This is a genomic window from Streptomyces mutomycini (assembly GCF_001700505.1).
Lineage (GTDB): Bacteria > Actinomycetota > Actinomycetes > Streptomycetales > Streptomycetaceae > Streptomyces > Streptomyces mutomycini.
Window position 1 is genome coordinate 57,672 of the sequence record NZ_MAPV01000037.1, and the last position, 55,319, is coordinate 112,990.

The following is a 55,319-nucleotide window of genomic DNA, read 5'->3' on the forward strand; positions in this document are numbered from 1 at the left end:
CGGATGAACGCGCCCTGCGAACCGAGCCGCTCCTCCTCCTGGACCCGGGCGGTGGCCGACTCCTCGCGGGCCCGCAGCGTCTCGACCTCGCGGCGCTGCTTGATCTCCGCCTCGGCCTGACGCCGCTCCAGCTCCAGGATGGTCTCGCGGGCGTCGACGTCCTGCCGGGTGATCTCCTTCTGCTCGGTGCGCTGGAACTCGTTGGTCCGCACGTGCTCGATCGACGTCAGTTCGGTGATCTTCCGGATGCCCTGCGCGTCCAGGATGTTCGCGCCGTCGAGCTGCGCCATCGGCGTCTGCTCCAGGAAGTCGATCGCCGCGTCGTCGAGGTGATAGCCGTTCAGGTCGGTCCCGATGACCCGGATGATCCGGTCCCGGAACTCCTCACGCTTGGTGTACAGGTCGACGAAGTCGAGCTGCTTGCCGACGGTCTTGAGCGCCTCGGAGAACTTCGCGGCGAAGAACTCCTGGATGGCGGCCTTGTCGCTCGCCCGCTCCGTACCGATGGCCTGCGCGACCTTGATGACGTCCTCGACGGTCTTGTTGACCCGGACGAAGAAGGTGATGTGGATGTCGGCGCGGATGTTGTCCTGGCAGATCAGGCCCTCGCGCCCGGTCCGGCGGATCTCGATGGTCTTCACCGAGATGTCCATGGTCTCGGCCTTGTGCAGCACCGGCAGGACCACTGCGCCGGTGAAGGTGACATCGACCTTCTTGGTCTTGGAGATGATCAGCGCCTTACCCTGCTCGACCTTGCGGAAGAGGCGGGTGACGACGAAGACCAGGGCGATGGTGATGAGCAGGACAACGGCGACGAGCAAGCCGATGCCCAGGGAGATGGCTTCCATGACAGTCCTTGACGGCTGGTGGGACGTACGGAGATGAGGGCGCGCCCCGTATGACGGCGCGCGGAACCACGGGCCCCGGGGCCCGGAGGACGATGAAGCGGGTCAGCCGGCCTTGCGCGGCAGCGGGCGCGGGGCGAGCGCCGCGTCGTACGGCGAGACCCAGAAGAACTCGCCGTCGGCGTCGTACGCGTAGAGGAGTCCCGTACTGCCGGAGGTGAGGACGTCACCCGGAGCGGGCTTCCCCATCGGCTGGCGTACCTGCACGATCGCGGTCGACCCGTCGGCAGCCGCGACCTCGGCCTGCCCGAAGTCGGCACTGACGGATCCCGTACGGATCGTGCAGACCTGACCCACGAAGTCCTCCCGGGATGGAGGAGGTTCCGCGGCGAAGTACCGGCGGAATCGGCGTACGAGCATGCGGACCACCCCCCGGGCGATCAGGAGCGCCCCCGCCAGGACGGCGAGGTGGAGAACGGCCCGCAGGGTGCCGGTGGCTCCGCTCCGGAGCACCAGGACCGAGCCGGTCAGGCAGGTGCACCAGGAGACGACGACGAACAGTGAGGCCGACACGGAGACGGGCACCCCGCCCAAGCCGGCTGCCTCGGTGTCCAGGTCGGTGTCGAACGAGTCGTGTCCGGCCGCACCGGCGAGCACCAGCAGCCAGAAGCAGACGACGACCACCAGGGCCGCGCCGAGGACGACGGCGGGGAAGGTGACCGCCGCGGAGAGGAATTCGTTCATCCGGTACTGCCCCCGTCCCACCTGACGCGCTTCGGGAGCCCGGACGGCGGCCGCACGGGGTGCCGGCGCTGCGGCACCGCGAACGGCCCCGCAGCAACCGGTTCCTTCCCCCGTGATACCCCGTAACCCCCGTGCTTCCCCCGTGTGTTGCTGAGCAGATCGTGCCAGTCGGGGCCGCCCCGGCGCATTGCCGGAATCCGGCAGGCTTCGCCGGTCCCGTCTGCCGGGCACCGGCATAGGTCCTCGTGCGTTGGTGAGGTGACAGCCGAGTCGATTGCGGAGGAGTGTGCCGTGGCGGAGCCCGAGATCCCCGAGAGGTTCCTGGAGGGCTATGCCCGCATCCTGTCCGAGGTCGCCGAGACGGGGCGCCGGCTGACCAGGGACGAGCTGGAGACGCGGCGCAGCCTCGGCCGCGAGGCCGCGGAGGCGGGACACCAGCTGCGGGCCCTGGTGCGGCTCCACCTCTCCCGGACCCGCACCGCCTGGCCGCGCGGCGCGTGGGACGCGGCGGCCGGCGACGCCGTGCTGGGTGCCGTGGAGCAGACGGTCGACGCCTTCGCGGAGGGCTTCGAGCGGGCACAGCGCCTCACCGTGCGGCGGGAGGAGGCGGCGCGGCGGGAGTTCATCGACGACCTGCTGTACGGGCGCAGTGACATGGGCAGGCTGGCGGAGCGCGCCACGCGGTTCGGGCTGCGGCTCTCGCGTGCCCACGCCGTCGCGGTCGCGGCGGGCCCCGAGGCGTACACCGAGTCCGACGCGGTGCCCCGCAGTGTGGAGGCGGCGATGCTCGCGCGCTTCAGCGGCCGGAAGATCCTGCTCACGACGAAGGACGGGCGCCTCGTCTGTATCGCCCCCGGCAGTCAGCCGGACGTCCTGCGGTACTTCGCCAAACAGGCCCACGCCGCGACGGACGGCCACCAGGTCGCGGTCGGCCGCCCGCACCGCGGCCCCGGCGGAGTGGTCCACTCCTACGACGAGGCGCTCGAAGCCCTCGGTCTGGCTGAGCGTATGAAGCTCGACGACCCGGTGCTGTACGCCGCCGACCTGCTGGTCTATCCCGTCCTGACCAGGGACCGGCAGGCGATGGCCGATCTGGTGCGCAGCGAGCTCGGCCCGCTCAGGGAGGCGAGGGGTGGCGCGGAGCCCCTCCTGCGGACGCTGTCCGTGTACTTCGACGCGGGGTGCGTCGCCGCTGAGACGGCCCGCCGGCTGTCCCTGAGCGTGCGTGCGCTGACCTACCGGCTGGAGCGGATACACCAGCTGACCGGCTCCGACCCGTCCGACCCGGTGCACCGTTACGCGCTGCAGACGGCGGTGATCGGCGCCCGGCTGATGGACTGGCCGGCGAAGGAGCTCTGACCCGCGTCCCGGAGGCCCGCCGAGGGGGCCGTACGGCGCGAGGCTCCGGGCCGGCCGGACGCCTCGCGCCGTGGGGAGTGTCCTCAGAGGTCGAACTCGTGCGGCGGCAGGTCGAGCGCGAAGCACGCCTCGCGCACGACGGCCTGCTCCGACTTGTCGAAGTCGCCGTCCGCGCCGCCGATCACGATGCCGATCTGGATGACGGCACGCGCCTCGGAGGGCTTCTTCTTCGCCTTGGCGATCTCCTGGAGGACGCTGACCTTGCCGAAGGCGAAGTCCGCGGTCAGCTTGTTCACATAGTCGTTGAAGCGGCGCTGAAGATCGTCCGCCGGGAAGTTCTGCAGCACGTCGTTGGTGGCGATCAGCGAGGCGACGCGCTGCCGCTCGGACGGGTCGATGGTGCCGTCCGCCGCGGAGACCAGGGCGCACATGGCCATGCTCGCGTCCCGGAACGCCCCGCTCTTCAGGTCGTTCTTCTTCGCCTCCAGCTGCGTCTGCATCGTCGACGCGGATTCCTTGATCCGATCCCAAAGGGCCATGACGTCTCCATACGTTGCGTTGCCTGTGGTGCGGGAACCAGTCGAACTCTACAGCTGTGTAGAAGAACCGTGGGCGGCCGTCGCCGGCACGGCGGCCGAAGAGCCGGTGACGCGGCCACTCAGTAGGATGCGGCGGATGAACAGGCCCACAGGTACGGACGACGGCAGCACCCGGGACGGCCCACGGCTGCCCAGGCGCGGCCAGGGACAGCTGGAGTCCCAGGTCCTGACCGTCCTGCGCTCGGCGGGCGGACCCGCGACGGCCGGCTGGGTGCAGGAGCACCTCGACGGCGACCTCGCCTACACCACGGTCATCACGATCCTCTCCCGCCTCTACGCGAAGAAGGCCGTGACCCGCACCCGGCAGGGCCGTTCCTACGCCTGGACCCCGGCCTCCGACGAGGCGGGCCTCGCAGCCCTGCGGATGCGCCGCGTCCTTGACGGTGAGGACGACAGGGAGGCGGTCCTGGCCCGGTTCGTCTCCGCGCTGTCCCCGGGCGACGAGGCCCGGCTCCGCGCGCTGCTCTCCCGCGCGGCCGAGGACCCGGACGACGGTTCCGGCGACGGCCGCCCCGGCTCCGCCGCTCCGGAAGGCTGAGAGCCGCCACGATGGGGGTCTTCGTCTACCTGCCACTCGTCCTGCCGCTGACCGCACTGCCCATGGCGCGCCTCGCCGAACAGCACCTGCACCCCAGGAGCGCCACCCGGCTGCTGGCCGCCGTGGGTTCGACCCTGGCCCTGTGCAGCACACTGTGCCTGGCCCTGCTCATGGTGGTGGGCACCGCCCAGCTCCCCGGAAACCCGCTGCCCGACGGCTGGTCGGACCCCGAGGTGCGCGCCGCGGTGCCCTACGAGGAGAAGGCGGGCCTGATCGCGATCGGCGTCCTGGCAGCGGTGGTGACGGCCTGGTGCAGCATGCTGCTGCGGCACGCCAGGACCCGTATCCGCGCCGCCCGCGCCCTGCCGCCGTCAGCCGGCGACGGTTTCGCGGGGGGCCTCACGCTGGTCCCGTCCCCCCACCCGTACGCCTACGCCCTGCCGGGGCGGCGCGGGCGCGACGGACGGATCGTCGTGTCCACCGCGATGATGGACTGCTTGGACGCCGGCGAGCGCCGAGCGCTCGTCGCCCATGAACGCGCGCACCTGGCCGGCCGTCACCACCGCTATCTGCTGGTGACCCAACTGGCGGCGCGCGCCAACCCGTTCCTGCTGCCCCTGCGTACGGCGGTGGCGTACAGCACCGAACGCTGGGCCGACGAGGAGGCGGCGTACGAGGTCGGCAGCCGCAGGGCCGTGGCGACCGCGGTCGCCACGGCGGCGCTGGTCTCGCACCGCCCGCCCGGCCCCGCCGTGCTCCCCGCCTTCGCGACGGCGGGCCCGGTGCCGCGCCGGGTGGCCGCGCTGCTCGACCCCGCGCCCCCGGCGGGGCTCTGGCCCCCGGCCTCCACGCATCTCGCCCTGGCGGCGGTGACCGCGACGGTGGGGACGGCGGCCTCGGCGCTGTCGTCGCTCAACGCGACGGTGACGCTCGTCGGCATCCTCCACGCGGCCACCCCGCTCTGACCCGCCGGGGACGTCAGCCGGAATCGCGGGAGTCGCGCCCGGCATGCTCCGGAGTGAGGTCGTCGTGCGACGGCATCGGCCGGCCGGCCCCCATGTCGTGGGGCGGCACCGGCTGACCGGCCGCGACGGCCGGCTTCTTCCCCCGGCCCGCGAGCAGCGCCTGGAGCTTCGAGGCGACCGGCTCCGTCCACCGGGCGGTGAGCGGACCGACGATCACCAGGATCAGCACGTAGGCGGTCGCGATGGGCCCGATGCGCGGTTCCGTCGCCACCGCCAGACCGGCGATGACGATGGAGAACTCGCCGCGTGCGACCAGTGTGCCGCCCGCGCGCCAACGGCCCCGCGGACCGATCCCGGCCCGCCGGGAGGCGTACCAGCCGGTGCCGATCTTCGTGAAGACCGTGACGATCGCCAGCAGCGCCGCCGGGAGCAGCACGGGCGGGATCTCCGCCGGGTCGGTGGAGAGCCCGAAGAACACGAAGAACACGGCGGCGAAGAGGTCCCGCAGCGGGGTCAGCAGCTTGCGCGCGCCCTCGGCGACCTCACCGGACAGGGCGATGCCCACGAGGAACGCGCCGACGGCGGCCGACACCTGGAGCTGCTGGGCCACCCCGGCCACCAGGACGGTGAGCCCGAGGACGACGAGCAGCAGCATCTCCGGGTTGTCGGAGGACACCGCACGGCTGATGAGCCGCCCGTGCCGCAGCGCGAGGTACAGCACGAACCCGACGGTGCCGAGCGCGATCAGCAGCGCGATGCTGCCGCCGGCCAGACCGACACCGGCCAGCATCGCGGTGAGCAGCGGCAGGTAGACGGCCATGGCGAGGTCCTCGATGACGAGGACACCGAGGATGACGGGCGTCTCGCGGTTGCCGAGCCGTCCCATGTCGGTCATCACCTTGGCGATCACGCCCGACGACGAGATCCAGGTGACCCCGGCCAGCGCGACGGCCCCGACGGGCCCCCACCCGAGCATCAGACCGGCTATCGCGCCGGGCGTCGCGTTGAGCACGAAGTCGACGGCCCCCGACGGGTACTGCGTCTTGAGGCTGGTCACGAGCTCCGAGGCGCTGTACTCCAGTCCGAGCAGGAGCAGCAGCAGGATGACGCCTATCTCCGCCCCGATGGCGGTGAACTCCTCGCTGGCGCCGAGCGGCAGCAGCCCGCCCTCGCCGAACGCGAGCCCGGCCAGCAGGTAGAGCGGGATGGGCGAAAGACCTATCCGCCCGGCGAATCTCCCGATGATGCCGAGCCCCAGGATGACGGAGCCCAGCTCCACCAGCAGTGCAGTCGTGTCATGCACGGTCAGCCCTCCGCAATGATCTCGGAGAGCGTGTCGACGCCCTCACGCGTTCCTACGACGACGAGCGTGTCCCCGATGGCCAGCCGGAAGTCCGGCCCGGGCGAGGGATGCGCGCTGTGCGTACGCAGCACGGCCACGATCGAAGCCCCGGTGCGGGTCCGTGCCCGGGTGTCCCCGAGCAGCCGGCCGCCGTAGGGGGAACGGGCCCCGAGCGGAATGTGCTCGGTGACCAGATCGATGCCCTCGGTCCGCACGGCGTCGATCGGCGCCGCGTCGATGAGGTGCGCGAGTCCGGTGGCCTCAGTGGTGGTCAGGGGCACGGAGAGCACGCACGAATCTGGGTCGTCCTTCTCGTAGAACCCGAGGAACCGCCGCCCGTCGTGATGCACGACCACGGAGATGTGCTGCCCCGACTCGGTGGTGTAGTCGTACTGGACGCCGACTCCTGGCAGCGATGTGCGGTGGGTTCCCATGGCTTCCTCCGAGGAGCACGCGGCGGCGGGGCGACGCTTTTGGTCATCTCTTTAGTCGCCCATTACCTTATCCGGCCGCGAAAAACCGCCTCGTCGGGCGCCCGCGGGGGTGATTCCGGAACGTTCGCCGTGCGGAACGCGGAAGCGGCGCGGCTCCTGTCAGGGGCGGCCGGGTGGCGGACCGTGACAGGGGCGGCGCCGCGTCGTGGCGGGCCGGGCCGCTACCGTGCGAACTGGGCGCGGACCGTCTTGCCGGCTCCCGGGCCGGGAGTGACGGTCAGGACCTCGGCGAGACGGTTGACCATGTGCCATCCGAAGCCTCCAGTGGCGCCGTCGAGGTCGGGGGTCCGCCCGCGCGGGGGTGTCGGGCTGGGGTCGCTGACCGCGGCGGTCACGGTGCCGGGTCCGGCGGAGAGCCGCAGGGTGAACCGGCCGCCGCCGTGGCGCAGCGCGTTGGTGGCGAGTTCGGAGACCACCAGCACGAGGGTGTCGGCCAGGTGCGGGTCCGGCGTCGGGGAGAGGCGGTCGGTGAACGTGCGGGCGGCTTTGCGGGCCCAGTGGATGCTGTCCGTGCTGTCGCCCCGCACCACGGTCCGCGCGGGGGCCGTCGAGGTACCGGGGATCATCGTGTCGCTCATGCGCGTACACCCCACCTTGCTCGGTTGTTCCGCTTCTGCCTGGAGGGTTCGCCTGCCCGCTCGGGCGGTCTTTACTACTCGCCGTGCGATCCGATGGAGATTTCGAGCGACTGGCACCGCAGAAGTACGCCATCCGGACCCACAGAAAATCTGTCGTGGCGGGTGTAGACATCCGCGCACTCCGGGATTAATGTCTTCCCCGTGGCCAGGAGAACGAAGGCCCGGCAGGAAAGAACTGCCGGTAGGCCACACGCAGTTCGCAGGACGGTGCGGTGGTGGAGTTCCGAAGCCAGTGGTCGCAGTGCGGTGACGGGACTGACGACCGGACCGGGTGGCCCGCAGTGATAAGGGGCCGCCGCAAGCAGTGCACGGCAAGCAAGTGACACAGAGGGAAGAACGGAGGAGTTGAGCACCATCAGGATCGCCCGGGCGGAGGAATCCGAGCCCGGGTACCGCAGGACATCGATAGGCAGGTGGTCTCCGGTCACGCATATGCGATCCCCGCACTCCCGACCCCGTAGAGGGTGGCCGTGCGGACACAGAAGGCCGGCGCGGGAACAAGGCCGGCAGATGGTGTAGCAGTTTCCTTCGGGGCCTTGGTGCCATATGGCACCAAGGCCCCTCCAGTGCGTTCCGAGAGAGGTTTGATGCCCGCAGACGATTCCTTCCGCCGTCTGGACGACGACGATTTTCCTGCGTACACCATGGGCCGCGCCGCAGCGATGCTCGGCAGCACCCCCGCGTTCCTGCGCGCACTCGGCGAGGAACGCCTGATCACCCCGCTGCGCTCGGAGGGCGGACACCGCCGGTACTCCCGCTACCAGCTGAAGATCGCCGCACGTGCCCGCGAGCTCGTCGACCAGGGCGTCGCCGTCGGTGCGGCCTGCCGCATCGTCATCCTCGAGGACCAGCTCGAAGAGGCACAGCGCATCAACGAGGAACTGCGCAACTCACCGTCCGGGACCTCTTCCTCCCGGGCAGGTGCCTGAACGGTTCGAACGCCGCGAGGCGTCCGCGCGCCTCAGGGCCCGTCGGACACCGCCCGGCCCGTGTGCCCCCACCGCTGAGGCCGACGGCGTAGCCCGCCGTCCGGGCGGGGGAGCGGAAACGCAGATGCCCGGCCGGTGAACGGTCACCGGCCGGGCACGTGAGGAACCGCGCGTGGTCAGTCCTTGATCTCGATCTTCTCTCCGTCGGCCGCGGGGGAGGGGACGACCGGTGCGGTACCGCCCGCCCTGCCCTGCAGGTTCCGGAGCAGCGCGCCCAGGTCGACGCCCGTGGTGGAGTTGAGCAGTTCCAGGCCCTGGGCGACGTTGTCGGTCACCGTGCGGGACAGCTGGCTCGCACCGTCCGTCGAGATGACCGTCAGCTTGTCGATGGCGCTCAGCGGCTCGGACGCCTTGGCGACGACCTGCGGGAGCACCTCCACCAGCATCTGGAGGACGGCCGCGTCGCCGTACTGCGCGAAGGCGTCGGCCTTCTTCTGCATGGCCTCCGCCTCGGCGGCGCCCTTCGCGGCGATGGCCGCCGCCTCGGACTCACCCTCGATGCGCACGGCGTCGGCGAGGGCCGAGCGGTGGAGCTTCTCACCCTGACCGGTGAGACGGGAACGCTCCGCGTCGGCCTCGGCCTCCTTGACCTGGGCGATGCGGCGGGCCTCGGCCTCCTGCTCCGCCCGGTAGCGGGCGGCGTCGGCGGGCTTGCGGACCTTGGTGTCGAGCTCGCGGTCGGTCAGGGCCGCCTGGCGCTCGGCGACCTTCTCCTGCTCGGCGAGAACCTCCTGCTGACGGGCCGCCTCGGCGAGCGGTCCCGCGGCATTGGCCTTGGCCGCGGCGGCCTCGGTCTCGGCCTTGATCTCGGCCTGCTTGAGGTAGAACGTCCGCTCGGCGATGGCGATCTCCTCGGCCGCCTTCAGCCTGGCCTGCTCGGAGGCGCGCCGGGCGATCGCCTCGGCGATGTCGGCCTCCTGCTTGGCGCGGGCGGCCTCGGGCCGGCCGAGGTCCTCGAGGTACGAGCCCTCGGTGGTGATGTCCTGGATCTGGAAGGCGTCCAGGATGAGGCCCTGACCGGAGAGGCTGGCCTCCGCCTCCTCGGCGACCTGCCCGGCGAACGCGGCGCGGTCGCGGATGATGTCCTCGACGGACATGCGGCCGACGATCGCGCGGAGTGCTCCGGAGAGCACCTCCTGGGTGAAGCCGACGATGCCGTTCTGCTGCTGGAGGAAGCGCTGGGCCGCCGCGCGGATGGCGTCCTCGCTGCCGCCGACCTTGACGATCGCCACGCCCTCGAGGTTGGACTTCACACCGCGAAGGGTGACGGCGCCGCGTACGGCGACGGGAATGTGCCGGCTGGAGAGGTCCAGGGTGAACTTCTGCTGGACGAAGGGCACGACGAAGACGCCGCCGCCCACGACGACCTTCTGGCCGCTGTTGTCGATGCTGGTGCGGCCGGTCACCGGATCGGTGGACTTCTTGCCGCGGCGCCCCGTGATGATGAAGGCCTGGCTGGGGCCGGCGACCTTGTAACGGGTGATCACGGCGAGGGCCAGGAGCACGATGAGTACGACAATGCCGATGACGGCGATCACTACTGGGCTCATGAGAGGTGTCCCCCCTGCCCTCCCGACGGGACGGCAGTGTGTTCGGCTGTACGGGTTTCGGACAGGCGTATGACTCGGTGGTGGTCAGCGCTCGACGGGGCGGACCGTGACCGAGGTGGTCGAAAGGGTGGCCTCCACCCAGATCTCGGCACCGCGTTCGACCGGCACGGCGCTCTTCGCGGAGAACTTCACGGTCTGGCCTGCGAGTCGCAGCAGGACCTCGCCGTAGCCGTCGGCCGGGATCGGGGTGACGACGGATCCCGAGGTGCCGACGAGGTCGTCGCCGCGTGGTGTGGCCGTGGTCTGATCGCGCATCAGGGCCTGGCTGAACTTCCAGGTCAGCCAGGCCGCGACGAGGCCCGCAAGGGTGCCGGCCACGAGGGCCACGGGGAGTCCGGACCCGGTGGTGCCGAGAACGACCGCACCGCCGAAGCCGAGCATGGACAGGAAGCCGGCGATGACGGGCAGCGAGAGCAGGCCGTCGAAGAAGCCGTTCAGCAGCCCGCCCAGTGCGTCGCCGAGGAGCCCTTCGAGGATTCCGTCGAAGACCAGGGAGAGGGCGAGAAGCGCGATTCCCGCAATGCCGAGACCGAGAAGAACGGTCACGTGATCACTCCCCCGGTGTTCGCTGTCCCCCGACAAGTTTCCGTCGAACTGCCTGAATGGTCCCATGCCGGACGGTGTGGGGATACTGCCGGAATCCGGCAGTCTTCAGGGAGTTCGAATGCCGGAAAGCTGCTCGGCGAGCGTGTCGATGGACTGGAAGGTGGCGCCGAGCAGGGCGACGTGCTTCCACCGCAGCACACCGTCCGGCCCGATCAGGAAGACGGAACGGCGTACGCCGATGCCGGGTGCGGCGACCCCGTAGGCCCGGGCGGTCTGCCGGCCCACGTCGGCCAGCAGGGGCATGCGCAGGCCGAAGCCGCGGGCGAAGGACTCGTGGCTGTCCACATCCTGCGGGCTGATCCCCCAGACCTCGGCGTCGAGGCCCTCGAAGGTCTCGAACCCCGAGGAGTAGGAGCAGAGCTGCTTGGTGCACACGGCCGTGTTGTCACCGGGGTAGAAGGCGAGGACGACGGCCCGGCCGCGCGCGGCCGAGAGCGTGTGGTCGCGCCGCTCGAAGGTGTCGTCGTCGAGCGTGCCGCCCGGGAGGGTGAAGTCCGGTGCGGGCTGACCGATCTGAGGTCCTGACGCCATGTCGGCGGCTCCTTTGGTCGGATGCGGGAAGGGACTGTGCCTCGTACAGTGAACGGCACCTTTTCACGCATCGACACGTTCGGCCCATCCGTACGCCGTCCGGCACCGAATATGGGGTGAGTACGCGGGCACCGGCCCCGTACACCTGATCCGGAGGTACGTGTGGCCGAAAGACCGCCGTCGGCAGCGGTGCTCATCCTGCACGGCGGCTACGAGACGGGCTTGGCGGCGCCGGCGCCCGGCGTCCTCAACCTGCCCGGTCTGCGGATGCTGCCGGTCTCGCGCGCGGTGTCCCGTGCGGTGCGCGGCGACTCCGGGGTGCGGGTGCAGCGGGTCCGCTACACGCACCGCGGGTGGAACGGAAGCCGCGAGGACCCGCTGCACGACGCCCTGCGGGTGCTGGACGCCCTGCGCCGCGAGGCGGGAGACATTCCCGTGGTCCTCGTCGGCCACTCCATGGGGGCCCGAGCCGCTCTCCACGCGGCCGGGCACCCCCTGGTCCGCTCCGTGGTGGGTCTCGCCCCGTGGTGCCCGCCCGGTGATCCGGTGACACAGCTGGCGGGGCGGGACGTCGTTCTGCTGCACAGCACCAAGGACCGGGTGACGAGCCCCCTGGCGTCCCAGTCGCTCACGGCCAGGGCGCGCCGTGCGGGTGCCCGCACCTGCCTGGTGACGATTCCGGGCAGCGACCACGCGATGATCCGCCGGGCACCGGCCTGGCACCACCTGGCGGGGCTGCTGGTGACGGGGCTGCTGGGGCTGGTTCCGGTGCCGACGCGGGTCGAGGCGGCGTTCGGGCTGCCGCGGGGGGCCGCGGCCTCCGAGGGGACGCTGTCGCTGGACGGGCTCGGTGCCGGGGGGCCGGTTGCGCGGAGATGTGGGGCGGAGCGGGGCGGCAGACGATGAGCTGCCGGGTGCCCGGCCGCCCGTGAGGGCCGGCCGCTCCGCGCCCGCAGGGCACGCACCTCCCTGTTCATGTACACCGACGGGCTGGTGAACGCAGGGGCGAGGACATCGACGTGTCGTTCGCGGGGCTCGCGGAGCTCACGATGCCGTCGGGCGGGAGGCTGCAGGATCTGCTGGACGAGGTCGTGGACCGGTTCGCCGCGACGGCCGAGGACGACATCGCGGTGCTCGTCTCGCGCAGCCGCGGCTACTGACCGCCCGCAGCGCGGGAGCGCCCGGAGGAGCGTCCGCGCAGCCGGCGCAGGATGAGCAGGGCGGACGTGATCAGGGGCAGCAGCCCCGCCACGGTGTTCGCGGTGGTCAGCCTGTTGCCGGTGCCGCGCGTCCGGCGCATCTGCCTGACCGTGCGCACGACGGCGATCGCGCTGCTTCCCAGACTCAGGAGCAGGCCGGCCTTGGAGTTCGAGGTTTTCCTGGGCATCCGTGCGCCTCCGGTGGCATCGCTGCGTGGCCCCCCGTCCACGTAACCGGCTCCGGTGCGGGTCCGCAAACGGGGCCGCCAGGGCTACCGGGGCGGGTGGGCCGGCCCGCTGCCCGTGCGCGCGGGCCTGGCGGATTTCCGTGGCTAGGCGAAGAGGAAACCGGCCGCCGTCGCCGCGCCCACGGCCGCGCCCGCGGCCGTCTGGGCCACCGAGTGGTATCCCAGGGCCACCCGCGACCAGCACACGGCGAGGGCGGCGGCACCCGCGCACAGCCACCACGGGGAGTGCGTCACGGAGAGAAGTGCGACCACGGCCGACGCGACCGCTGAGTCGACCGAGATCTTCCAGAGAGCGTTGACCGCCAGGAGCACGGTCGTCATCACCCACAGTGAGATCGTCGCGATCAGGATGCCGGGGGGCGCACCGCCGAGAACCATGATCAGCGCGCCGGTGCCGAGCGAGCCCAGGATCACCAGGAAGATCGGCGCCCGCTGGGTCCTGTCCACCACGTGCCGGTCGCCCCAGGTGCCGCGCCCGCGCTCCCACTCGATGTAGCCGGCGGGGACGAGGCCGGCGCAGAGGGCACCGAGGAAACCCCAGGGCAGCCCGGTCCAGTCCCCGGCGGAGGCCATCCCGATGGCGAGCATGCCGACGAGCAGCACATTGCGGGGCTGCAGGACGTCCGTCACCGTGCGGGCCGTCGTCGCGGTCCTGTCCGTGCCGCTCATGCCGTGTGTGCTCCGGGTCGCGCGGGCCGTGCGGCCCGGTCGGTGCCGACGGCCGCGCATCAACGTAGCCCTTCACGACGGGGGATGCGTGAAGGGCTACCCGTGCAGTATGACCGTTCGCAGGTTCGCCGACAACTGACTGCCCGGTCAGCCCTGTTGGGGTGGCCGGGCGGTTACGGAGGGCTCCTCCGGGGCGTCGCGCGGCAGCGGGCGGCGCGCGCGCCACGCCGGAGACCGGGGAAACCTGTTTCAGCCGCGATAGACATGTCCTACCCCTACGCCTAGGGTTTCTTGTGCAGTCAGGCCATATCGGTGGCCCGGTGCGCAGCAGAAGAGGTGCAGATGCCCCCGGAATCCCCGTCGCAGCCTTCGGACCGTCTCGACGACGACGACTACCCCGCGTACACGATGGGGCGGGCCGCCGAGATGATCGGTGCGACGCCAGGCTTCCTCAGGGCCATCGGTGAGGCCCGCCTGATCACCCCGCTGCGCTCCGAGGGCGGCCACCGCCGCTACTCGCGCTACCAACTGCGTATCGCGGCCCGCGCCCGGGAGCTGGTGGACGGCGGCACGCCGGTCGAGGCGGCCTGCCGCATCGTCATCCTCGAGGACCAGCTGGAGGAGGCCCTCAGCCTCAACGAGCAACTGCGCCGGCCTGCGTCCGGCCGGAGCGGCGCCGATTCCTGACCGGCGTGCGGGTGTATATCTGTTTCGACGGGGACAGAAATACGCGCTATGCGCGGTGAGGGTTTATGCCCTGCGTGACGGAGTGAAGCCGTAGTGATATGGCGTACAGCTCACTCGCGCCTCAATCGTGCTACTGTTGATCTCAGTTGCAGTTGTGGTTCCCAAAACTTCAAGTGCACTCACTGTTTTCACTCCAGTGAGCGCGCTTTTGTATTTCCGGTCTCTTCCGGACGGGGCAATCATTTGCGGCGACGTAGGGCTCACACAGTGTGGGCCCACGGGCAACGCCCCGAAGGAGATATGACATGGCTACTGGCACCGTGAAGTGGTTCAACGCGGAAAAGGGTTTCGGCTTCATCGAGCAGGAGGGTGGCGGCGCTGACGTCTTCGCCCACTACTCGAACATCGCCGCCCAGGGCTTCCGCGAGCTGCAGGAAGGCCAGAAGGTGAACTTCGACGTCACGCAGGGCCAGAAGGGCCCGCAGGCGGAGAACATCACCCCCGCCTGATCGCATAGGCGTACGGCGCAGCTGGGGCCCGCACCTTGGGGTGCGGGTCCCGGCTCGTTGTGTTTTTCCGGCCGCGGCCAGGTCCGTCGCACCGAGTGGGTAATTCCCGGTGTGCACGCGAGGCGCGGCACGGCGTGTTACTGCAGTCATATGGAGTGCCGAATCCTGCTGGTTCACCCGGCGGACGGGCTTCGTTATTCGATATTTCACCGGCTCGTTCTTGCGATTCTTGGCGCCGTACATGGCTGCAGCCGCCCGGAAAGAATCCCTCGACACGTGCCATTCGAGGGAAAGGTTCTCCATTGAACCGCGATCGCACAGCTCGCACGAACGACCGATTCTCCCGGACACGCTCCGGCGGATCCGCCGGCAGCCGCACCGCCAACGGATTCCGTTCGGCGGGATCCGGCCGTCAGGGCGCCCCGGGTTCGCAGGGCCGCTCCGGCGGACCGAAGCGCTCCGGCGGCTACGGCCGCCGCTCCTCCGCCGTCACGGGTGAGTTCGCCCTGCCGGTGACCATCACCCCCGCCCTGCCCGCCGCGGAGTCCTTCGCGGACCTGGACATGCCCGCGCCCCTCCTGGCGGCGCTGGCCTCCGAGGGCATGTCGGTGCCGTTCCCCATCCAGGCGGCCACCCTGCCGAACTCGCTCGCCGGACGGGACGTCCTGGGCCGAGGACGCACGGGATCGGGCAAGACGCTCGCCTTCGGCCTGGCCCTGCTGGCACGCACCGCCGGCAACCGCGCCGACGCACGCCGTCCGCTCGCCCTGGTCCTCGTCCCCACCCGGGAACTGGCCCAGCAGGTCACCGACGCGCTCACCCCGTACGCCCGGTCCCTCAGGCTCCGGCTGGCCACGGTCGTCGGCGGTATGTCGATCGGCCGCCAGGCCAGCGCGCTGCGCGGCGGCGCCGAAGTCGTGGTCGCCACCCCGGGCCGGCTCAAGGACCTCATCGAGCGCGGCGACTGCAAGCTCGACCGGGTCGCCATCACCGTCCTGGACGAGGCCGACCAGATGGCCGACATGGGCTTCATGCCGCAGGTCACCGAGCTGCTGGACCAGGTCGGCCCCGACGGTCAGCGGATGCTGTTCTCGGCCACGCTGGACCGCAACGTGGACCTCCTGGTCCGCCGCTACCTGCACGACCCGGTCGTCCACTCCGTGGACCCCGCGGCCGGCGCCGTGACGACGATGGAGCACCACGTGCTCTACGTCCAGGGCGCCGACAAGTACGCGACGACGACCGAGATCGCCGCCCGCGAGGGCCGCGTGATCATGTTCCTGGACACCAAGCACGCGGTGGACAAGCTCACCGACCACCTGCTGCACAGCGGTGTGCGGGCTGCCGCGCTGCACGGCGGGAAGTCGCAGCCGCAGCGGACCCGCACCCTGGACCGGTTCAAGACCGGTCATGTCACGGTGCTGGTCGCCACGAACGTCGCCGCCCGCGGCATCCACGTCGACAACCTCGACCTGGTCGTCAACGTCGACCCGCCCAGCGACCACAAGGACTACCTGCACCGCGGCGGGCGTACCGCGCGCGCCGGTGAGTCCGGCAGTGTCGTCACGCTCGTGCTGCCCAACCAGCGCCGTGAGATGACCCGGCTGATGGCCGACGCCGGCATCACGCCGCAGGTCGCCCAGGTCCGCTCCGGCGAGGCCGAGCTGCACCGCATCACCGGAGCCCAGGCACCGTCGGGTGTGCCCGTCACGATCACCTCACCGGTGACGGAGCGCGCCAAGGGCAGCGGTTCGGGGCCTCGCGGCCGGCGCGGCGCGCGTCCCGGCCAGGGCCGCCGCTCCAACGCCAACACGGCGACGCCGCAGGCGCGTGCCGCTGCGGCGCAGCGCCGGACCAACAAGGCCGCGTAGTCGTCCGGCCGGGACTCCGGCCGACCGTTTCCGGCTTTCTCCGCGACCATCTTGTTGAGGCACCATGCGCTGTGTCATCGCCCGCTTCCCCTTCGACCTCTTCAAGAACGAGGTCGAGGACTCCATGAAGGGCATCAAGCCCGAACCCGTCACCGGTGACGCGGTGGTCATCAGCCGCCGTGTCTACCCCGTCAAGCAGGTCGGCGAGATCATCACCCGCCAGGACCGCAGGGACTTCACCGCGGGCGAGGTGACCAGGGCGCTGACGCGTCTCGGCTTCACCTGCCGCCCGGCCGAGGTGCCCGCACCCGCGGCGCCCCTCAGCCCGCTGGAGAACGCGTCCGCCCTGCTCGGGACGCCCCGCGAAGCCTGAGCCGCCGCTCTTCCCGACACCGCACCCCCGAGGCCTCCCGGCTCCGGGGGTGCGGTGCGTCCGGGCCGTGGCCGCACCGGCCCCCGCCCCGGACCTCAGGGCGTCAGGATCAGCTTTCCGGTGGTCCGGCGGGCGAGCAGGTCCTCATGGGCGCGCCGGGCGTCGGCGAGCGGGTAGCTTCCGCCCGCCACGGGCTTGAGGCGGCCTTCGGCGACCAGGGCGAAGAGCTCCTTGAGGGGGCCGCTCACCGCGCCCGGAGCCGCGAGGGCCGGGCGGAGCCAGAAGCCGACGACGGAGGCGTTGAGCCGGCCCAGCCGGGCCGGATCGACCGGGGTGAAGCCGGTGCGGGCGGCGTTGCCGTAGGTCACCAGCCGGCCGTAGGACGCGAGGGAGTCCAGGGCCCGGTCGAAGAGGTCCCCGCCGACGGCGTCCAGGACGACGTCCGCCTTCTCCGCGAGGGGATAGGTGATCACCGCATCCGCGCCGAGGTCCAGGACGAGGCGCTCCTTGGCCGGGGCGGAGACCTGGGCGAGTACCCGGCCCGCTCCGAACTCCCGGGCCAGCTGGACGGCGAGGCTGCCGACGCCGCCCGCCGCGGAGTGCACGACGACGCTCTCGCCCCGCTGCAGACGGGCCGACGACCGCAGCAGGTGCCAGGCCGTGAGTCCCTGCATCATCAGGGCGAGTGCCTGGGCGGCACCGAGCTCCTCGGGGATCTCCAGGACGGCGGACTCCTTGGCGGTCACCTGTTCCGCGTACCCGTGCGAGACCCGGGCCAGCACCCGTCTGCCGTCCGGGGTCCGGCCCACGACCTCGCTGCCCGGGACGTACGGAAGGGCGTCGGCGCCGAGGTAGGAGCCATCCACCTGATGGGTGTCCGCGAAGTTCACCCCGGCGGCTTCGACGGTGAGGAGCACCTCCCCGGGGCCGGGCACGGGAGTGGGCAGTTCCACGGGACGGAGTACTTCCGGGCCACCGAAGCGGTCGAACTGGACAGCGAGCATGCCGCACGGTATCGCAGGGCCCCTTGGACCGGCTGGCGAGCAGGCGATCCGCTGCCGGTATCCACTGCCGGTATTGGGCGGAAAAAATCTCCAAAACGGCACAAACGGTTTGTTATGGTGCTGACCCTGCGTCGGGGCACGGGGGCACGGAACGGGCAGTCCCCGCCGTAACACCCGGCTTCCCGTACGCACCGGAGCCGCGGCGGGCCGGGGCAGGACCGCGCGGTACGAATCGCCCATGGCCGCGGCCCGGGGCGGCCTGCAAGACTGCGGCCATGAGCGATCTTCTCAACGACAGAGTCGTCCTGATCACCGGGGCGAGCAGCGGAATCGGTGCGGCGGCGGCACGGGTGTTCTCCGAGGAGGGCGCGACGGTCGTCCTGGCGGCACGCAGGGAGGACCGACTGGCCTCGCTGGTCGCCGAATTGAGGGACAAGGGAGCCCAGGCCTCCTACGTCGTCTGTGATGTCACGGTGGCCGAGGACGCCGCCCGTGCCGTCGGTTTCACGGTCGACACCTACGGGCGCCTCGACTCGGCCTTCAACAACGCGGGGCTCGGAGGCGACCGAACTCCCCTGCACCTCATGGGCGATGACGTCTACGACGCGGTCATGGACGTCAATGTGCGCGGCGTCTGGAACTGCCTCCGGCACGAGATCGCGGCCATGCTGACGAACCCCGGTAACTGCTCCATCGTGAACAACAGCAGTGTGGGCGGCCTGGTGGCCATACCGGCGGCCGCGCCCTACATAGCGGCCAAGCACGCAGTCGTCGGCCTCACCAGGGCCGCTGCGGACGAGTACGCCCAACAGGGCATCAGGGTCAACGCGGTGGCGCCGGGCACGACCCGCAGTGAGATCACGGCCGACTGGTTCGGGCGCAACCCGGGTCTGGAGGAGATGGTCAACAGCCGTACGCCGCAGGGCCGTACGGCCGAGCCGGAGGAGATCGCCAACGCTGTCGCCTGGCTGCTCAGCGACCGTTGCCCCTTCCTCACCGGAACGGTGATGCCGGTGGACGGCGGTTTCATCAACCAGTAGGCCGTCAGCCGCAGGGGCCGCTCAGCCGGCCCCGGAAGACCGTTTCTCCGTCCTGCGTCGCCGTGACCAGTACGGAGGTCTCTCCGGGGGCGGCCGGCAGGACCTCGGCCTCGATCCAGCAGGTGCGGTCGAATTCGGCGTACCGCTCGAACGAGCTGCTGACGGTGGTCGGCTCGAAGGGTGCGGGGTACAGGGCGGCGTGTGCGGCCTGGTGGGCGGCTTCCATCAGGACGAGTCCCGGTACGTGATCGACCGGGTGGTCGTACAGCACGACGTTGTCGACGTCGTTGCGCAGCTGCCAGCGGAGGGGCCGGTCGCCGGCCGCCAGGACCACGTCGGCCGGGGTGGACCGGCCCACGGTGGGCGGGTCCACCGGGGCCGGCAGCGGCCAGCTGTTCCAGTCGAGGTCGAGGTGTCCGCCGCGAAGCCGGCGATAGGCGCGCGGCGAGATCCAGCCGAACTCGGAGTCCGCCCGTGCGACCATGCTGTCACCTTGCAGGACACGGACGTCCATGCCGAGCGAACTGACGCTCCTACCACGCTTCTTGGGATCAGAGACGGAAACCTCGACGGTGAGTTCGCCGGGTCCGTCGGGTGTGACGGTGAATCCCGGCGCGACGGTGAAGTCGAAGTAGTGCAGCAGGGTCTGATCCGAGAGGGGAACGCCGTACGCCGCGTGCGCGATGACCAGACCGCTCTGCCGGATGGTCTGTGTGAGCACCCGGGACTCGTAGGCGAGACCTGCCGGAGGAGCCGGCCACCTCGCGGACAGCGAGAACTCGCCATCTTCCCGGCTTCGCCAGGTGGTGAGGAAGACCATGTCGGAGCGTCTGAGGTGGACGTACTCCATGGGGACGTCGTGCCGGCCCTCTGCCGCGGTCTGCGGCGGACGCGGAACAACGGGTATGTCGGGCACGGCCCTCCTGGGCATGGCGCAAAATGGTCTTCACGGCGCTGATATGATACCGGCTAACCGGTACTTTTTGAAGAAGCGTCAGGCCACATTCAAGGGGAGCGCGAGTTGGCACGACAGCAACGGGCGATCCGCACCCGCAGAATCTTCCTCAACGCCGCCGCCGAGGTGTTCGACGAGCACGGCTACGACGCCGCCACGATCGCCGCGATCCTCGACCGGGCCGGCCTCACGCGGGGCGCGCTCTACTTCCACTTCACGTCGAAGGAAGAGCTGGCCCGTGGTGTCCTCCAGGAGGCGGTCACCGCGGACGGGGTCACCCCGCAGACCTTCAAGCTGCAGGAATGGGTGGACATAGCTCTCCTGCTCGCCTACCGGCTGCCCCGGGAACCCCTGCTCAGCGCCTCGATCCGGCTGTCCGTCGACCCGCGGGCGCGCGGACTCTTCGGCACCCGCTGGCCGGACTGGATCGCTCTCGGGACGGAGATGCTGACCGAGGCCAAGGAGCGGGGCGAACTCCTCCCGCACGTCGATCCGGGCGCCACGTCCCGCCTCTTCGTCGGGGCGTGGACCGGGGTGCAGCTGGTGACCGAGTCCATGGCGGATCCGCCGGACCTGGTCGCCGAGATCTCCGCGCTCTTCGAGCTCATCCTCCCCAACAACGCGGTCCCGGGCGTGCTGGCCCGGCTCGACACCTCCCCGCACCGCGCGGCGCGCATCATCGAACAGCAGCAGCGGGTGGCCGTCGTCACCTGACCGCCCGGCCGGTGCCGCGGATCGCGCTCATGTCACCCGATCAGGTGCGGGGTGCCTGCGACGTGGCTGGTCAGCGCGCATGGTGGCCCTATGTGGCTTCGCCGAACAGCCGTATGCGCCATGGTCGTGCCGCTGGCGTTCCTGGTGCTGGGGGACGCGCCGGTGCGGCTGGTCGTGCCCGAGCACGCCACCGCGAAGCCGGCGGACCTGCCCGCGGCACCGCAGCCCGCGATCGTGAGCCGGGCGGAGTGGCACGCGGACGAGAGCCTGGTGAAGGAGGACGCGGTCTACACGGGGACGGTGAAGGCCGTCTTCGTCCATCACACCGGGCACACCAACGCGTACGACTGCGCCGATGCCCCCGAGATGCTCCGGGCGATGGAGGAGGCGCACGTACGGGGTGAGGGCTGGGACGACATCGGCTACAACTTCGTCGTCGACCGCTGCGGGACCATATACGAGGGCCGGGCGGGCGGTGTCGGACGCTCCGTGCGCGGGGCCCACGCCACCGGGTTCAACGCCCACAGCGTGGGGATCGCGGCCCTCGGCACCTTCGAGCCCGGCGTACCGGTGCCGAAGCCGCTCATCGAGGGGATCGCGAAGGTGGGTGCGTGGAAACTGGACCGCGCCGTCGACCCGCGGGGCTTCGTGCGGATGGTCTCGACGAATGACGAGAGCCTGTACCGGCGTGGTGAGGTGGTCCACCTCCATGCCGTGGCCGGTCACCGCGACACCTTCTCGACGTACTGCCCCGGCGAAGCCCTCTACGCCGAACTGCCCGCGATCCGGGCGGAGATGGTCAGGCTGCGGGACGTGAGGAAGAAGCCGGCCGGGGCACGGAGCGGGGCAGCCCCTACCGCGCGACGTACTGGGTGAGGACGGCCTGTACCTCGTAGATGTCGACGCCCTTCGTGAACGTCTTCTGGATCGGGGTGGCGGATCCGGAGATCCAGATCTTGAGCTCGGCGTCCAGGTCGAAGGTGCCGGCGGTCTCCACCGCGAAGTGCGTGATGCTCCGGTACGGGACCGAGTGGTACTCCACCTTCTTGCCCGTGATGCCCTGCTTGTCGATGAGGACGAGCCTGCGGTCGGTGAAGAGGATCGTGTCGCGGATCAGCAGATACGCGGCGTGCACCTGCTCTCCGGGCCCGAGAAGCCGCGCGTAGTCACGCTGCGCGGCGGCCGGATCGACGGTGTGCGCGTTGCCGAACAGTGCCATGAGATGCCCCCACCCGAGTGAATGTGCGGGCGTTGAACGCGTCAAAGCCCAAGGAAAAGCATATCGGCGGCTTATCTGTTCGTGCCCTTGCACACCATCCGGAGCACAGCGGAGGAAATACCGTCATGCCGGCATCAACCCTCGCCAGGCGGCCCGTCGAATCGGTGCTCGCACTTCTGCTCGTCCTCCTGAGCGTGCTGGGCCTCTCCGGCCGCAGCGCCGCGGACGTCCCGGCCCAGGCCCCCGCCCGGGCGGCGCAGGCCCCGGCCGCCGCCGCCCGGGCCGCCATCGCGCCGACGGTCATCGCGCCGACGGTCACCGCGGCGGCCGTCACCGCGGCGACCGTGACGGCCGGTACGGACTGGGACCGCATCGCCGAGTGCGAGAGCAGCGGCCGCTGGAACATCAACACCGGCAACGGCTACCACGGCGGACTGCAGTTCGCCCCCTCCACCTGGCGGGCCTACGGTGGCGGGCAGTACGCACCCCGCGCCGACCTCGCCACCCGGTCGGAACAGATCGCGGTCGGTGAACGAGTCGCCCGCTCCCAGGGAATGGGAGCCTGGCCCACCTGCGGACGCCTCGGGGCGAACGGTGGGTCGAACTCGTCCTCCCCGTCCTCCTCCTCGTCCGACAGCGGCGACCGGAACGACACGGCACAGGCGGCCCCGCAGCGGGAGTCGTCCGGCACCACCTCCGGCAGCGCTTCGTCCGGCGGCATCCCGTCCGGCGGTTCGTCGTCCGGTGACTCCGCAGACAACAGGAGCGGCAACGGGAGCGACAGTGGGAACAGCGGCTCGTCCGCCGGCGGCGACAGCGGCGTGGCACACCACTCCGATGACCTGGCCGACGCGGAGACGTACGTCGTCGAGAAGGGCGACTGCCTGTCGGTGATCGCCGAGCGTGCGGACGTGTCCGGCGGCTGGCCCGCGCTGTACGAACTGAACCGCGAGGTCCTCGACCAGGGGCCGCACCTCGTCTTCCCCGGTCAGCGCATCCGTCTGGACGCCTGAACCGTGGCGGCCGCCGCGAGGTACACGCGTCGCACGGAAGAGGCCGGCTCTGCCGTCCGGATCAGATGTGACCGTGGATGTCACTCACCGGCCGACATGTGCGTCCCGGGCAGCGCCGGACGACGCGCCGGACTCCGCCTCGCAGCTGTGGCACTCAGGGTTGTGACAGGGGCCCGGGCCCCAGTGCGGGACGAAGATGCCGAGGGTCTTGTGCCGCGTCAGTGTGGTCGCGACGGGCTGCTTGCAGGCCGGACACACGTACTCCGCCTGCCGATCGGTCTGACGCTTGGTTCTGGCCATAGCTTTACGGTAGCTCCGAAGGTGATATAGGGAAACTTTTCCGACTTTTTGCCAGGGCTGCTCCAAGAGCCCGCCGCAGGAACGGTGCATCCGCCCCGGAGCCACGAGGAGCGGTCCGGGCGGGAACCTGGTGCCATGGAACGGGGGACGCTTCGACGAAGGGACCACCCGGTCATGGCACGCGCACCGTCACCGGCCGCAGTCCTGCTCTCCGTGCACGCCGTGGTCTTCGACACGGACGGCGTGATCACCGACTCCGCCCCGGCGCACGCCTCGGCCTGGAAGGTCGCATTCGATGCCTGTCTGGACACCCACGAAGGGCAGCGGCCCTTCGACGAGACGGAGGACTACCGGCGCTACGTCGACGGCAGGTCGCGCAAGGACGGCGCCGCCGCCTTCCTCGAGTCCAGGGGGCTCGACCTCCCCGACGGCAGCCCCGACGACCCCCCGGGCACGGGGACGGTGTGGGCCGTCGCCGCGCGCAAGGACGAGGCGTTCACCCGGAGCCTGCGCACCCGTCCGATCGCGGTCTGGCCCGGGACGGTCCGCCTCCTGCACGTGCTGTACGACGCGCGCGTGCCGTTCGCCGCGGCGTCGGCCTCCCGGCACGCCACCGAGCTGCTGGCCGGAGCCGGTCTCCTCGACCTGTTCACGGCGGTCGTCGACGGCAACGAGGCGCGCCGTCTGGAGCTGCCCGGCAAACCGGACCCGGCCCTGTTCACCGAGACGGCACGGCGCCTGGGAGTCCCGGCGGGGGACACAGCCGTCGTGGAGGACGCACTGGCCGGGGTGGAGGCAGGCCGGCGAGGTGGCTTCGGACTGGTTGTCGGAGTGGACCGGTCGGACAGTGCCCGGGGTGCCGCCGACCTGCGTCGCCACGGGGCGGACCTGGTGGTGGCCGACCCGGGGGATCTGCTGATCAACGGGGAGGACTGATGGCGCGCGGCTGGATCTGGGCGTACGAGGGATACGACCCGGAGAAGGAACGCCTGCGCGAAGCGCTGTGCACCCTCGGCAACGGCTACTTCGCCACCCGGGGAGCCGCCCCCGAGACACCCGCGGGCGAGACGCACTACCCGGGTACCTACGTGGCCGGCTGCTACAACCGGCTGACCTCGACCGTCCAGGGCCGGCAGGTCGAGAACGAGGACATGGTCAACCTTCCCGACTGGCTGCCGCTGCGCTACCGCATCCATCCCGCCGGTTCCCGCCCCGGCCCGTGGCTCACCCCCGACCACGCCCACCTCGTGGACCACCGGCAGTCGCTCGACCTGCGCGGCGGGACGCTGTCCCGGCGCTCGGTGTACGAGGACCGGAAGGGCCGGCGGCTGACGGTCGAGCAGGAGCGCCTGGTGCACATGGGCGACCCCCATCTCGCGGCGCTGCACACGGTGTTCACCGCCGAGGGCTGGTCGGGGGAGCTGGAGGTGGAGTCGGGGATCGACGGCGACGTGCGCAACGCGGGGGTCGCGCGCTACCGGGAGCTGGCCAACCGCCACCTCGCCGGATGGGAGACCGGCACGGAGTCGGAGTCGGTGGTGTGGCTGCGCTGCCGCACGGTGGAGTCGGACATCGGTGTCGCCCTGGCCGCCCGCACCGTGGCCTTCTGCGGCCCGGAACACGACGGCCGGCACAAAGCCGAACCCCGGCAGGAGCCGCGCACGGTCCACCAGACACTGCTGCTCCCGCTGGCCCCGGCCTCCGACGCCGTGGTCGACAAGACGGTCGCCCTCTTCACCTCGCGGGACCCGGCGATCGGCAGCCCGCTGCGGGCCGCCGTGTCCGCGGTCGAAGGCGCTCCGCCGTACGCCCTGCTGCTGGCCTCGCACCGCCGGGCCTGGGTGGATCTGTGGCATCAGGTCAAGCTGGAGGTGCCGGGCGAGCCCGGACACATCCTGCGGCTGCACCTCTTCCACGTGCTCCAGACCCTCTCCCCGCACACCGCGGAACTCGACGTCGGGGTGCCTGCCAGAGGGCTGCACGGAGAGGCGTACCGGGGGCACGTCTTCTGGGACGAGCTGTTCGTCCTGCCCTTCCTGAATCTGCATCTCCCGGAGATATCAAGGGGGTTGCTCGACTACCGGCACCGGCGGCTCCCTGCGGCCTGTGCCGCCGCGCGGGCGGTGGGCAGGGCCGGGGCGATGTATCCGTGGCAGAGCGCCGACGAGGGGCGGGAGGAGACACAGGAGGTCCATCTCAACCCGCGCTCGGGGCACTGGCTGCCCGACCGTTCACGGCTGCAGCACCACGTCGGGACGGCGGTGGCGTACAACGTGTGGCAGTACTGCCAGGCGACCGGCGACACGGAGTACCTCTACTCCAAGGGCGCCGAGATGCTGATGCAGATCGCCCGCTTCTGGGCGGACAGCGCCGAGTGGGACGACACCGTCGCGCGGTACCGCATCCGGGGTGTCGTCGGGCCGGACGAATACCACACCGCCTATCCGGACTCCGAAGCCGACGGGCTGGACGACAACACGTACACGAACGTGTCGGCGGCCTGGGTGCTGGCGCGGGCCGGTGAGCTCTGCCGCGACCTGCCGGCGAGCCGCCGCGGGCAGCTCCTCGAGCTGATCCGGCTGGACCCGGCGGAGCTGGACCACTGGGAGGACGTCTCGCGCCGGCTGTACGTGCCCCACCACCGGGGTGTCATCAGCCAGTTCGACCGCTACGGGGACCTGGCCGAGCTGGACTGGGACGGGTACCGGGGGCGGTACGGCGACATCCGTCGTCTCGACCGGATCCTGGAGGCGGAGGGCGACACCGTCAACCGCTACCAGGCGTCCAAGCAGGCCGATGTGCTGATGCTCGGCTACCTGTTCTCACCCAAGGAGCTCGCCGCGCTGTTCCGGCGGCTCGGCCACGAACTCGACGACGACAGCTGGCGGGCCACCGTCGACTACTACGTGAGGCGTACGAGCCACGGCTCCACGCTCAGCTCCCTCGTGCACGCCTGGGTGCTGGCCCGGGTGCACCGCGAAGACGCCTGGGCGTACTGCGAGGAGGCGCTGATCGGCGACGTGGCCGACATCCAGGGCGGCACGACCGAGGAGGGCATCCACCTCGGCGCGATGGCGGGCACCCTCGACTTCGTGCAGCGCGGGATGACGGGCCTGGAGACCCGTGACGACGCCCTGTGGCTCGCGCCGGCCACGCTGCCCCAGCTCTCGAAGTTCCGGATGCGGCTCCGCTTCCGCCGGCACTGGGACGTGGATATGCGCCTGCGGGCCGAGCGTCTGCGGATCGCCGTGCCGGACTCGGAACGGCCGGGTGTGCGGGTCAGGCTCGACGGCAGCGCGTACGTCGTCGCTCCGGGCACGGCGCGGTGGCTGGAGCTGCCGACCGACATGCCCGGAGGGACGTGAACGGACCTCCCGGGGAGGCTGGTTCACGGGGGGCCGTTCACGCGGGCCGTTCATGCGGGCCGGGTGGCCACCAGCACGCCGATCCTGTCGATGCGGTGCTCCGGATTGTTGTGTGCGTCGCGCCAGAAGTTCCCGGCCGCGTCGTCCTCGGGGGTCGCACAGGTGGAGAGAGTGATCATCGCCCGGGTCGGCTTCTCACCGGGTTCGCCCGGCACCTCGGCACGCTGTTCGGCGAGCGAGCGCTCGGACCGGAAGGACGTCCACCGGTCCTCGGTGATCCGGTACTCGTAGACCGTGCCGCCCTCCGTGACGAGGACCGGGTCGCCCTTCCCCAGGGCGGGGAGGTTCCGGAGCGGGCCTCCGGCGGAGAGCCGGTGGGCCGTCACGAGGTAGTTCCCGGTCTCACCCGGCCCGACGCCGCCTTCCTCTCCGTACGGGCTGGCGGCCACCCCGCGGTCCTGGATGCGGGTCCCCGGCCCGTCGTCCGTCGTCCCCTCGTACGGGACCACGCGCAGGTCGGTCACCCCGATCGACGGGATGGTGAGCTCCGCGGTCTCCGTGCGGGGGTCGGTCCGGTCGGCCGGAGGACCGGCGGACGGGCCCGCGGTTGCCGCCACTCCTGCCGCGGGGCCCGCGGCAGGAGTGGCCGCCGCCACCGCCGAAGGGCCTGCCGCCGCAAGCAGTACGACGGCCACGCCCGCGAGGGCCCGGGGGACGTCTCGGATTCCATGGGGACGGTGCATAGCGCGATCCGGGTCGGGAGCCGGTGGTGTCGGGGCGGGTCCTGGACTGCGACCCGCACCCTTCCAGTACACCACCGGTCACACGATCGCGTCGGGCGCACCCAGCAGCTCGCGTACCTCCTCCGCGCCCAACTCCGTGAGCTCCTCCCCCACGAGCAGCCAGCGGGTGATGCCGACCGACTCGAGGAACGCCAGATCGTGGCCGGCGATGATCAGCGCGCCCTCGTAGGACCCGAGCGCGCTCGTCAGCTGCCGCACACTGGCCAGATCCAGGTTGTTGGTCGGCTCGTCCAGCATCAGCAGCTGCGGGGCCGGTGTGGCGAGCATCGTCGCCGCGAGCGCGGCGCGGAAGCGTTCACCGCCCGAGAGGGTGCCGGCCGGCTGCTCGGCGCGCGCTCCCTTGAAGAGGAACCGGGCCAGCTGCGCCCGGATCTCGTTGTCGGTGGTGCCCGGCGCCGCCCGGGCCACGTTGGCGGCGACGCTCAGCCCGTCGTCCAGCACGTCGAGCCGCTGCGGCAGGAAGCGGAGCGGCACATGGGTCCTTGCCTCGCCGCACCCAGGCGCGAGCTCCCCCGTGAGGGTGCGCAGCAGCGTCGTCTTCCCCGCCCCGTTGCGGCCCACGAGTGCGATGCGTTCAGGCCCCTGGACGTGCAGCGAGCCGTCGCGCAGGGTGCCGAACCGGGGGGTGAGCCCGTGCGCGCTCAGGACCGTACGGCCCGCGGGGACGGCGGTGTGCGGGAGCCGCACCCGGATCTCGGCGTCCTCCCGGATCGCCTCCGACGCGGTGTCCAGCCTCTCCTGCGCGTCCTGGAGCCGGTCCTCGTGCATGCCGCGGAGCTTGCCCGCCGCCTCCTGGGAGGACCTCTTGTGGGCCCCGGCGACGATCCTCGGCGCACGCCGCTCGGAGTCCATCTTCTTGTTGTGCCGCTGGCGGCGGGCCACCTTGGTCCGGGCTTCCTCCAGCTCGCGCCTCTGCCGGCGTACGTCGGACTCGGCGGCCCGCACCATGCGTCCGGCGGCCTCCTGCCGGGTGGCCAGCGCCTCCTCGTAGGCCGACCAGCCACCGCCGTACCAGCTCACCGAACCGGCGCGCAGATCGGCGATGCGGTCCACCCGTTCCAGCAGGTCACGGTCGTGACTGACCACGACGAGCACACCGGAGCGCCAGGAATCGACGGCCTCGTACAGCCGGCGGCGCGCGAACACGTCGAGGTTGTTGGTCGGCTCGTCGAGCAGCAGGACGTCGGGGCGCTCCAGCAGCAGGGCGGCCAGTCGCAGCAGCACGGTCTCGCCGCCGGACAGCTGTCCCACGGTGCGGTCGAGACCGATACCGCCGAGGCCGAGCGACCCCAGGGTCGCCAGGGCCCGCTCCTCGACGTCCCAGTCGTCGCCGACCGTCTCGAAGTGTGCCTCGGCCGCGTCACCGGCCTCGATCGCGCGCAGCGCCGTACGCCGCTCGGTGATGCCGAGGGCGTCCTCGACACGGAGGTCCGTGTCGAGGGTGAGGTCCTGCGGGAGGTGGGCGAGGCGCCCGCCGACGCTCACCGAGCCCGCCGAGGGCTTCAGCCGGCCGGCCAGCAGCCGCAGCAGGGTGGACTTGCCGGAGCCGTTGGTCCCGACGAGTCCGGTGCGGCCCCGGCCGACGCTGACCGACAGATCGTCGAAGACCTCGGTGCCGTCCGGCCACCGGAAGGACAGGGCGGAGCAGCTGAGGGACGCGGCGGGGGTGGTGGGTAGGTTCATGTGGTCCTCGCAGTCACAAGCGTGTGAACAGTGGCTTCGTATGCGAGCACCACGCGGCGACCGGCCGGGAGAGGAAAGGGGTGCGGTCCTCCGGACTACGGGGGACGGCTCATGCACCGAGGTCGCATCCACGCGGGCGGATCACGCGGCGGCAGGAGAGCCGACAGGGCGTGACGGGCTACGGCAGGGGCCGTACCGCGCGATGATCGCGGGCCTCAGATGCGCAACGTCCACCTCTATCGGAGACGACAGGACCCAGAAACTGTACCCCGGAGCCGGCCGCGGCGGGCCTGATTTTCCGGGCGGGGTCACCATGCGGCCCGTCGACCCGGGGCAGGCGGGCGGAGGGGCCCCGGCACGGTGTCGGTGGGTGCTGGCATGATCGCCGGAACCAGCGACGGACGGGGAACAGAGCATGGTGGAGCAGGCGGTACGGCCGGTCGCCGAGGTGATCGCGGCGAAGGCGCCCGACGGCTGGACCGACGCGGTGCTGCACTGCCAGGGAGGCCGGGACGGTGCCTCGCTGAGCGGTGGTTACCGCTGCGGGGACGGCTCCTGGCGGTCCGGACTGCCGCGGCTCTGGTCCGAACTCCGTTCCCTGACCGAGGCGCTGAGCCAGGACCACGGCTGGGAGGCCATGAGCCTGGAGCTCAGGACCCGGCCGTCGGGGGAGTACCGGCTCGTCGCGTCCGACGACGCCGTCCACCGGGTGACCGGGACGGGGCGGGGTTTCCGGGCGGTCCTCGACCCCGGCCACCGGCTGACGCGGCCGGGCATGCGGCAGGAGCCCGGCACGGCCGGCCCTGCGGGCGACCCGGAGCTGGCCGTGGCCCGTTTCCGCGCCTACCTGGAGCGGCGCTCCGCCGTCCTCGGACACCCGGAGGAGCTGCCCCCTCCCGCCACCGAGGACGCGATCGCCGGGACCGAGGCCCGTCTCGGCCGGCGTCTGCCCGCCGATCTGCGTGCGCTGTACAAGATCGCCGACGGCGACCACACCGACCTCGGACCGCGCTACCTGTTCCAGGGGAACACCTGGCTGTCGCTGGAGTACCTCGTCAAGGCGAGCACCGGCTACGGAGCCGCCGAACAGCCCTGGTCCGGCTGGGGGCTGGAGTGGGACGCCGTGATCCTCGACGCGGATCCCGCCGAGACCGTACGCCGCTGTGGAGGGCACCCCGGCTGGCTGCGCTTCGCCTCCGGTGAGGACGGCAACTACCTTGCCGTGGACACCGCCCCGGCCCGGCACGGCAGGCCGGGCCAGGTCATCCGTACCGGCCGCGACCACAACAGGGGACCCGGTTACGTCGCCGATTCGGTCACCACCCTCCTCGGCCACTACCTGGAACTCCTGGACCAGGGCGCCTACGCGACGGAGGACGACTACATCGAGCTGCTCGAACCCGGCCGCGCACGCGGGCGCCGGCCGGACAGCGGCAGCCTTCCCGACGACATCCCGCCCGGCCTCCAGAGCATCCACGTCATCGACGCCACCGGCCCCGTCGACCTGGCCCCACTCGGCGCGGCCCGCAGCCTCCGCCGCGTCCACCTCAACCGAGCGGCCACCGCGGACCTGACGCCGGTCCGCGAACTGCCGGTCGAATCCCTGCGCGTCACCCTCGACGGCGGCGATCTGACCCCGCTCGCGGGACACCCCCACCTCGCGTCCCTCGAACTCGCCACGACCGCCCCGGCCGATCTCACCCCGCTGCGCACCGCTCCCCGCCTGCACGGTCTCGACCTCGCGGAGGCCGAAGTCGCCGAACTGGCCGTCCTGTCCGAACTCGGCGGCCTCCGCTACCTCTCCCTCACCCGGCGCCAGTGGGACGCGTTGCTGAACGAGGACAGGACGCCACCCGCCCTCGCCGCCGCCTGCCTGACCGATACCGACTCCACCCTGGACGAGGCCCTCGCCTGGGCGGCGCGCCTCGGCCTCGACACCGGGAGAGCCTTCCGCCTCACCGGCACCCTGGAGAACGGAGCCGGGTGACCCGCGCCCCTCGTCGGGGCGCGGGCCGCGCCGGAGTACGCCCATGGGGGCGCGCCGGGTCGTTCACCCGCCGTGTCCCCGCTCACCTCCCGGTCAGCGCAGGGTCTTCAGCATCTCCGCCCCGAACGGAGTGATGTCCTCCGTGCGCCCGCGGAGGGTCTTCGCGGCCCACTCGGGGTCGGCGATCAGCGCACGGCCGACGGCGACCATGTCGAACTCGTCGCGCTCCATCCGGTCCAGCAGCTGGTCGATGCCGGTGACCGAGGAGCTGTTGCCCTGGAAGGCACCGAAGAAGTCACCGTCCAGGCCGACCGAGCCGACGCTGACGGTCGGCCTGCCGCTGATCTTCTTCACCCACCCGGCGAGGTTGAGGTCGGTGTCGTCGAACTCCGGCAGCCAGTAGCGGCGGGTGGACGCGTGGAAGACGTCGACGCCGGCCCCGGCCAGCGGTGTGAGGAGGGTGTCCAGCTCCTCGGGCGTCCGGGCCAGCTTCGCCTCGTAGGCGTCCGTCTTCCACTGGGACATGCGGAAGAAGATCGGGAAGGCGTCGGACACGGCCGCGCGGCACGCCGCCACGATCTCCGCCGCGAAACGGGTGCGCGCGACGATGTCGCCGCCGTAGGCGTCGGTGCGGCGGTTGCTGCCCGACCAGAGGAACTGGTCGATCAAGTAGCCGTGAGCGCCGTGCAGTTCCACCCCGTCGAAGCCGAGGCGCTCCGCTGCGGCCGCCGCGTCCGCGAACGCGGCGATGACGTCGTCGAGGTCCTTCTGCGTCATCGCGCGGCCCTTGGGCTCGCCGGACAGGGACACACCCGAGGGGCCGACCGGCTCCGCGCCGGCCACGGGCGGGGCGCCCTCGGCGCGCGTGACACCGACGTGCCACAGCTGAGGGATGACAGCTCCGCCCTCCCGGTGCACGGAATCCACGACTCCTGCCCAGCCCGCGAACGCGTCCTCGCCGTGGAAGAGCGGGACCCGGTCGCTGGTGCCCGCGGAGGCGTGGTCGACGTAGGTGCCCTCGGTGATGATCAGCCCCACGCCGCCGGCGGCCCGGCGGGCGTAGTAGTCCGCCACGTCCTGGCCCGGGACGCCGTTCGGAGAGAACTGCCGGGTCATGGGCGCCATCGCGATCCGGTTCCGGGAGGTCAGTCCACGGACCGCGAAGGGGCGCGAGAGGGCGTCTGCTGCACGGCGGGCATTCTCGTCTGTCACTGCGTGTCCTGTTCGTCGGGTGGGGGCAGGTCCATCCCTCGCCAACACGCGCCTGCCGCTCCGGCATCCCGGCACCGGACCCGATGTGGCCAAGGTCTCCCGGCGGCGGAGTGCGACCGGGCGCCCGTGCCGCCCCGGAACGGCAGAAGGCCGGTCGGCGTCGAAGGGGGCCGGGACCGGACCGCCCGCCACGCCGGCATCCGCCGTCCGGCGGCGGACCGTGAGCCCGGGAGGCGGGCGTACGTTCAGAACACCGGCAGGGCGACGAGCGAGCCCTTGTTGAGCAGGAACACCCGGTTGTCCGCGCCGGCCGCGTGCCAGGGACCGTCCGACTCGGGCTCGTACGTCCACAAGAGGTCGCCGTCCGATTCGCTGCCGGGGGTGTTCCCGAAGGCCGATACGCCTGACGAGGTGCCCCCTTCGATGATCCAGAGGGTGTGTCCCTGGACGACCGGTGGCGTCCGGGACGGGAGGGTGCCGTCGAGCCAGGAAATGTGTCCGTCATCGGTACCGGACGCCTTGTCGACCCGGTAGAGGCGGCCGTCATCGATGGCGGCGATGAAATCGTCGGTCGTCACGGGAGAGCCCCACCCGTCCTGATCGGGGTTCAACGACTGCGACGACGCGGACCAGACCTCGTCCCCGGTCTCCAGGTCGAGTGCCAGGAGAGACTTCCCGCCGACGTAGACGATTCGTTCCTCGATGGCGGGGGTGAGCGCGGTTCCGGCATGTCCGCCCAACTGCCAGGCCACGTCGCCGGTTGCCGAGTCGAGGGCGAAGTACTGCCCGTCCGCTGTGCAGACGACCAGCCGGCCCGGTCCGGCACCGGCCACGGCCGCCGGGTCGACGGAGATGCCCGCTGGAGCTCCCGCGGTCCAGCGGACCTTGCGGCCCTCGGTGTCGACGGCAGCCACCTCGTCGTCGTTCGTCAGGAAGTACACGAGCGACGCGTCGGGTGCTGTGGCCAGAAGTTTCTGCGCGCTCGCCGGGACACTCCACCGCTGCTCACTGGTGGACGCGTCGAAGGCGAGGACGTTGCCGGTGGCGTCGGCTGCGACGAACTGTTCGTCCGTCAGCCGCAGGACGCCTGCGGACGGTGACACCCGCGGAAGCGTCCACTTCTGCCGGCCGTCGGTCACCCTGTGCGCGGTGATTCCTCCTGACAGGCCGGCGATCATGACGACGTCCCGCACGGGCAACAGCATGGACGCGCTCGGAGCGGCAGCCTTCAGGGGCCCCCACAGCGGCGTCGGCGGCACACCGCGCTCGTACTCGCCGGATGTCAGCAGCTCCGCCGGGGCGGCGTCCGCCGCTTCGGGCAGATCGGGACCTCTGTTCAGCCACCAGGCCGTTGCGCCTCCTCCCACTGCCAGCACCGCTCCGCCGGCGGCGAGCGAGGTGAGGAAGAGCCGCCGGGACGGCCTCACCCCCGGAACGGTGGTGCCCGACGCAGTGGTGAGCTGATCCGTCCGGGCCTCGTGCTCCTTGATCTGCCTGCCGAGGGTGCCTTTCCTCCAGAACCGGTCCGCACCGCGAGGGGGTGTGAATGCCTTGACGACCGCCGAGGGGTGCGGACGGTGTGCGGGCTCCTTGGCCAGGCAAGGGGCGATGAGGGCGCGCAGCGCTTGCGGCACGGCGTGGAGGGCGGGGCTTCCGTGCACCACTTCGTACTGCACGGCCGCGACATGCGCACCCTCGTACGCTCGCCTGCCGCTTGCCGCGTACACCAGTACCGCACCGAGGGAGAAGACGTCGGCCGACGGGCTGACGCGCTGGCCCAGGATCTGCTCAGGTGCCCCGTATCCGGGGGTTGCCGGTGCCTGGCCGGTGGTGGTGAGGGTGAGGCCGTGCTCGGGGCGGGCGATGCCGAAGTCGATGATGCGGGGGCCCGAGGAAGTGAGCACGATGTTGGCCGGCTTGAGATCGCGGTGGATCAGCCCCACCGCGTGAATCTCCTGCAGGGTCGATGCCAGGGCTCCTGCCAGCGCGCGTACGCCGACGTCGTCCAGCGGCCCGTGGTCCGTGATCGCCTGCTCCAGCGTCGGCCCCGACAGGTACTCGGTGGCTATCCAGGGGCGCCCGCCCTCCGTCTGCGAGCCGACGACGCGGGCCACGCCGGTGCTGGTCACCGCCTGCGCTGTGCGGGCCTCGCGCAGGAACCGCTGGGCGAGGTCGCGGTTGTGCGCGAGTTCCGGACGCAGCACCTTGACGGCCGCGAGGCGGCCGGAACTGTCTTGACCTGCGTACACCTTGCCCATGCCGCCCTCGCCGAGCACTCCGGCGATGCGGTATGGCCCCAGCCGGATCGGGTCGCCGAAACCGAGAGGTTGCATGGGGTGAGCCGAGCCCTTCGTGGTGATGAGGTGGGGAGCTAGGAGGAGGCAGGACCCGCAGGCTCCAGCGGAAGAGCGACCATGGGGCCTTCGCCGACGCCGATGAGCAGCCCCGCCGTGATCAGGGCGGAGAACCGGTCGAGGCTCTCCGGGTGGAGCCAGGCGGTTTCGTGGGTCCGCAGATCGATCGCGCGGAGCCCCGCCGCACAGTGCTTGTAGACGTACTTGTCCCCGACAGTGGGAGCCACCTTCAGCTCGTGCCCGGACGCCACGGGATTCTTCTCCCGCCACAGCAGCGCGCCGGTGTCCGCGCTGATGGCCACGAGAGCCCGCGCTCCCACTGCTTCCACCGCGTAGACGACTTCGTCCCGCACCGTGGGAGGGCCGTACGCGGTCACGTTCTTTCCCTGGTACCTCCAGGCCTCCCCGCCATCAGCCATGCGCCGCGCCCGCACCGCGTCCGACGCCGTGTAGAGGTGCTTGTCATCCACGGCGATGGGATTGCGGGCGGCATCGTCGGCGTTGAGACCGAGGGGCGCCCGCCAGACACCGGTTCCTGTGCGCGTGTCGACGACGAGTACGTCGACCCCGCCGGACTCGGTACGGAAGAAGAGGACCAGGTTCGATCCGTTCGCGCGCACTCCGGTCACCCAGGGGTATTCCCCGGGGACGGCCTCGTCCAGGATCAGCTCGGTGCGCCTCCTGCCCGTCGAGAGCGAGAAGGAGGCGATGAGCCAGCCCCGTTCGGGGCCGACGCCGCTCGACTCGTCGGTGTCTTCCTTGCGCACCCGCGCCGTGAGCAGCCACGCGACGTCGCCGTCGATGCCGAGCAGCTGATTTCCCACCAGCTTCCCGTTGTACGCCTTCGCGCTCACGGCCGGATCCATCAGACTTCCGTCCTCGAGGTCGATCTGCGCGATGTGCAGTCCCTCTCTCGGGTACAGGGAGTAGTCCACCGCGAAGAGCCTCTCTCCGTCCGTGGCCACGTCCCAGGAACTCAGCACCGCGTTGCCGGACCACAGGTTTCGTCCGCTCGACGCCTCGACGGCGCTCACCCCGGCCTCGGTGGTCACGATCAGCTTGTCGCCGACCACCAGCGGACGCCCCAGCTCAGCGGGTGCCGCCGTTACGACGTTTCTCCGCCACAGGGCGGCAGGAGCGTTGCCGGAGTCCGTGGACTTCGGTGTGTCCGGGTCCCGCTCTCGCGTCGATGCCCACACAGCTGCGCCGATCGCTGTCGTGGCCAGCAGCGAACTGCCTGTGATGTTGAAGAGCCTGCGGCGGCTCAAGTCGGGCGCGGCGGTGACCGGGACGGTCTCGGCGACTGGGTGACCGGCGGGAGCGGGAAGCCGTTCCGGCCGGTACTGCCAGACCGCCGATGCCCGCCGGGCTATTTCTGCCAGCAGCGCATCGGGCAGGTGGTCGGCGAAGTGGCCCTGACCGCCGTGTAGCCGCGCGACGAGGTCGTGGGTGGTGGGCCGTCCGGCCGGGTCCTTGGCCAGGCAGGGGCCGAGGATCGGGGCCAGGGCCTGGGGGAGGCCGGTGAGGTCCGGGTCGGAGTAGCGCACTCGGTAGAGCAGGTCCGCCGGCTGCCCGGTGCCGAACGGCCCGTGGCCCGTGGCGGCGTGCAGCAGCACCCCGGCGAGGGCGAACACGTCGCCCGCTGCCGTGTGTTCCTGTCCGACGGCCTGCTCGGGGGACATGAAGGCAGGGGTGCCGGCGGCCGAGCCCGTGCGGGTGAGCCGGTCGTCGCCGGACGCGCGTGCGATGCCGAAGTCGATGATCTTCGGTCCATAGGCGGTGACCATCACGTTCGAGGGCTTCAGGTCGCGGTGGACGATGCCGGAGGCGTGGAGTTGGGCGAGGGCTCCGGCGAGTGCGGCGCCCAGGGCGCGCACGGACTCCTCAGGCAGGGGGCCGCAGAGATCGACGGCGTCGTCGAGGGGCGGGCCGAGGACGTATTCGGTGGCGAGCCACGGGGCGGGCGCCAGCGGGTCGGCGTCGACGACTACGGCGCCGTGGTGGCCGCCGATGATGCGCGCCGCGTCCGTCTCCAGACGGAAGCGGGTGCGGGCCGCCGGGTCGGACGCGATGGACGGGTGCATGGTCTTCAGAGCGACGGTACGGCCGCTCGCCGAGCGAGCCAGGTAGACGGTTCCCATGCCGCCGTGGCCCAGCCGGGCGAGCAGCCGGAAGCCCGCCAGGCCGGCCGGGTCGTCATGGGACAGGGGGGTGAGCATCGCGTCAGTTCCCGGCCGTCCGTGAGATCGGAGTAAGGACTTCCGCGGCGAGGACCTCCGCGGACTGGCGCGCGATGGCCGCGATCACCCGGCTGGGCAGCCAGCCCGGGCCCAGCAGCGCACCGGACGGGTCCAGGACCGTTGCCATGGGGGTGGACGCCGCTCCGGCGAGCGTGCTCAGCACCTCGGACGCGGTCGGCCGGGCGGCGGCGTCGCGCGTCAGACAGCGCGTGACCGGCGACCGCAGTGACGGGGGAAGTTCCGAAGAGTCGGGGACCGTGTGGCCGGTCGCCGCGTATGCCAGGACCGCACCCAGTCCGTAGACGTCGCCGGGTGGCCGGGGCCGCCCGCCCGACGCCTGCTCCGGGGCCAGGCTGCCGGGCTCGAGCCCGGGCAGGCCGGTGCGCCGCTCGCCGTCCGGGGCCGCCGTGCGGACCGCGCCGAAGCAGCTCAGACGCGGCCCGTCCCAGGCGAGGAGCACGGAGGCGGGGGAGAGACCGGCGTGCGTGATGCCGACGGCGTGCGCACCCGCGAGCGTCTCGGACAGGGCCGCCCCCAGGGCCCGGACGGTGCGCTCGGGAAGCGGGCCGCCGTGTACGGCGAGCGCTACCGGGAGCGGGAGTACGGGAAGGTACGGAGAGGCGTACCAGGGGGTCTCGGACGGGGCGGCCAGCTCTGCGACCGGCAGCACCCACGGGCCGATGAGCCGGCGGGCCGCGTCGGCCTCGACGAGGAAGCGCCCCGGATCGGCGCCGTCGAGCGGCGCGCTGACGATTACCGTGCGGTCACCGTCCGCGCTACGCCCGATGAACCGGCGTACGGCGACCGGAGGTTGGCCGGGGCCACTCGGATCGATACGGGTGATGAGGTGGTACGGGCCGATCCGTCGCGCCCTGTCCGGGCGCGAACTTTCCGTGTGCACTCGTTCCATTTGCGAATCCCCCCACCCGCGACAGCCGCCAGATGAGACTACCGGCGTGACGGTGCGGCCGGACGGGAGGGCTGGTACGGGGGCTCAGTACCGGCTTGCCGACTCGGGGTGAGGAAGGGACACGTCTGCCGGGCCGTGGCACCCGCAACGGACCCGGCAGCGGAACGGAGGCGGCGATCAACTCGTAGGCGTTGGAGGGTGTCGGCCCTGCCGAGTCGCCGGACGCATCGATGGGTCAGCACCTCCGGTGCCACCAGGCCGACTCCGGATCTGACGCGGGCTCATGATGAGTCCGCATGAGCAGCACCGTGTCCAGGCGCTCCGTCTGCGAACGGAGTTCGGCGGCAGCCCGCGGCGGAAGCATGAACAGAGCCTCTTCGAGCTTGTCCCGTGCCCAGCCCTCACCGCAGCACGAGCAGGCGAACTCTGTCTCCCACCGACTCCAACGGCGCTCGGCGCCGTGGACACGCACGGACCAGACGCTCAACGCCAGTGCCACGATGCCGGGAGACAGCCGCTCCCGTTCGAGCACACGGACGGCGGCATTCGCAGCCCCCGACAGGCCCGGGACATCGCGGTACCGCACCCAGGGACTTCCCCGGCCGCGTTCCCGCGGTCGAAGTGAAGCCGGCGATCTACGTGGCACAGCCCCTTCGGACGCAAGTCATGGAGTGCGTTCTTTCGACAGTCATGTTCCGGCGGACAGGATTCCGCACGAGGAGGGGACATGGTCGCAGGTTGTCGGGCAATCGCATAGCCCGGATGCGGCGGAGGCGTCTGCGTACATCGGCTCAGGTGCACGACACCGTGGGCCGACAGGGGCCGATGCGACCGGTCTCCTCGTGGGTGTGCCGGTGTGCCGGTGGGTCTCTTGCCTCAGCAGGTGCGGGCGGTCATTTCGGGAAGATATGCAGCATTTGTTGGTCCTTATGGTCGACGAACTCACGCTCCAAATGTTCCCTATTATCGTGGCGGAAAGCGCAGCCCAGGGAGCGTGCGTAAAGGGAGTGGCTGCTCGTTTTCGTGATATAGTTCTCATGGATTTATACGACGCCACGAAAAAGGGGAACGGCGTGAATACCGAGAAGGTTACGGCTCGACGTCTCACGGTCGGAGAGGTATCGGAACTGGGCCTCCAGGACGGCATTTTCGTCTCGGCAGAGATGGATGGCCTTCCTCTCGACTGCTATGCACCGGCTTTCCTCACGGAGCCGGGCAAGAATTTCGAGGGAGGGTCCTTCGTCGCGAGGACGATCTTCGGCAGGGAAATTCATGTTCTCCCCGACAATGTCGAAGAGTGCGGGATCTGGGTTGCCGACAAGGCGGGTGAAGAGATCGAGGTTCTCCAGAGCGCCGGCGTTCTCCTGAACCTCGCCCTTTTCGTGCCGGACGGGAACAAGGACTCTTTGGACTCGCTCTACTCCGCCGCACGGGATGCGTTCGGCGCGGGGATCGTCCAGCGTTGGAGCGAGGAAACCGTCGCGGTGCCGGACGTCAAGGTCGACCTGTACGAGGAGCCGGCCCGGGGACGGAAGAACACGAACAGCCAGAACCGCGACCGCCGCGCCCTGGACATCTACCCGACCCGAGTGCGGTTCCTGGAGCCCAGCGACGGCTGGAAGTTCGTCGTCGAACCGCACAAGCAGGTCGTCGATGACACACCGACGATCTGACCTGATGGCAGGTTAGGCCTCTATCCGTCGCGGGAGCCCGTCAGCTTGCTGGCGGGCTCCTTCGTGTCTTCGGGCCTGTGGACCGGCCGCTCGACTGCCGCCCGGGTGAGCCGCGGGCCCTTCGGGCGGCCGGTCAGGCCGTCTTCGCCGGTCTTGGCTGCCAAGGCGCCCGTCGTGCCTGCTCGTGGGGCACTCGACGAGGGCGCGACGGCCTCCGCCGGGACGCGCACGGATCATCGTCTGCTGCCCTCACCGGTACTTCTTCCAGTTCGTTGCGCCCCTCGTCTGTCGCGGAACTCCTGCGTTTGTCGGCGGCTTCCTGCGGGTTCGTCCGAGATCGGTAACAAGGGGATCTCGTAGGGGCGTTCGTGTGACTTCATGGGACCAGGGCATCGGCGGAGGCAGCAAAGGGGCGGGCGGACATGGCGAGGCACAAGGGACGGGCATGGCACGGCCGGCTTCTCGCGGCGGGGCTCGGTGTGACGGTGCTCGCCGCTGCCGCCTCGGTGTGGACCGCACAGGCCGGCCCCGCCGGCGGACGGCAGCCGCAAGCAGGTGTCTCGGCGCCGGACGCCCGGTCCCAGGAACAGGTGGCGGAGGACATCGCGCACGCCTCCGACCGTGGCGCACGGGGCGTCAACATCACCATCGACGACGGACCGGACCCGGTCTGGACGCCCCAGGTGCTGCAACTGCTGAAGGACAGCGGTGTGAAGGCCACGTTCTGCATGGTGGGCACGCAGGCCCGGGCTCACCCGGACCTGGTCAAGGCGGTCGTGGCGGCCGGACACCGGCTGTGCAACCACACCGTCTCGCACGACACCACCATGGACACCAAGTCCGAGGCCTACCAGTCCCAGCAGATCCTGGATGCCGAACGCATGATCACCAAGGCGTCCGGCGGCGTACGGCCGCAGTACTACCGGGCCCCGGGCGGTGCTTTCACCCCGTACAGCCGGCAGCTCGCCGCGTCCCGGGGGATGAGGCCGCTGGGCTGGAACGTCGACTCCAAGGACTTCGAGCAGCCCGGCGTGGACACCATGGTCGCCACTGTGAAGAGCGAGATCTCAGGCGGTCCGACCGTCCTTTTCCATGACGCGGGAGGAGACCGCTCCCAGACCCTGGGCGCCCTGCGCGAGGTGCTGCCCTGGCTGAGGCAGCAGGGGTACTCCTTCGGCTTTCCCGTGCGGTGAGTGGACCGCCCCTTACTTCCGCGTCGATCCGGCAATGAGGGGGTCCGGAGTCGGCCTCGTTGCCACGGGCGCCGGGGTGAGGTTGTAGCGGCCACCGCGGCGCAGCAGGTCGTCGTGGTCCCCCGACCGGCCGCTGCGCATACGACAACGGCCGGCCAGACGTGGGTGGTTGGTGCCAAAGGGGTGTGTTCCCCGTGACCGTCAGCCCACCGGCACGGTCACGGCACGGATCTCGCTGTACGGCGAGTAGTTCCCGGCCGCGTCAAAGGTACGTGCCCTGTACTCGTAGGTGCGCCCGTCGGCGGGCAGCGGGTCGCAGATGGTGGCCGTGGCGCCCAGGCGCGGATCGTAGCCCTTGTGCAGGACGACCCACCAGGTGTCCGAGCCCGCTGTGCGGCGCTCGATCGCGAGGCCGGTGAAGTCGCGGATCGGCGCCGGCGTGTAGTCGGTGGCGGTCGCCTGTATGCCGCTCGCGCAGGAGCCCAGGGTCAGCTCGGGGGCGTAGGCGGGGCCGATGCGGTCGGGGATGTCGAGCCAGAGCTCGTGGGCGGCGGTGGCGTCGAGCCAGCCCGGGTTGTATGTGGTGGTGCCGCCGTCGTTGGTCACGAGGACGCGGTAGTGGCGGGTCTCGCCGTCGGCGGTGACGGGGGCGGTGGTCCAGGTGCTGCCCCTGGTGGTGCCCAGCGGGACCCAGACGTAGGAGCCGTCCACCTTGTCGTTGCTCAGGACCGTGTAGTGGTCGAAGTGCGGCTCGGTGTTGAGGGGCCAGTTCAGGATGACCTTGCCGGTCGCCTTGTCGTAGGTGCCGGTCAGCGAGGTGACGACGGGCAGTGGACGGACGATGGTGTCCGTGCTGCCCGACGAGGTGTTGCCCGCCTTGTCCTTGGCGCGAACCTCGTAGTAGTAGGGCGTGCGGTCGTCGGGGTTCACGAGGGGGTCGGTGTGGCTGCGCGCGGTGGTCGTGGTGACCCTCGTCCAGGTGCTGGAGCCGACGGGCCGCCGATAGAGGGAGTAACTCGCCAGGTCCATCTCCTTGTTGGCGGACCAGGAGAGGGTCGTCTTGCGCGTCGTGGTGTTGTAAGCGGTCTTCACGCCGGTGGGGGCCAGTGGCTTCGTCTTGTCGTACGTGGCCGAGGTCCGGGGCCCGTAGGTGTACGTGACCTTCGCGGCGCCGGTCCAGTTCACGTAGTCGACGCGGAGGGTGTGCTTGCCGGAGGGGACGGTGAGGTTGACGCTCTTGGAGCGGGCGGTGTCCCCGGTGCCCTTCCACAGGTCGATCTTGCGGACGCCGTCCAGGTAGACGCGGACACCGTCGGTGGCGGAGGCGGTGAACGTGAAGGGGCCTCCGGAGCCGAAGTCGCGGGTCACCGACCAGCGGACACCGAAGTTGTTCGACGGCACACCGGACACCGGGGCGCCGGACCAGCTCTGGCTGATGGCGCTGTCGCAGTCGGTCTTCACGGGGGAGCCGGAGAACGAGGTGTTCTTGTAGAACGTCCGCTTGTAAACGTTGGTCGAGCAGGTGACGTCGGCGGCTGCCGCCTGCGGGGCGGAGACCAGCAGGCTGCCGAGGACGACGGCGGACATGGCACCACCGGTCCGGGCGGCGACGAGACTCTTCAGGTGCACGGGGGCCTTTCGCGCTGTGCGGGCAGAACGTACAGCGTGGAGACCTGCGAGGCGGGAGGAAGGTTGCACGGCCTGCCCGGTGAGGTGAACGAGCGCGGAGGCGGTCGCGACGCCGGCTGCTTGATTCGGGACTTGTCACCTCGCCCCCGCCCACCGGTACTTGGAACGTTCAGCGAAATGAGCTTCGAGGTGGTGGGACCGCTCCGGAGCCGATGGTCCGGGGGTGCAGTGCGGTTCGGCCGAAGCCGTGGAGATCGCTGTCGAGTCGTGTGCGGTGGTGGAGCCGGATCGAACCACTCGCCTGGTGCCTGTGGTGACCGCTGTCCACCCCTGTGAGTGGGCACGGAGTGCTTGTGCCGTGCCGGCCGGTCTCCGCCATGGGCAGGTCGAGGGGGTGAGCGCTGTGGAAGCCCTTCTCCCCGGTCTCTCAGGCCCACTGCTGCCCCCGTGCGGTCCCTCCCCACAGGGCGCTGCAGAAGGTTCGCATGGCGGCTTGCCAGCCGGCTTGTTGGTGGTGGTTGATGGCAGCGACGGCCTGGTCGAGCTGGTCCGCCCGTCGACGCGGTGATGGAGACGTTCATCCAGCTGCGGCACGGGGCGTTGTGGTGCTGCTGCTGCTGCCGTCCGGTGTCGGTGGCGGTACGGATGCGGTGTCCGGCGGTGGTCACCCGTGTCCGCGGCGAGCTCAGGTGCGTGGGCCCGCTCCGTGCAGCAGGGTGTCGATGACGCGGGCGGCGAGGGTGTCGGTGTCGATGCCGGTATCGTCCGGGCTTCCGCGCAGGGACTCCCCGAGGAGCGCGTAGTAGACCCGCCGTACCCAGTGGAGGTCGGCTGCCTCGTCGATGAGCTTGTCCGCCCGGGCCCGTTCCAGCACTGTGATGCAACGTCGGCCGATGTCCTCGTGGAGGGCGGCCGCTTCGCTGCCGGGATCGGCCGGCAGTTCCAGGGCGAATGCCCAGGCGCCTTTCACCTCGAGCACATTGGCCGTGATCCGGTGCAGTGCCACCAGGGGAGGGGCTGTGTCCGGCCGGCCGTCCTCCACGGCTTCGACGAGCTGGCGGGCGGCTGACGAAGCCAGGGCGTCGATCAGTGCCTGCCGGTGGGCGAACCGCCGGTGGATCGTCGTCCTGGCCACCCCCGCCGCGGCCGCGATCTGCTCCATCGACGCGCCGGGATCCTTGGAGAGCACGCGTTCGGCTGCCTCCAGGATCGCGCGCACACTGCGCTCCGCGTCCGCCCGCAACGGCCGTGCCGCTGTCTCACTCATGGCGCCTCCCGCTCATCTGCTCGACTTCGAAACGATACACCGCTGGGCCACCTCTGGATTAACTGCATCGGATCTGTTGCAGTTATGTGGAGAGTAGGTACTCTTCAGTCCTAGTTCCTCGTTGAGTGAAGGAGATTTCCTGTGCACAGTGCAGCTCTCATCACCGGTGCCTCATCCGGACTCGGGGCGGAGTTCGCCACGCAGCTCGCCGCCCGCGGACACGATCTGATCCTGGTGGCGCGTTCCGAGGGCAGGCTCACCGCCCTCGCCGAGCGCCTCGCCGCGGAGCACGGCATACGCGCCCACGTCCTGGTCCAGGACCTCGCCGAGCCCGATGCGGCCCGGCAGATCGCCGGCCGTCTCGCCGCCCGGGGCCTGAGCGTCGACCTGCTGGTCAACAACGCAGGATTCGGTACGTGCGGTCGCTTCGAGGACATCGCCGCGGACCGTGACCACGACCAGCTGATGGTCAACGTCGTCGCGCTCGTCGACCTCACCCACGCACTGCTTCCCGGCATGCTGGAGCGCGGCACGGGCGCAGTGGTGAACGTCGCTTCCACCGCGGGCTTCCAGCCCTCCCCGTACTTCGCCGTCTACAGCGCGGCCAAGGGCTTCGTGCTGAACTTCGGCCTCGCCCTGCGCCAGGAGTACCGCGGGCGCGGCATTCGCGTACTCACCCTGTGCCCCGGCCCGGTCGACACCCCCTTCTTCGAGGCCATCGGCACCCGCAAGGCGGCCGTCAACGGCTCGATGACCACACCGGAGCCGGTTGTACGCGCCGCTCTGCGCGCACTCGACCGCGACCGCGGCTACGTCACCCCCGGACTCGGCAATGCCCTGGCCGCGCATCTGCTGCCGCGCCGGCCGCGCACCCTGGTCGCCGCCATTGCCGAGCGTGTCACCCGTAAGGTCCTCAGCCCCGCGGGCGCCGTCCCACGGCCGAAGGAGTACGCGGCATGAGTTCCTCCGCCGTTCCGGCCGCGGGTGCTGCCGCCGCGATGCTGCTCGTCGGCACCTCGACGGCCGTCTCCGCGACGATTGCCGACTACCCCGTCTTCAGCGGTCAGGCTCTGCGCTACGCGCTCGCCGCGGCGATCCTCCTTGCCGTGGTACGCCACCGCCGTTTACCTCGCACCGACCTGACCCTCCGTGACGTCCTGCTCCTTCTGGCGCTGGCCGCCACCGGCCTGGCGGGCTTCAACATCTTCCTGGTCGAAGCCACCCGGCACGCGAGCCCCGCCATGATCGGCACTGTGGTCGGAGCGATCCCCATCGTCCTCGCACTCGTCGGGCCGTTGACGGAACGCCGTCGGCCGGCCGCGCGCACCGTCGGCGCCGCGGCTGTCGTGACCCTGGGTGCCGCCGTCGCCGCAGGGTTCGGCGGTGGCAGCCTGCACGGTGTGCTGCTGTCGCTGGGAGCGCTCGTCGGAGAGGTCGCCTTCTCGCTGCTCGCTCTTCCCCTGCTGCCCAAACTCGGCCCCATGAGAGTCGCCGCCTATCCCGCGGCGCTGGCCGTGCCCATGCTGCTGGCCGCGAGCATCGTCCTGGACGGTACGAGCTCCCTCCGCCTGCCCACCCCCACCGAAGCGGCCGCCTTCGGCTACCTCGGTGTACTCGTCACAGCCACTGCGTTCTTCCTCTGGTACGACGCACTGCGCCGGCTGGGCGCCGCACGCGCCGGACTGTTCGCCGGACTCGTCCCGGTGGGTGCACTGGTCACCACGGTCGCGCTCGGGCTCGGCGAGGCGGGCCTCGCAGATGTTGCCGGCGCCCTGCTCGTCGCCGCAGGTGTCCTGATCGGTCTGCGGCAGCCTGCGCCGACCGGCGTTGCCGAGGGGGCCGGCCGTCGTGTCTGGCAGTCCCGAACCGAAGACGAGCGGCGGGTGCCGGAGTCGTTCGGACGCCAGTAGCGCAGGCTGAGCAACCAGGTGCACGGCACTGAGAACTGTCCGCGTCGCACGGTGAGGTGTGTCCAGTGCAAGCGTCCTCAGGAGCAGGGACGTCGAGTGTCGAGTGCGGCGGGAACGACCGCGTGCGAGCCCCGTACGTCAGAGGTTCGAGACCGGCGGCGTCGTCGCTCATGCTCGTCAGTACGGCCCGTCTGGCCGCGTATGCAGCCGGTCGTCAAGCCCACGGCGTTGATCATCGATGACACCGGTTCCTCAAGGACGGGGACGCGTCGGCTTGCGTGACCCGGCAGTACACCCGCACCGCGGGAGATGGCTACGGTCTCAGAAGCCGTAGCCATACCGATCATGGAGTCTGTCGATCGAACGGGAGTCGCGATCGGGTGATCGCGCGGGCCCTGCCCGTAATGAGAACAGGGCCTGGCGATATACGGGAAAATCCAGGGGAGCGGACGGCCGCGCGCTGCTACGGTCGGGCGCCATGAGCTGGCTTCCCGATGACTTCGTCCACCCCGTCCTGGTACCGCTGCCGGACGGTGGTCATCACCTGCGGCCGATCCGGGAGGCGGACACCCCGCTCGACTATCCGGCTGTGATGGGTTCGCGCGAGCGGCTGTGGACCATCTTCGGCCCGGCCTGGGGCTGGCCCGCGGCCACCATGACCTACGAGGCCGACCAGGCAGACCTGTTGCGGCACGAGAAGGAGATCGCCGCACACCAGTCCTTCAACTACGCGCTGTTCAACGCGGCGGAGACAGCTCTGCTCGGCTGCGTCTACATCGACCCACCGGAGAGGGCCGGCGCGGACGCCGAGATCTCCTGGTGGGTGGTGGACGAACTGGAGGGCAGCAAGGTCGAGCAAGCCCTCGACGCGCTGGTGCCACAGTGGATCGCCGCCGACTGGCCGTTCGAGCAGCCACGCTTCCTCGGCCGCGAGATCTCCTGGTCGGACTGGCTCGCCCTGCCGGAGTAAATGGTCTAGACACCAAACAGGTCCTGATCTCTGACCAGGGTTCGTCGTGGAGCGGGTGACGAGAATCGAACTCGCGCTCTGAGCTTGGGAATCAACGGTTCTTGAGAAGGCGAAGCCGCTCTGGCCTGCATGTTTGGCGGGTGCGGGTGCGGGCAAGGTCGGTGCGGTCTCTGGTAGCAGTACTTGTCCGCTGCTGTCCGCTCCGAAGGGCACGGATGGGGCACGAACGCGGTTACTGCCGGGGAGCGGCCCTTGGTGTGTCACGCCCAAGCGGTGATGAGGTCGTCCGGGGCGAGGTTGATGATGCCGTTGGCGCTGCTTCCGCTGCGGGCGACGGCGAGCAGGGGGGTGGAGTCGTCAGTGCCGGGCAGTTGTGAGCGGTGGGTGACGAGGCGGGCGAGGTCGCGGTTGTCGAAGGGCTTGTTCTCCAGCCACTTGATGGATCCGACGAGGGTGATCTTCTTGGCGATGGGGGAGCGGTCGGCGCCGACGAGGTCGATTTCGGGGTCGTTGGTGCGGGTCCAGTAGCCGCCGATCACGTTGGTGGCCTCAGGCAGCCGGTCGTCGGTCAGACGCCACAGGGCCTCGCGGATCACAGGTTCGACGGCGCGGCCCCGCCAGGACGTCCAACTGGTGCGGATCGACTCGAGTACACGGTCTCCACGCCCGCGCTCGATCATGGGGATGCCGGACCCGATGAAGGAGAGCCAGAAGCGCAGGTACGGATCGGCGACGTGGTAGCGGCTCTCACGGCTCGGCCTGGTGGACAGGGGAAGGTCGGCCGCCACCATGCGTCGGCTGGTGAGGAGTTCCAGGGATCGTTTCACGGAGCCTGGATTGAGGTCGCCGGCTGCCCGGCCGATGAGGGTGAAGGTGCGTTCCCCGTGTCCGATGGTGCTCAGTACGGTGCGAGCCTGTGCCTCGGTGGGGAATTCGGCGGCCAGAGTGCGCTCGCCACTGACGAGGAGGGCGGATGTCGGACGGACCAGTGCCTGTTCCAGGTAGTCCCAGAGGGTGGCACCTGGAGGCCATTCTTCAAGGATGAGCGGGGCATTCCAGTGAGCGGCTGGACACTGAAGTTCCCGCTGGCACTCGGGCAGACCGTCACCTCCGACTGGAACACCGATCTCACCCAGGGAAGCAACACGATCACGGCCGCCAACACCTCGCACAACGCCACGATCGCTCCCGGCGCGAGTATCACCCTCGGCTATCTCGCCGCCCATACCGGCGACTCGTCGCCACCGCCGCGCTTTACGCTCAACGGGGACGCCTGTGCGGTCGGCCGCTGAGATCAGCTGCTGCGGCCGGTTCTCGTCAGCGCGGTTCCGGAGGATCATGAGCGACTCGGCTTCGAGGTCAGGGACTCGCTCCGAGGCCGCGCTCAAGACACGATGGTCCGCGCGGGGCAGTCGACCGAACGGGCCGCGCTGATCTGCCAGCACTCCGGCACCGACCGGCAGCGTGAGGTGGCCGCCGGCCTCGCCCAGCTCGTACGGGCACGGCGTGCGGCGGCGGAAACGCAGGCAACTGGCACGGATGTGGCACGCGACACCTGGACAGGTTCAGACAACAAGCAAGACCCGGGTCGATGACCTGGGCCTTGGTCGTGGAGCGGGTGACGAGAATCGAACTCGCGCTCTGAGCTTGGGAATCAACGGTTCTTGGACCGTCGAAGGGGCTTTGAGCTGCACTTTCGCGCTGGACGAGGTGTATAGCTACGGTCTCGGGGAGCCGTACCTGACCGCTGTTGTCCGCTCTGCTGGGCACGGATGGGGCACGTCGACGGCGGGTCATCAGGCTGAGGTTCTGTGCTGGAGCGGCTGGCGGAAAACGGAACGGAAGCCACCTGTGCTGCAGACGCTCCGGTGGCGCAGACGTCAGGCCCAGAAGGCTTCGGTGACCACGATCTGTGGGTCGGCGTGGCGCCGCATGAAGGTGTAGATGAGCCAGCCGCGTCCACCGGCCAGGTCCACGATGTGGGGGCCGCCGGGGCTTGTAGAGGCCAGAGGTCGGACGGTCATCCAGTGTGGGAGCGAGGCATCGGCGTCGATTCCCCGGAAGTACGGGTCTTCGGCTGTGATCAGTTCCGCACGGGCACTCATGACGAGGTCACTGCCTTCGGCGGGCATGTTCTGGAAGTCGTGCTGCGCCTGCTTCGTCCAGTCCATTTGCCAAGGCGGCCGAGGTGGTTCGTCGATCACTCTCCGGGCTTCCTCTCAGCGGCTTCGTGTCGGAGGCGGCTGTACTCCTCCAGAAACCGGATGGACTCCTCGGGGTCCTCGGACTTGGCGGCGCGGGCTTCGAGGTCGCGAAGGTGCGAGTCGAGGACGGGATCCCTGGCGATGGCGTACTGCGTCCACCACAGGCGCATGAAGGCGGGCACGGGGGTGATGTTGAAGGCGTCGCCGATGACGCGCTTCCAGTGCGCCTCAAAGTCCGGCAGGAGGTGCGGAGTGTGTTCCTGAATCGCCAACCGAAGTGCTTGAGGCGTGTGTTCGGGCATGGGCGGCAACCGCAGGGGTTCCCCCTCGTACCCATCGAAGTGGAGTGCGTGGGCGGGCATGGTTCGTGCTCCTTGGTGTGGAGGGTGGGTCAGGCCGCCTCGCGTCGGTCCTCGTGCGACTGGTGCCCGTGGGCCATCTGCTCGAACCACTCGGCCGGCACCAGGTAGGCGACCGTCTTTCCCTTGCGGGTGATGGCGGCGGCCTCGCCGGCGATCCGGGTCCGGTCCAGGATCTCGCCCATCCCCTTGCGCAGGTCGATGGTTGTGTACGTCTTCGTCTCCATGTGCTGAAGCATATAGCAACTATCATAGTTGACATATGTGCCCGTGGGGTGCGGCGGCTGGAGGAAGCCAGCAGGCGCATCGGGTGCAGAGCGGGCGCGGGTGCCTGATCGGGCTTGTGGCAACAAAAAAAGCCCCCGGCCGCTGGCCTGGGGCTTTCGTGGAGCGGGTGACGAGAATCGAACTCGCGCTCTGAGCTTGGGAATCAACGGTTCCTGCAATGTTGGAGGGGCTCTGACCGGCGATTTCGCTACGGGCAGGTGGATGGCTCCCGGTCTCTGGGAGCCGTATCTGACCGCTGTTGTCCGCTCTGCTGGGCACGGATGGGGCACGAGAGCTGGCAGTGCGACGCGTGCTCCGGGCGGGCCGACTGGTCAGAGGGGGACGATGCGGACTTGGTTGGCGCAGAGCTTGGTCATGTCATCGCTGTCGGAGGTCAGCAGGGCGACGGGTTTCGGCTGGTGGAGCGCGACCTCGGCGACCGTGGCGTCAACGGCGTACTTGTGCCCGTGCAGCCCGGCGCCTTTGAGGAGCTCAGCCGCCGCTTTCGCCGCCTGCTCGGTGACGGGCTCCACCTTGACACGGGACAGGGCCCAGTTGAGGCGAGGCATGTTGGTGCGGGAGTGGGTGACTTCCACGATGGTGTTGGCCCCGATCACCAGGTCGGCTCCCATGTCGTGGAAGACCTGCAGCATGGCGAGGAGCTTGCGGTCCTGCGCGACCCAGGCGGACAGTCCTTCCGAGTCGAGGACGACGGTCTCGATGCGCTCGCTCACGCGGCGTCTGCGCCTTTGGAAGAGCCGGCGGAGCCGAAGATCCTCGCGCGGGCCTCGGCGAGCTCCTCGTCGCTGAAGCCTCCATGCTCTTCCTCGTGCCGGCGGAGGTCGTCGCCGAGCAACTGGTGCCGGATCTGGCGGGCCACGGCTTCCGCTACATAGCCGGAGACGTTGTCCGTGAGCTTGCGGAGCTCCGCCACCTGGTCGCTGGGGAGCGTGACGGTGATGCGAGTCGTTGAGGACATAAGTCAAGCATACTAGAGTATGCGGGATGCCGCTGCGCGGTGCTTCGGCTGCTCGTCGAGGGTAAGCGTTGCTTTCCCGAAAGGTAAGCGAAAGGGCTCTAATAGCCCCCTCGAAGTCACGGCTCCGGCCACCCGGGGCAAGAGGAGACGTGTATCGGTCCTGAGCCGACGCAGCGCGACGGCCCTTGGCGAGGTGGCAGGCGCCAACCCCCTGGCAGCTCGAATTTCAGCACTGACCTCGTGCTCACCCCACCACCGGTAACCTTTCGGCAGCGTTCAGTGTCGAGGAGGGGGTGGGTCGTGACTGAGCAAGCATTCGGGATCGACAAGATTCAGCTGGTCAAACTGCTGCGGCGAGTGGCCGAGGGCGAAGCACAGTTACCGGAGTTCCAGCGCGGCTGGGTGTGGCCGGATCACAACATCATCGGCCTGCTCGCCTCGATCTCTCGTGGATACCCGGTCGGCACCCTTATGTTGTTGCAGACCGGTGGTGACGTCCGTTTCAAGTGTCGCCCGGTCGAGGGCGCCACTCCGCCCCCGGGCACCGAACCGGACACCCTGATTCTCGACGGCCAGCAACGGATGACCTCGCTCTTCCAGTCCCTCATGCTTGGCAAGCCGGTCGAGACACAGAACCAGCGTAAGCAGCGGATCACCGGCTGGTTCTACGTCGACATGGTCAAGGCTCTCGACCCTCAGGCGGACCGTGAAGACGCCATCCGCCTTCTGCCGGCGGACCGGGTGGTCCGCAGCTTCCGTGGCGATCTCATCGAGGACTACTCGACCCCGGAGAAGGAATACGCGGCCCGGCTCTTCCCACTCTCCCAGCTCTTTTCCAATCGTGATTGGAGCTACGGTTACGAGGACTACTGGAAGGATCAGGGGCAGGACGGCCGCAAGTGGTGGCGGGACTTCGAGGAGGCATTCGTCCGCCCCTTCGAGCTCTACCAGGTGCCGGTAATCGAACTAGGGAAGCAGACCGAGAGGCAGGCTGTCTGCCAGGTCTTCGAAAAGGTCAACACCGGCGGCGTCACCCTCACCGTCTTCGAGCTGCTCACCGCCACATATGCCGCCGAAGAGTTCGACCTGCGCAACCACTGGAACAACGTGGTCCGGGCCGCGTGGAAGGCGCCGGAGTACCGCGTCCTGAAAGAGGTTGCCAACACCGACTTCCTGCAGGCCGTCACCCTGATGGCCACGGCTGCCCGGCGCGCCGATGCCGCTACCGTCGGGATTGACGAAGAGCGTCTGCCGCGAATCGGCTGCAAGCGCAAGGACATGCTGGAACTGGGTCTGGGCGAGTACCGCCGCTTCGCACCACTGGTCGTCAAAGGCTTCAAGGACGCGGCCAAGTTCCTCCGCCAGCAGTACCTCTTCGACACCAAGTTCCTCCCCTACGGCACCCAGCTGATCCCTCTCGCCGCGATCCTCAGCACGCTCGGCGAACAGGCCGAACCGGCCGGTGCACAGCAGAAGCTGGCCCGTTGGTACTGGTGCGGTGTGTTCGGCGAGCTGTACGGCGGCTCGACGGAGACCAGGTTTAGCCACGACCTCCCCGAAGCCGTGAGTTGGGTACGTGGCACTGGGGCCGAACCGCGCACCATCCGCGATGCCCGGTTCAGTGAGAGCCGCCTGCTGACATTGCGCACCCGCAACAGCGCCGCCTACAAGGGCATCTACGCACTTCTGATGAAGGAAGGCGCCGTCGACTGGCGGACTGGTGAGAAGACCGAGATCACCGAGTACTTCGCGGAGGCCGTGGACATCCACCACATCTTCCCGCAGGCGTGGTGCGAGCGGGAGAACATCGCCCGGGGCACTTACAACTCAATCGTCAACAAGACCCCGCTGACCGGACGTACCAACCGCATCATCGGCGGGACAGCGCCGTCTGCCTACCTTGCCAGGCTCGCGAAGAACGCCGAGGTGGACGCGGACACCGTGGCCAACCATATTCGTACCCATCTGGTTGATCCCGCGCTGCTCGCCAAGGATGACTTTGCGGGCTTTTTCGAAGCACGGCAGCATGCTCTGGTCGAGGCCATCGAGACGGCCACTGGCAAGGCGGTCGTCACTGAGGACGGATATCCCGCAACCGGTGTGGTGGACGAGGGCTACGAAGACTGAGTATCCCCCGGTGCCGTGGCGGCCCCTCTGCCCGAGCCGTATCGACTACTCGCCGATCGGACTCCTTGCCATCAACCGCAGCCGACGCACGGACAGGGCCGGCCACGGACAAGAGAGCACGAGACCGGAGTCCGGTAAGCGCGTGGCCGTGCTGCCGAAGTTCCTGCGGAATGACTTCCAGTGCCGAGAAGGGGCGGACGGCCTGCTGTTCGTCGGGGGGAGTGGCAAGCCGTTCCGCCGGTCCACCTCCGGGCGGAAGTGGCGCGCGGCTCGCTCGAAGGTGGGCCTTCCCGACGGCTTCCGCTTCTACGATCTTCGTCACACCGGTCACACCCTGGCCACCCGGTCCGGGGCCACCCTCAAGGACACGATGGTCCGCGCCGGCCAGTCGTCGGAGAAGGCAGCGTTGATCTATCAGCACTCGGACTTGAGCGACAGCAGGAGGTCGCGAGCGGGCTGGACGACCTCGTGCGGTCCGCCCGTAAGAAGGCCGATCAGGGGCCTTCTGGTGCGGATCTGGTGCGCGACCCCTGAACTGGTATAGACAACAAAGAAGCCCCCGGCCGCTGGCCTGGGGCTTTCATGGAGCGGGTGACGAGAATCGAACTCGCGCTCTGAGCTTGGGAATCAACGGTTCTTGGGCCGCTGAAGGGGCCCTGACCTGAATTTTCCCGTCAGGCGGGGTGTATGGCTACGGTCTCTGGGAACCACACCTGACCGCTGTTGTCCGCTCTGCTGGGCACGGATGGGGCACGGGAGTCGCTACGGAGACCGTGCCCCAGCGGCTGAGCTGTCACGGCTGAGGCTCGTACAACCAACCGGCCCTCTTATCTGTCTTGTTCGGCGACGTCTGACCGACATCGGCCGCCGAACAGGACTGAAGGACTTGATGAACCCAGCCAGACGCACGACCGCCACCGCCTTGGCTCTGGCCACGGCAGGCGGAGTGCTCTACGCCACCGCCGTACCTGCTTCCGCGGCGGTGAACTGTACTTCCCCCGTCTTCACACGGCAGTTCTTCGCGAACACGACGTTCTCGGGCGCGCCGAAGAAGACGGACTGCGATTCCAAGATCGACCAGAACTGGGGCAGCGGAGCCCCTGTCTCCGGCGTGCCGTCCAACAACTTCGGCGTGCGTTGGTCGGTGACACGCGACTTCGGCTCCGGTGGCCCCTTCACGTTCACGGCCTCCGCCCTGGACGGAATGCGCGTCTATGTCGATGGCGTCCGCAAGATCGACGTATGGAAGAACGTCTCCGCCACCGTCAAGAAGACGGTCAATGTGACGATCCCCGCGGGCAAGCACACGATCCGCTTCGACTTCGTCAACTGGACAGGTTCCGCGAACGTCAGGTTCGCCTATACGCCACGCACCTCCGCCGCCTACGACAAGGTCAAGCCCCTCATTCCGACTGGCACGGCCGTCTCGTACAACTCCGCCACCGGCGCCGCCAAGCTCACCTGGACCAGGAGCAAGGAGATGGACCTGGCGAACTACCGGGTCTACCGGCGGCTGAAGGGCGCGACGTACGGCAAGCAGCTCGCGACGACCACCGCCACGTCGTACACCGACAGCGCGCTGCCCAAGACCGGAGCGGCCTACTACTACGAGGTGCGGGCCGTCGACAAGGCGGGCAATGTATCTGGCGGCAGCTCCGACAAGCTCGTCACCACCGTCGACAGGACGCCGCCCGCCGCGCCCTTCGTCGAATGGGATGCCTGCCCGGCCGACCAGCCCTACGCGGCACCGGAGCTGGTCACCACCGCACAGAATGCCGCCGACATCGCCCGGTACGAGATGCAGCGGCTCGACGCCACCACGAAGAGCTGGAGCACCATCTACTCCGGCACCAAGGGTGCTATCTGCGACACCGGTTACCGGGCCGACGGCAGCAAGGTCACCTACCGGGGGCGGGCCCGGGACGCCGCCGGGAACTGGTCGGCGTACTCGACCGCCACGACGTTCACCACCCCCGACCTGACCCCGCCCGCCGCCGTCACAGGGCTCCGCGCCGAGTACCGGTCGGGCATTCCGCATCTGGTGTGGTCGCCCGTCGCCGGGGCCGCCTCCTACCAGGTCCTCCAGTACGACCCGGCGACCGGCGACTACACCGACGCTCTTCCCGACGGGAGCCCCACCACCCGGACCGACGTCGTGCCGCGCCAGTCGGCCGCCGTCGCCGACAGCTACCGGTACGCGGTGCGCTCGCTGGACGCCAGGGGCAACCCTGCCGCGCCGGTGGAGATCACTCTGAAGATGGCCGACCGGCCGGAGGCGATCCCCGCGTTCAAGACCACTGCCGACAGGTTCGACGAGGGCGTGATGGTCGAGTGGAGCAGCGTCGACCCGTGGACCGTCGACGAGCAGCCCCTTCCCACGTACAAGATCATCCGGACCGACACCGCGACCGGCGAGACCGACGTCGTGGACCAGTGCAAGCCGAACAGCTCAGTGGACCAGCCGCTGGATGACCCGGACACGTACTGGACCTGGGCGGACGACGATGCTCCTCTGTCCGCCCGCAAACAGGTCAACGGCAGCTGCTGGGACGTCCAGGGCAAGTCGGAGACGACGTACGAGTACCGAGTCGTGACGATCGACCGGTACGGACATGTGTCGCAGGCCGGCCCGCCCGCCACGGAGACCACCCCGGACACGCAGCGTCCGGCCCCGGTCCAGGACCTGACCGCGGAGCGCGTCCCGCTCGGCGTCCGGCTGACCTGGACGCCGCCCGCCGACACCGATGTCTCCGGCTACCGCGCGTGGCAGGGCGTCACCGACCCGGACAGCGGTGAGACGGTCTGGAAGAACAACTGCTGGACCGGCAGCTCCCTGACCAGGACCGAAATCCTCTGCCCGACAGTGCCGGACGGCGCCACCCACGTCTACAAGGTGGCCGCGATGGACGATCACCGCGACGATCCACTCGACGTCCTCCACCCCGCCGAGGTCTCGGTCACCCTGCCCGACACCCAGCCGCCAGGCTGGACGGAGACCGAGGTCCGTGAGGGCCAGTACCCGGATCTGTACGTCGGCTGCTCCGAAAGCTCCGGACTCGGGGACTGTTCCCGGTTCGCGAGCTACCGCGTGGAGCGCTGGGACCCTGCCACTGCCGCCTACGTGGC

52 protein-coding genes and 5 pseudogenes (2 of these 57 cut by a window edge) are annotated in these 55,319 nt (G+C 70.1%); 28 read left to right on the forward strand and 29 right to left on the reverse strand.

The features are described 5' to 3' along the window. Both BFF76_RS05850 and BFF76_RS05855 read right to left on the reverse strand, forming a co-directional pair. Window positions 1-848, reverse strand: partial view of a flotillin family protein gene (locus BFF76_RS05850; RefSeq protein ID WP_065847478.1) — the 5' portion only. Its footprint begins 1,360 nt before the window's first position; 848 of the gene's 2,208 nt are visible here — the first part of the coding sequence; it begins with the start codon at window positions 846-848; the stop codon falls past the left edge of the window. A gap of 102 nt (window positions 849-950) precedes the next feature. Then, window positions 951-1,589 carry a hypothetical protein gene (locus BFF76_RS05855; protein ID WP_065847480.1) on the reverse strand — a complete coding sequence of 213 codons (639 nt, stop codon included), beginning with the start codon at window positions 1,587-1,589 and terminating at the stop codon, window positions 951-953. 291 nt (window positions 1,590-1,880) lie between these two features. Here BFF76_RS05855 and BFF76_RS05860 point away from each other — a divergent pair, with 291 nt between their 5' ends. Further along, window positions 1,881-2,948 carry a PucR family transcriptional regulator gene (locus BFF76_RS05860; protein WP_031090590.1) on the forward strand — a complete coding sequence of 356 codons (1,068 nt, stop codon included), beginning with the start codon at window positions 1,881-1,883 and terminating at the stop codon, window positions 2,946-2,948. 83 nt (window positions 2,949-3,031) lie between these two features. Here the strand turns inward: BFF76_RS05860 and BFF76_RS05865 are convergent, their stop codons facing one another. Next, the gene (locus tag BFF76_RS05865; RefSeq protein WP_031090594.1) at window positions 3,032-3,487 is read right to left on the reverse strand and encodes a tellurite resistance TerB family protein; all 456 of its coding nucleotides are present in this window, start codon (window positions 3,485-3,487) and stop codon (window positions 3,032-3,034) included. A 136-nt stretch (window positions 3,488-3,623) separates the two neighbouring features. On the opposite strand from BFF76_RS05865, the gene BFF76_RS05870 reads away from it, so the two are divergent. Further along, entirely contained in the window at window positions 3,624-4,085 is a 462-nt protein-coding gene (locus BFF76_RS05870; protein ID WP_065847482.1) for a BlaI/MecI/CopY family transcriptional regulator, read from the forward strand. Between the two features lie 11 nt (window positions 4,086-4,096). Further along, complete coding sequence (locus BFF76_RS05875; RefSeq protein WP_065847484.1) at window positions 4,097-5,050, forward strand: M56 family metallopeptidase; 954 nt, start codon at window positions 4,097-4,099, stop codon at window positions 5,048-5,050. A gap of 13 nt (window positions 5,051-5,063) precedes the next feature. On the opposite strand, the gene BFF76_RS05880 is transcribed toward BFF76_RS05875, so the two are convergent. The 3 genes from BFF76_RS05880 to BFF76_RS05890 form a co-directional block, all read right to left on the reverse strand. After that, a complete protein-coding gene (locus tag BFF76_RS05880) occupies window positions 5,064-6,353 on the reverse strand; it encodes a cation:proton antiporter (protein WP_031090599.1) in 1,290 nt (429 codons plus the stop codon). Between the two features lie 2 nt (window positions 6,354-6,355). After that, the gene (locus tag BFF76_RS05885; protein ID WP_031090600.1) at window positions 6,356-6,826 is read right to left on the reverse strand and encodes a cation:proton antiporter regulatory subunit; all 471 of its coding nucleotides are present in this window, start codon (window positions 6,824-6,826) and stop codon (window positions 6,356-6,358) included. A 221-nt stretch (window positions 6,827-7,047) separates the two neighbouring features. Beyond that, window positions 7,048-7,464: an ATP-binding protein gene (locus BFF76_RS05890; protein ID WP_031090602.1), complete on the reverse strand. Its 417-nt coding sequence runs from the start codon at window positions 7,462-7,464 to the stop codon at window positions 7,048-7,050. A gap of 647 nt (window positions 7,465-8,111) precedes the next feature. Here BFF76_RS05890 and BFF76_RS05895 point away from each other — a divergent pair. Further along, entirely contained in the window at window positions 8,112-8,453 is a 342-nt protein-coding gene (locus tag BFF76_RS05895) for a MerR family transcriptional regulator (protein ID WP_031090605.1), read from the forward strand. A gap of 176 nt (window positions 8,454-8,629) precedes the next feature. Here BFF76_RS05895 and BFF76_RS05900 read toward each other — a convergent pair whose 3' ends face one another. The 3 genes from BFF76_RS05900 to BFF76_RS05910 form a co-directional block, all read right to left on the reverse strand. Beyond that, window positions 8,630-10,063, reverse strand: a complete 1,434-nt coding sequence (locus tag BFF76_RS05900) for a flotillin family protein (protein ID WP_031090607.1) — start codon at window positions 10,061-10,063, stop codon at window positions 8,630-8,632. Window positions 10,064-10,147: 84 nt separating this feature from the next. Continuing rightward, window positions 10,148-10,669, reverse strand: a complete 522-nt coding sequence (locus BFF76_RS05905) for a hypothetical protein (RefSeq protein ID WP_031090608.1) — start codon at window positions 10,667-10,669, stop codon at window positions 10,148-10,150. 105 nt (window positions 10,670-10,774) lie between these two features. Beyond that, complete coding sequence (locus BFF76_RS05910) at window positions 10,775-11,260, reverse strand: peroxiredoxin (protein ID WP_031090610.1); 486 nt, start codon at window positions 11,258-11,260, stop codon at window positions 10,775-10,777. A gap of 162 nt (window positions 11,261-11,422) precedes the next feature. On the opposite strand from BFF76_RS05910, the gene BFF76_RS05915 reads away from it, so the two are divergent. Together BFF76_RS05915 and BFF76_RS30985 are read left to right on the forward strand one after the other, a co-directional pair. Then, on the forward strand, window positions 11,423-12,166 hold the full coding sequence (locus tag BFF76_RS05915; RefSeq protein ID WP_031090612.1) for an alpha/beta hydrolase: 744 nt from the start codon (window positions 11,423-11,425) through the stop codon (window positions 12,164-12,166). A 57-nt stretch (window positions 12,167-12,223) separates the two neighbouring features. Further along, window positions 12,224-12,420: pseudogene (locus tag BFF76_RS30985) on the forward strand (SpoIIE family protein phosphatase); the annotation flags it as partial. Here BFF76_RS30985 and BFF76_RS05920 read toward each other — a convergent pair. Both BFF76_RS05920 and BFF76_RS05925 read right to left on the reverse strand, forming a co-directional pair. Beyond that, window positions 12,414-12,647, reverse strand: coding sequence for a hypothetical protein (locus BFF76_RS05920; RefSeq protein ID WP_031090614.1), 234 nt, complete (start codon window positions 12,645-12,647; stop codon window positions 12,414-12,416). The pseudogene BFF76_RS30985 and the gene BFF76_RS05920 sit on opposite strands and share 7 nt — an antisense overlap. A gap of 144 nt (window positions 12,648-12,791) precedes the next feature. Then, the gene (locus BFF76_RS05925; RefSeq protein ID WP_065847486.1) at window positions 12,792-13,376 is read right to left on the reverse strand and encodes a hypothetical protein; all 585 of its coding nucleotides are present in this window, start codon (window positions 13,374-13,376) and stop codon (window positions 12,792-12,794) included. 342 nt (window positions 13,377-13,718) lie between these two features. Between BFF76_RS05925 and BFF76_RS05930 the strand changes: the two genes are divergently transcribed. The 4 genes from BFF76_RS05930 (at window position 13,719) to BFF76_RS05945 (ending at window position 16,816) form a co-directional block, all read left to right on the forward strand. After that, window positions 13,719-14,063: a MerR family transcriptional regulator gene (locus BFF76_RS05930; protein ID WP_031090617.1), complete on the forward strand. Its 345-nt coding sequence runs from the start codon at window positions 13,719-13,721 to the stop codon at window positions 14,061-14,063. Between the two features lie 305 nt (window positions 14,064-14,368). After that, complete coding sequence (locus BFF76_RS05935) at window positions 14,369-14,572, forward strand: cold-shock protein (RefSeq protein ID WP_031090619.1); 204 nt, start codon at window positions 14,369-14,371, stop codon at window positions 14,570-14,572. A gap of 302 nt (window positions 14,573-14,874) precedes the next feature. Then, window positions 14,875-16,443, forward strand: coding sequence for a DEAD/DEAH box helicase (locus BFF76_RS05940; protein ID WP_053929511.1), 1,569 nt, complete (start codon window positions 14,875-14,877; stop codon window positions 16,441-16,443). Between the two features lie 64 nt (window positions 16,444-16,507). Beyond that, window positions 16,508-16,816, forward strand: coding sequence for an SCO5918 family protein (locus BFF76_RS05945; protein WP_031090624.1), 309 nt, complete (start codon window positions 16,508-16,510; stop codon window positions 16,814-16,816). Between the two features lie 95 nt (window positions 16,817-16,911). Here BFF76_RS05945 and BFF76_RS05950 read toward each other — a convergent pair whose 3' ends face one another. Next, entirely contained in the window at window positions 16,912-17,820 is a 909-nt protein-coding gene (locus BFF76_RS05950; protein WP_031090626.1) for a quinone oxidoreductase family protein, read from the reverse strand. 275 nt (window positions 17,821-18,095) lie between these two features. On the opposite strand from BFF76_RS05950, the gene BFF76_RS05955 reads away from it, so the two are divergent. Then, window positions 18,096-18,860 (forward strand): glucose 1-dehydrogenase, encoded by a 765-nt coding sequence (locus BFF76_RS05955; protein WP_031090628.1) that lies wholly within the window; start codon window positions 18,096-18,098, stop codon window positions 18,858-18,860. A gap of 4 nt (window positions 18,861-18,864) precedes the next feature. Here BFF76_RS05955 and BFF76_RS05960 read toward each other — a convergent pair whose 3' ends face one another. Then, window positions 18,865-19,776 (reverse strand): ScbA/BarX family gamma-butyrolactone biosynthesis protein, encoded by a 912-nt coding sequence (locus tag BFF76_RS05960; RefSeq protein WP_244167231.1) that lies wholly within the window; start codon window positions 19,774-19,776, stop codon window positions 18,865-18,867. A gap of 105 nt (window positions 19,777-19,881) precedes the next feature. Here BFF76_RS05960 and BFF76_RS05965 point away from each other — a divergent pair, with 105 nt between their 5' ends. Continuing rightward, the gene (locus BFF76_RS05965; protein WP_031090631.1) at window positions 19,882-20,529 is read left to right on the forward strand and encodes a ScbR family autoregulator-binding transcription factor; all 648 of its coding nucleotides are present in this window, start codon (window positions 19,882-19,884) and stop codon (window positions 20,527-20,529) included. A gap of 90 nt (window positions 20,530-20,619) precedes the next feature. Continuing rightward, window positions 20,620-21,405, forward strand: coding sequence for a peptidoglycan recognition protein family protein (locus tag BFF76_RS05970; RefSeq protein ID WP_051834485.1), 786 nt, complete (start codon window positions 20,620-20,622; stop codon window positions 21,403-21,405). Here the strand turns inward: BFF76_RS05970 and BFF76_RS05975 are convergent. Then, the gene (locus BFF76_RS05975) at window positions 21,383-21,748 is read right to left on the reverse strand and encodes a PH domain-containing protein (protein WP_031090635.1); all 366 of its coding nucleotides are present in this window, start codon (window positions 21,746-21,748) and stop codon (window positions 21,383-21,385) included. The genes BFF76_RS05970 and BFF76_RS05975 overlap by 23 nt on opposite strands. A gap of 125 nt (window positions 21,749-21,873) precedes the next feature. Here BFF76_RS05975 and BFF76_RS34395 point away from each other — a divergent pair, with 125 nt between their 5' ends. Next, window positions 21,874-22,761 carry a LysM peptidoglycan-binding domain-containing protein gene (locus tag BFF76_RS34395; RefSeq protein WP_065847490.1) on the forward strand — a complete coding sequence of 296 codons (888 nt, stop codon included), beginning with the start codon at window positions 21,874-21,876 and terminating at the stop codon, window positions 22,759-22,761. A gap of 84 nt (window positions 22,762-22,845) precedes the next feature. On the opposite strand, the gene BFF76_RS05985 is transcribed toward BFF76_RS34395, so the two are convergent. Further along, entirely contained in the window at window positions 22,846-23,061 is a 216-nt protein-coding gene (locus BFF76_RS05985) for a hypothetical protein (protein ID WP_042836153.1), read from the reverse strand. 174 nt (window positions 23,062-23,235) lie between these two features. On the opposite strand from BFF76_RS05985, the gene BFF76_RS05990 reads away from it, so the two are divergent. Beyond that, the gene (locus BFF76_RS05990; RefSeq protein ID WP_065847492.1) at window positions 23,236-23,997 is read left to right on the forward strand and encodes an HAD family hydrolase; all 762 of its coding nucleotides are present in this window, start codon (window positions 23,236-23,238) and stop codon (window positions 23,995-23,997) included. Next, a complete protein-coding gene (locus BFF76_RS05995; protein WP_065847494.1) occupies window positions 23,997-26,426 on the forward strand; it encodes a glycoside hydrolase family 65 protein in 2,430 nt (809 codons plus the stop codon). Before BFF76_RS05990 ends, BFF76_RS05995 begins: the two co-directional genes overlap by 1 nt. 50 nt (window positions 26,427-26,476) lie before the next feature. Here BFF76_RS05995 and BFF76_RS06000 read toward each other — a convergent pair whose 3' ends face one another. Both BFF76_RS06000 and BFF76_RS06005 read right to left on the reverse strand, forming a co-directional pair. Beyond that, on the reverse strand, window positions 26,477-27,169 hold the full coding sequence (locus BFF76_RS06000; RefSeq protein WP_065847496.1) for a class E sortase: 693 nt from the start codon (window positions 27,167-27,169) through the stop codon (window positions 26,477-26,479). Between the two features lie 78 nt (window positions 27,170-27,247). After that, entirely contained in the window at window positions 27,248-28,912 is a 1,665-nt protein-coding gene (locus BFF76_RS06005; protein WP_031090643.1) for an ABC-F family ATP-binding cassette domain-containing protein, read from the reverse strand. A 415-nt stretch (window positions 28,913-29,327) separates the two neighbouring features. Here BFF76_RS06005 and BFF76_RS06010 point away from each other — a divergent pair, with 415 nt between their 5' ends. Continuing rightward, on the forward strand, window positions 29,328-30,899 hold the full coding sequence (locus tag BFF76_RS06010) for an SMI1/KNR4 family protein (RefSeq protein ID WP_065847498.1): 1,572 nt from the start codon (window positions 29,328-29,330) through the stop codon (window positions 30,897-30,899). Window positions 30,900-30,992: 93 nt separating this feature from the next. On the opposite strand, the gene BFF76_RS06015 is transcribed toward BFF76_RS06010, so the two are convergent. From BFF76_RS06015 to BFF76_RS06030, 4 genes are all read right to left on the reverse strand, one after another. Beyond that, window positions 30,993-32,111 carry an NADH:flavin oxidoreductase gene (locus BFF76_RS06015; protein WP_065847500.1) on the reverse strand — a complete coding sequence of 373 codons (1,119 nt, stop codon included), beginning with the start codon at window positions 32,109-32,111 and terminating at the stop codon, window positions 30,993-30,995. A gap of 245 nt (window positions 32,112-32,356) precedes the next feature. Beyond that, entirely contained in the window at window positions 32,357-34,444 is a 2,088-nt protein-coding gene (locus tag BFF76_RS06020; protein ID WP_065847502.1) for a serine/threonine-protein kinase, read from the reverse strand. A 38-nt stretch (window positions 34,445-34,482) separates the two neighbouring features. Then, window positions 34,483-36,684 carry a protein kinase domain-containing protein gene (locus BFF76_RS06025; protein ID WP_079122322.1) on the reverse strand — a complete coding sequence of 734 codons (2,202 nt, stop codon included), beginning with the start codon at window positions 36,682-36,684 and terminating at the stop codon, window positions 34,483-34,485. A 4-nt stretch (window positions 36,685-36,688) separates the two neighbouring features. Then, window positions 36,689-37,615 carry a protein kinase family protein gene (locus BFF76_RS06030; protein ID WP_065847504.1) on the reverse strand — a complete coding sequence of 309 codons (927 nt, stop codon included), beginning with the start codon at window positions 37,613-37,615 and terminating at the stop codon, window positions 36,689-36,691. A 1,073-nt stretch (window positions 37,616-38,688) separates the two neighbouring features. Here BFF76_RS06030 and BFF76_RS06040 point away from each other — a divergent pair. Further along, on the forward strand, window positions 38,689-39,288 hold the full coding sequence (locus BFF76_RS06040; RefSeq protein ID WP_031090660.1) for a hypothetical protein: 600 nt from the start codon (window positions 38,689-38,691) through the stop codon (window positions 39,286-39,288). A 422-nt stretch (window positions 39,289-39,710) separates the two neighbouring features. Further along, window positions 39,711-40,481 carry a polysaccharide deacetylase family protein gene (locus BFF76_RS06045; RefSeq protein ID WP_031090661.1) on the forward strand — a complete coding sequence of 257 codons (771 nt, stop codon included), beginning with the start codon at window positions 39,711-39,713 and terminating at the stop codon, window positions 40,479-40,481. Between the two features lie 201 nt (window positions 40,482-40,682). On the opposite strand, the gene BFF76_RS34535 is transcribed toward BFF76_RS06045, so the two are convergent. Both BFF76_RS34535 and BFF76_RS06055 read right to left on the reverse strand, forming a co-directional pair. Then, window positions 40,683-42,110, reverse strand: coding sequence for a PA14 domain-containing protein (locus BFF76_RS34535; protein WP_051834488.1), 1,428 nt, complete (start codon window positions 42,108-42,110; stop codon window positions 40,683-40,685). 685 nt (window positions 42,111-42,795) lie between these two features. Continuing rightward, window positions 42,796-43,377, reverse strand: a complete 582-nt coding sequence (locus tag BFF76_RS06055; protein ID WP_065847508.1) for a TetR/AcrR family transcriptional regulator — start codon at window positions 43,375-43,377, stop codon at window positions 42,796-42,798. A 141-nt stretch (window positions 43,378-43,518) separates the two neighbouring features. On the opposite strand from BFF76_RS06055, the gene BFF76_RS06060 reads away from it, so the two are divergent. The 4 genes and pseudogenes from BFF76_RS06060 to BFF76_RS06070 all read left to right on the forward strand — a co-directional run bounded on the left by BFF76_RS06060 (window position 43,519) and on the right by BFF76_RS06070 (window position 46,257). Beyond that, the gene (locus BFF76_RS06060; RefSeq protein WP_065847510.1) at window positions 43,519-44,337 is read left to right on the forward strand and encodes an SDR family NAD(P)-dependent oxidoreductase; all 819 of its coding nucleotides are present in this window, start codon (window positions 43,519-43,521) and stop codon (window positions 44,335-44,337) included. Next, on the forward strand, window positions 44,334-45,287 hold the full coding sequence (locus BFF76_RS06065; protein ID WP_065847512.1) for a DMT family transporter: 954 nt from the start codon (window positions 44,334-44,336) through the stop codon (window positions 45,285-45,287). The genes BFF76_RS06060 and BFF76_RS06065 overlap by 4 nt, the downstream gene beginning before the upstream one ends. 216 nt (window positions 45,288-45,503) lie before the next feature. Then, window positions 45,504-45,595 (forward strand): annotated as a pseudogene (locus BFF76_RS33545) (transposase); the annotation flags it as partial. A 170-nt stretch (window positions 45,596-45,765) separates the two neighbouring features. Continuing rightward, on the forward strand, window positions 45,766-46,257 hold the full coding sequence (locus BFF76_RS06070; RefSeq protein ID WP_031090670.1) for a GNAT family N-acetyltransferase: 492 nt from the start codon (window positions 45,766-45,768) through the stop codon (window positions 46,255-46,257). A 260-nt stretch (window positions 46,258-46,517) separates the two neighbouring features. Here BFF76_RS06070 and BFF76_RS06075 read toward each other — a convergent pair. After that, window positions 46,518-47,306, reverse strand: a pseudogene (locus BFF76_RS06075) (DUF234 domain-containing protein); the annotation flags it as partial. Window positions 47,307-47,315: 9 nt separating this feature from the next. On the opposite strand from BFF76_RS06075, the gene BFF76_RS31000 reads away from it, so the two are divergent. Together BFF76_RS31000 and BFF76_RS34805 are read left to right on the forward strand one after the other, a co-directional pair. Then, complete coding sequence (locus BFF76_RS31000) at window positions 47,316-47,549, forward strand: cellulose binding domain-containing protein (protein WP_244167232.1); 234 nt, start codon at window positions 47,316-47,318, stop codon at window positions 47,547-47,549. 93 nt (window positions 47,550-47,642) lie between these two features. Then, window positions 47,643-47,852, forward strand: a pseudogene (locus tag BFF76_RS34805) (hypothetical protein); the annotation flags it as partial. A gap of 285 nt (window positions 47,853-48,137) precedes the next feature. Here BFF76_RS34805 and BFF76_RS06080 read toward each other — a convergent pair. The 5 genes from BFF76_RS06080 to BFF76_RS06100 all read right to left on the reverse strand — a co-directional run bounded on the left by BFF76_RS06080 (window position 48,138) and on the right by BFF76_RS06100 (window position 50,066). Further along, complete coding sequence (locus BFF76_RS06080; protein ID WP_031090671.1) at window positions 48,138-48,461, reverse strand: hypothetical protein; 324 nt, start codon at window positions 48,459-48,461, stop codon at window positions 48,138-48,140. Next, entirely contained in the window at window positions 48,458-48,823 is a 366-nt protein-coding gene (locus BFF76_RS06085; RefSeq protein WP_031090673.1) for a hypothetical protein, read from the reverse strand. The genes BFF76_RS06080 and BFF76_RS06085 overlap by 4 nt, the downstream gene beginning before the upstream one ends. Window positions 48,824-48,852: 29 nt before the next feature. Then, window positions 48,853-49,047, reverse strand: coding sequence for a type II toxin-antitoxin system Phd/YefM family antitoxin (locus BFF76_RS06090; protein ID WP_031090675.1), 195 nt, complete (start codon window positions 49,045-49,047; stop codon window positions 48,853-48,855). A 372-nt stretch (window positions 49,048-49,419) separates the two neighbouring features. After that, the gene (locus BFF76_RS06095; protein WP_031090677.1) at window positions 49,420-49,821 is read right to left on the reverse strand and encodes a hypothetical protein; all 402 of its coding nucleotides are present in this window, start codon (window positions 49,819-49,821) and stop codon (window positions 49,420-49,422) included. Continuing rightward, window positions 49,818-50,066: a type II toxin-antitoxin system CcdA family antitoxin gene (locus BFF76_RS06100; RefSeq protein ID WP_031090678.1), complete on the reverse strand. Its 249-nt coding sequence runs from the start codon at window positions 50,064-50,066 to the stop codon at window positions 49,818-49,820. Before BFF76_RS06100 ends, BFF76_RS06095 begins: the two co-directional genes overlap by 4 nt. Before the next feature lie 300 nt (window positions 50,067-50,366). Here BFF76_RS06100 and BFF76_RS06105 point away from each other — a divergent pair, with 300 nt between their 5' ends. From BFF76_RS06105 to BFF76_RS06115, 3 genes and pseudogenes are all read left to right on the forward strand, one after another. Further along, on the forward strand, window positions 50,367-52,193 hold the full coding sequence (locus BFF76_RS06105) for a DUF262 domain-containing protein (protein WP_031090680.1): 1,827 nt from the start codon (window positions 50,367-50,369) through the stop codon (window positions 52,191-52,193). A 118-nt stretch (window positions 52,194-52,311) separates the two neighbouring features. Beyond that, window positions 52,312-52,727 (forward strand): annotated as a pseudogene (locus BFF76_RS06110) (tyrosine-type recombinase/integrase); the annotation flags it as partial. Window positions 52,728-53,082: 355 nt separating this feature from the next. Then, window positions 53,083-55,319, forward strand: partial view of a PA14 domain-containing protein gene (locus BFF76_RS06115; RefSeq protein ID WP_031090684.1) — the 5' portion only. The gene runs 163 nt beyond the window's last position; 2,237 of the gene's 2,400 nt are visible here — the first part of the coding sequence; its start codon is at window positions 53,083-53,085; the stop codon falls past the right edge of the window.

Excerpts from the sequence above, each read along its gene's own strand:
- BFF76_RS05900 (WP_031090607.1), bottom strand. The coding sequence starts at position 10,063 with ATGAGCCCAGTAGTGATCGCCGTCATCGGCATTGTCGTACTCATCGTG.
- BFF76_RS06010 (WP_065847498.1), top strand. The coding sequence starts at position 29,328 with ATGGTGGAGCAGGCGGTACGGCCGGTCGCCGAGGTGATCGCGGCGAAG.
- BFF76_RS05950 (WP_031090626.1), bottom strand. The coding sequence starts at position 17,820 with ATGCTCGCTGTCCAGTTCGACCGCTTCGGTGGCCCGGAAGTACTCCGT.
- BFF76_RS05970 (WP_051834485.1), top strand. The coding sequence starts at position 20,620 with ATGTGGCTTCGCCGAACAGCCGTATGCGCCATGGTCGTGCCGCTGGCG.
- BFF76_RS05945 (WP_031090624.1), top strand. The coding sequence starts at position 16,508 with ATGCGCTGTGTCATCGCCCGCTTCCCCTTCGACCTCTTCAAGAACGAG.
- BFF76_RS05925 (WP_065847486.1), bottom strand. The coding sequence starts at position 13,376 with ATGAGCGGCACGGACAGGACCGCGACGACGGCCCGCACGGTGACGGAC.
- BFF76_RS05995 (WP_065847494.1), top strand. The coding sequence starts at position 23,997 with ATGGCGCGCGGCTGGATCTGGGCGTACGAGGGATACGACCCGGAGAAG.
- BFF76_RS06055 (WP_065847508.1), bottom strand. The coding sequence starts at position 43,377 with ATGAGTGAGACAGCGGCACGGCCGTTGCGGGCGGACGCGGAGCGCAGT.
- BFF76_RS06070 (WP_031090670.1), top strand. The coding sequence starts at position 45,766 with ATGAGCTGGCTTCCCGATGACTTCGTCCACCCCGTCCTGGTACCGCTG.
- BFF76_RS05875 (WP_065847484.1), top strand. The coding sequence starts at position 4,097 with ATGGGGGTCTTCGTCTACCTGCCACTCGTCCTGCCGCTGACCGCACTG.
- BFF76_RS06085 (WP_031090673.1), bottom strand. The coding sequence starts at position 48,823 with ATGCCCGCCCACGCACTCCACTTCGATGGGTACGAGGGGGAACCCCTG.
- BFF76_RS05990 (WP_065847492.1), top strand. The coding sequence starts at position 23,236 with ATGGCACGCGCACCGTCACCGGCCGCAGTCCTGCTCTCCGTGCACGCC.
- BFF76_RS05855 (WP_065847480.1), bottom strand. The coding sequence starts at position 1,589 with ATGAACGAATTCCTCTCCGCGGCGGTCACCTTCCCCGCCGTCGTCCTC.
- BFF76_RS06030 (WP_065847504.1), bottom strand. The coding sequence starts at position 37,615 with ATGGAACGAGTGCACACGGAAAGTTCGCGCCCGGACAGGGCGCGACGG.
- BFF76_RS05955 (WP_031090628.1), top strand. The coding sequence starts at position 18,096 with ATGAGCGATCTTCTCAACGACAGAGTCGTCCTGATCACCGGGGCGAGC.
- BFF76_RS05975 (WP_031090635.1), bottom strand. The coding sequence starts at position 21,748 with ATGGCACTGTTCGGCAACGCGCACACCGTCGATCCGGCCGCCGCGCAG.
- BFF76_RS05930 (WP_031090617.1), top strand. The coding sequence starts at position 13,719 with ATGCCCCCGGAATCCCCGTCGCAGCCTTCGGACCGTCTCGACGACGAC.
- BFF76_RS06090 (WP_031090675.1), bottom strand. The coding sequence starts at position 49,047 with ATGGAGACGAAGACGTACACAACCATCGACCTGCGCAAGGGGATGGGC.
- BFF76_RS06005 (WP_031090643.1), bottom strand. The coding sequence starts at position 28,912 with ATGAACCTACCCACCACCCCCGCCGCGTCCCTCAGCTGCTCCGCCCTG.
- BFF76_RS06025 (WP_079122322.1), bottom strand. The coding sequence starts at position 36,684 with ATGCTCACCCCCCTGTCCCATGACGACCCGGCCGGCCTGGCGGGCTTC.
- BFF76_RS05910 (WP_031090610.1), bottom strand. The coding sequence starts at position 11,260 with ATGGCGTCAGGACCTCAGATCGGTCAGCCCGCACCGGACTTCACCCTC.
- BFF76_RS06100 (WP_031090678.1), bottom strand. The coding sequence starts at position 50,066 with ATGTCCTCAACGACTCGCATCACCGTCACGCTCCCCAGCGACCAGGTG.
- BFF76_RS06000 (WP_065847496.1), bottom strand. The coding sequence starts at position 27,169 with ATGCACCGTCCCCATGGAATCCGAGACGTCCCCCGGGCCCTCGCGGGC.
- BFF76_RS05865 (WP_031090594.1), bottom strand. The coding sequence starts at position 3,487 with ATGGCCCTTTGGGATCGGATCAAGGAATCCGCGTCGACGATGCAGACG.
- BFF76_RS06065 (WP_065847512.1), top strand. The coding sequence starts at position 44,334 with ATGAGTTCCTCCGCCGTTCCGGCCGCGGGTGCTGCCGCCGCGATGCTG.
- BFF76_RS05890 (WP_031090602.1), bottom strand. The coding sequence starts at position 7,464 with ATGAGCGACACGATGATCCCCGGTACCTCGACGGCCCCCGCGCGGACC.
- BFF76_RS05870 (WP_065847482.1), top strand. The coding sequence starts at position 3,624 with ATGAACAGGCCCACAGGTACGGACGACGGCAGCACCCGGGACGGCCCA.
- BFF76_RS05935 (WP_031090619.1), top strand. The coding sequence starts at position 14,369 with ATGGCTACTGGCACCGTGAAGTGGTTCAACGCGGAAAAGGGTTTCGGC.
- BFF76_RS05895 (WP_031090605.1), top strand. The coding sequence starts at position 8,112 with ATGCCCGCAGACGATTCCTTCCGCCGTCTGGACGACGACGATTTTCCT.
- BFF76_RS05920 (WP_031090614.1), bottom strand. The coding sequence starts at position 12,647 with ATGCCCAGGAAAACCTCGAACTCCAAGGCCGGCCTGCTCCTGAGTCTG.
- BFF76_RS34395 (WP_065847490.1), top strand. The coding sequence starts at position 21,874 with ATGCCGGCATCAACCCTCGCCAGGCGGCCCGTCGAATCGGTGCTCGCA.
- BFF76_RS06020 (WP_065847502.1), bottom strand. The coding sequence starts at position 34,444 with ATGCAACCTCTCGGTTTCGGCGACCCGATCCGGCTGGGGCCATACCGC.
- BFF76_RS05885 (WP_031090600.1), bottom strand. The coding sequence starts at position 6,826 with ATGGGAACCCACCGCACATCGCTGCCAGGAGTCGGCGTCCAGTACGAC.
- BFF76_RS06045 (WP_031090661.1), top strand. The coding sequence starts at position 39,711 with ATGGCGAGGCACAAGGGACGGGCATGGCACGGCCGGCTTCTCGCGGCG.
- BFF76_RS05985 (WP_042836153.1), bottom strand. The coding sequence starts at position 23,061 with ATGGCCAGAACCAAGCGTCAGACCGATCGGCAGGCGGAGTACGTGTGT.